The following is a 56,463-nucleotide window of genomic DNA, read 5'->3' on the forward strand; positions in this document are numbered from 1 at the left end:
TCGCTGCCCGGTGGCGGGGTGATCTGGCCGGCCCGGACCTTGCGGTTGTAGTCGTCGATGTGCCGTACCCCGTTGGCGGCGAGGTCGTCGTAGCGCATGTCCATCTCGCGGACGACCCAGTCCAGCGCGTCCGCGGCCTTCTTCGGGTTCGTCACGATCGGCGTGACCAGGTGCGGGATCCCCTCGTAGCTGCTCATCTCGACCCGCTTCGGGTCGATCAGCAGCAGCCGTACCTCGTCCGGGGTGGCCCGGGACAGGATGGACACCAGTAGCGAATTCAGACAGCTCGACTTCCCGGCACCGGTGGCGCCGGCGATCAGGATGTGCGGCATCTTGGCCAGGTTGGCCACCACGAAGCCACCCTCGATGTCCTTGCCGAGCGCGACCAGCATCGGATGGTGGTCGGCGCTCGCCACCCGGGACCGGAGCACGTCGCCGAGCGCCACGTCCTCCCGGTCGCTGTTCGGGATCTCCACCCCGACCGCGCTCTTGCCCGGGATCGGGCTGAGGATCCGGACGTCCGGAGACTTGACCGCGTACGCGATGTTGCGGGACAGCTGGGTGATCCGTTCCACCTTGACGCCATGGCCCAGCTCGACCTCGTACCGGGTGACGGTCGGACCCCGGGTGAAGCCGGTCACCGCCGCGTCCACGTCGAACTGTTCGAAGACGCCGGTCAGCGCGGCGATCACCTCGTCGTTGGCCCGGCTGCGCGCCTTCGGGGCGCTGCCTGGTCGCAACAGGTTCGCCGGCGGCAGCGTGTAGTCGCCGGCCAGTCCGGTGAGGGCGAGCTGCTCGGCCCGGGTCGGCGGCGGGGAGTGCTCGGGCGGCTCGGGTGACTTCCGCGCGGCGCCGACCTTCGACCGGGCCCGGCGCGGCAGCACCACCGTGTCGTGGTTGGCCAGCTCGTCGGCGCCGGCGGGGTCGTCGGTGTCGTCGAGGGCAACCGGCTGCGGGCGCGGTGTCGGACGACGCCGGGCCGGGCGGCGGGCGGCGGAGTCCTCCTCCTCGTCGGACTCGGCCTGCTCCGTCCCGGGCTGGCCGAGCACGACCCCGGCGAGCAGCCCGAGCCGCTCCGGGATCTTGTTGATCGGGGTCGCGGTCACCACGAGCAGCCCGAAGAGCAGGAGCAGGACCAGCACCGGTACCGCCACCCAGGCACTGATCGCCTGCTCCAGGGGTCCGCCGATGCCGGCGCCGATCAGCCCGCCGGCATAGTCCCGCTCGGTGTTCGTGTCCGGGTGCTGGCCGATGTGCAGCAGGGCGGCGAAGCCGACGATCATCGCCGTCCAGCCGACCAGCCCCCGGCCCCGGTGCTCCGACTCCGCCGGGCTGCGCATCAGCCGGACCGCCCCGATCAGCAGCAGGATCGGCAGCACGATCGAGATCGCGCCGAAGAAGAGCCGGATGGTGTCGGCGAGTCGCCCACCGAGCGGCCCGGCCGAGGAGAACCAGACCGCGACCGCGCTGAGGATGGCGAGCCCGAGCAGGAAGAGCCCGGCGCCGTCACGGCGGTGTTCCGGGTCGAGGTCCTTCGCGGTCGCCGCCTGCCGGCCGACCGCCCGCATCGCCCAGCCGACGCTGTGGGCCAGCCCCATCCAGGACGCGCGCAGACCACGACCGAGCAGGGCGGCGGGGCCGGGTCGGGGTGGACGCCGGGCCGTCGCCCGGGTCCGACTGGTCTGTTTCCCCCGGTTGGCACTGGTACGGGTGGCCGCGCCGGTACGGGAGGTGGACCCGCTCCGGCGCCGGTTCGCCTGAGAGGAGGTACGGCCCGCCATGAGTTCACACGTTAGTGCGGGCCGTCGGGATTTCCTCGCATCTGCGGGTCGTGTCCGCTGATCCACGATGGAACGTCCGGCGGTTGGCCGGAGGACACACACTCCGCCTACCATCACGGACGGACCACGAGCCGGCCAGGAGGTATCCGGATGCCCGGAGCGGAGTTTCAGGACGCGGCGGAACCGTCCGACATCGACCGTCGCCCGCAACGGTTGCGGCCGCTCAGCGACGAGTTGATCGCCAGCGTACTGGACGGTCGGGATCATCCGTACGAGACGGATCCGGACGGCGATCTCGTCGGCCGCTGGGACGACAGCGTCATCTACTTCATCCGCTGCGGCGCCGCCGGCGAACTGTTGCAGATCCGCACCATCGCGGCGACCAGGTTCCCCATCGACGACGTGCCCCGGCTGTACGCGTTCTGCAACGCCTGGAACCGGGACCGTTTCTGGCCCAAGGCGTTCGTGCACGTCAACGACGACGGCAGCGTCCGGGTCTGCGGCGAGGTCGTCACCGACCTGGAGCACGGGGTCACCCCGGCACAACTCGACCAGTTGCTGGGCTGCGGCATCCTGACCGGGGTGCAGATGTCGAAGGCCGTCGCGGAACTGGCCCGCTGACTAGACTCGCCGAATCGCCAGGCCACGTCCCACGGTCGCGGGCGGGCACGCCGCCGGAATCCCAGTGAGGAGAGTCGTCATGACCCTGTCCCGCCGGGGCACCCTGTGACCCGCGACGAACTGCTCGCCGCGCTGGCCGCGGCCCGGGACCTGCCGGACGGCGAGGAGAAGGTCGCGGAACTGGACCGGATCATCGCGCACGCCGACGCCGCGGCCGACGTACGGCTCGGGATCGCCGGCCGGCTGGCGCTGATCGAGGCGCACAACTACCACGCCGAACGGTGGCGGATGCTGGAGCCGTTCGAGTGGTGCCTCGCCGCCCACGACCGGGACCCGGGCCTGTTCGCGCCGGCCGACGCCGAACTGCTGCGCTGGTACCACAAGTGGGCGGTGTCCGCGCTGCGGGACAGTTCCCGGATGGAACTGGCCCGGGCCGAGGCGACCCTCGACGACCTGGACCGGCGGCTGCGGGCCGACGGGCACAGCCGGCACGCCGTCTACAGCCTGCGCTGCCGGATCGCGGACCACGTCGGCGACCAGACCGCCGCCCGGCACTGGTTCACGCAGTGGCGGGCCGCCCCGCGCGACGAGTTCAGCGACTGCGCCGGCTGCGACCCGGCGAACCAGGCACGGCTGCTGGCCGGGTGGGGCCGGTGGGCCGAGGCGGTCGAGGTGGTCGAGCCGGTCCTCTCCGGTGTCGTCGGCTGCCCCGAGCAGCCGGCCCGGGCGCTGGCCGCGATGCTGGTGCCGTACCTGCGGCTCGGCCGGTACGACGAGGCCGCCCGGGCGCACGTGCGGGCGTACCGGCGGCACCGGCGGGAACGGGACGCGTTTCCGTTCCTCGCCGACCACCTGCGGTTCTGTGCGCTGACCGGACACCACGAACGCGGGCTGGAGATCCTCGCCCGGCACCTCGGCTGGCTCGACCGCCCGTACGACGAGAGTTCCGCGATGGAGTTCGCCGCCGCCGGCGCCCTGGTCTGCCGGCTGGCCGGAGCGGCCGGCTTCGACCGCTACCCGGTCGACCGGCCGGCGCACGGCGAACGGCTCGCCGCCCGGCTGACCGTGGCCGCGCTCGAGGCCGACCTGGTGGCCACCGCCCAGGACCTCGCCGGCCGGTTCGACGCCCGGAACGGGACGAGTCACCAGTCCGGTCGGATGGCGGGTTGGCTGGCCGAGCGGCCGGTGACCGACCCGGTGCCGCTGCCACCGGACGGCCCCGCCGACGACTGGGCGACCGCCGGCCCGATCCCGCCGGAGGGCTGGACGGCACAGGTCGTTCCGCTCAGCGTGACGGCGGTGGTCGACGTGCTGGAGCAGCGCAACGACCACTACGCGGTCGCCCCGGACGGTACGGTCGGCGGCCGGTGGGGCGACGCGGTGATCCGGTTCCACCGGGTGGGTGAGCGGGGCGAGATCCTGCACGCCGAGGTGCTGGCCCTGCGCCGGCTGCCGGCCGACCGGCTCGCCGAGGCGTACGAGTTCTGCAACGCCTGGAACCACGACCGGCTGCTGCCGAAGGCGTACGTGCGGGAGAGTGACGACGGTGAACTGATCCTCGCCGGTGACGTCACCACCGACCTGGAGCACGGCGTCTCGGCCGGTCAGCTCCGGGTCCTGGTCACCGCGGCGCTGGCCACCGGGGCCGAGTTCGCGGCCGCGGTCGACGCGCTGCCCTGACCGGGCGGCGCCGCTCGCCGGGTACGGCGCAGCCGGTACAGCAGCCCGGCCCAGGAGATCAGGACAACCACCGCGACCAGCGCCTGGGCGAGCGCGGCGTACCGCTCGGGATAGATCACGCCCTCGACGTACCGGTCGATGAAGCCGCGGCCGACACCGGACTCGCCGGCCTGGCGCCGCGACCAGTGTTCGACGTAGGTGAGCGGGCAGGTGATCCGGGCGGCGACCACCGTCACCCCCCAGACGGCGGCCGCCAGGTGCAGCCAGACCGTCCGGGGCCACCGCCAGGCGAGGAAACCACCGCCCACCAGGTAGGCCAGGAAGCCGAAGTGCAGTGCCAGCACCACCGAGGTCAACAACCGGAAAACCATCGCCCCTCCGTTCCGGGGCAAAGGCTAGCCAGCGGACCGGCCGGTTGACCGGGTACGGGTACTCAGAGCGGCCTGGCTAGGTCGAGAGAGTGGCCGCCGGGGTGACGAGGCCGGTCTCGTAGGCGAGGACGACGAGCTGCGCCCGGTCGCGGGCCTGGAGCTTGGTCATCGCCCGGCTGATGTGGGTCTTGGCGGTGGCGACACTGATGACCATGTGGGCGGCGATCTCGTCGTTGGACATGCCCCGTGCGGCGAGCGCGACGACCTCCCGCTCGCGGTTGGTGAGGACCTCCAGCACGGTGGCGCGGCTGTGGTGCGGCGGTCGCGAGACGTACTCGCTGATGAGCTTGCGGGTGATGGCCGGCGACAGCAGGGCGTCGCCGCGGGCGGCAACACGGATGCCGTGCAGCAGATCGGCCGGCTCGGTGTCCTTGACGAGGAAGCCGGCGGCGCCGGTCCGCAGCGCGGCGTAGATGTGCTCGTCGAGGCCGTAGCTGGTGAGGATGACGACGCGCACGCCGGCCAGGGCCGGATCGGCGGCGATCCGACGCGTGGCCTGGATGCCGTCGAGAACGGGCATCTGGATGTCGATGAGCGCGACGTCGGGCAGGTGCTCCGCGGCGAGCGCGACCGCCTCCGTGCCGTCGCCGCCCTCCGCGACCACCATGAGGTCATCTTCGGCGTTGATGAGGGCGCGGAAGCCGGCCCGGATCAGGGCCTGGTCGTCGACGAGCAGTACGCGGATCACGAAGACCTCTCCAGCTGAGATGGCGGCCCGTCAAGAGCCGGGGACGGCCGCTCCAGCGGTAGGGTCGCCTGGACGGTGAACCCGCCGCCGTCGCGGTGGCCGGCGTGCAGTGACCCACCGAGGGCGGTGACCCGCTCCCGCATTCCGACCAGACCCGCACCCGGCACGGCGGCCGCCCGGCCGGTGGCGAGCCCGTCGTCATCGATGTGAACGGCCAACGCGTCGTCGCCGTAGCGGAGCCGGACCGAGGCGGTTGCCGGGCCGGCGTGGCGGGTCACATTGGTGAGGGCCTCCTGCACGATGCGGTACGCGGCGCGGTCGACCGGGGCCGGCAGGCTGCGAAGCCGGCCGGTGACGGTCACCGTGACCGGGATGCCCGCCCTGCGGGCGCCCTCGACGAGGCGGTCGAGGCGGTCGAGCCCACCTCCGGCCGGAGCGTCGTCGGTACGCATCACCTTGAGCGTCGCGCGGAGCTCCTGCAGCGCCTCGCGGCTGGCCTCCTGGATGGTGACCAGCGCCTCGGGGACCGGCTCGGCGCGCTTCTGGGCGAGGTGGACGGCGACGCTCGCCTGCAGGTTGATGAGCGAAATACTGTGGGTGAGGGAGTCGTGCAGGTCGCGGGCGATCCGTAGCCGCTCCTCCGTGGCGCGGCGGCGAGCGGTCTCCTCGCGCGTACGTTCGGCGTCGAGCGCACGCTGCTCGACGTGGGTGAGGTGGACGACGCGCTGGCGGGACAGCTCGCCTGCGACACAGGCGGCGACCATCCAGCCGATCAGTAGCAGCCAGCGCTGGACGACGTCGGGCGCCAGCCCCCCGGCGTCGACGCTCGCGAGTTCGTTGGCGGAACCGCCGACGAGGATGACGACGACGGCGGACCCGGCCGGCAACCGGTGCCCACCCTTCACGGCGGTGTAGAGAGCCACCATGACGGTCAGAGCGGGTGCGACGCCGGGATAGCCGCGCAGCTGGTAGACAAGCACGCAGACGGTCGCGAGGCCGAGCACGACGAGGGGCAGCCGGCGCCGGGCGGCGGTCGCCATCGCCGGGACCACCAGCAGGAACGAGCTGACCAGGTCGAGCCGGATGCGCCCGGGCGGCGAGGTTACGGCGCTGGCGACGACCAGAACGGTCAAGCCGAACGCCATAGCCAGGGAACGCCCCGCACGGCCCCGCCCGCCGTCGTCGCCCATGCGCGCAATGATAGGCGACCCGGTCGCCTCGGACGTCAGCCCACGAGCGGAGCCGCCACTACCACCGTGGATGTAGCCTACGCCGGACTGCACCGTCGGAGGTATCGGCAGTTGACAACCCCGGCCTGACGACCGCGACCACCGCCGGGCGGCATCCTCATGCCGTGTCCATGGTCCGCACCGTCCGCGCGCTCGCGCTGCTGTCGACCGGTCTGCTCGCCGGCGCGCTCGGCCACGGCGCCGTGAACGTCGTGGCGACGTTCAACGCCGTACCCCTCGATGTCCGCCTGACCTTCCACGCCGCGCTGATGCGGATGAACGGCCCGGTCGTCCAGACGGTGACGGCGTGCGCGGTGGTCGGTTCGGTGGCCTTCGCCGTCCTGGTCCGCGGGCGCGCCCACCTGCTCGCCGCCGACCGCGTCGGCGCGGCCGCGTCCCGCACCGCCCTCAACGAAAGGTCTGTCCCGTGGAGCGGATAACACGCTGGATGCTCGCGCACCGGCTGCCGGTGGTCCTCGTCTGGGTGGCGCTCGCGCTGCTGGGAGGGGCGCTGTCGGGCAGCACGATCGACAGGCTCAGCTACGAGGCCCGGTTACCGGACCGTCCGGGCCAGCAGGCGAACGACGCCATCGCGCAACGATTCGGCGACACCGGTGGTCGTAACGCCCCACTGCTACTCGTGGTGACGGTGCCCGATGGCACGACCGTCGACAGGCCCGAGGTACGCCGGCAGTGGGACGCGCTACTGGAAAGCGTGACCCCGCCGGGCGGGCGGAGCGTCTCCTACGGCGGCCCCGGCAGTGAGTCGTTGGTGTCGGCGGACCGGCGCACCACCGTGGCGCTGGTCTACCCGCCAGCGACTCCCTCGAACGCTCCGTACGAGCGGTGGCTGCCTGACATCGAGACGGCGGTCGCGCAGGCCAGGATCGCGGACGCCCCGGTCGAGTTGACCGGTCAGCCGGTGCTGTCCGGACGCAACAGCGGCGCCCAGCGCAGCCCGATCTACGAGACGCTCATCGGCGCCGTAGGGGCGCTGTGCGTACTGATCCTGGTCTTCGGCAGTGGTCTCGCCATCGTGCCGGTGCTGATGGCCGCGGTGGCGATCCCGACGACGTTCCTGCTGGTGCGCGGGGTCACCGAGCTCACCGACGTCTCGTTCATCGTGCAGTTCCTGGTGACGCTCATCGGCCTCGGCGTGGCGATCGACTATGCGCTGCTCGTCGTCACCCGCTGGCGGGAAGAGCGCGCCAAACCCGGCACCGACGGCCCCGAGCCCGAGGCGCGCCGGGAGGCGGTCATCAGGTCCCTGGCCAGCGCGGGCCGCGCGGTCGCGCTCAGCGGCGCCACGGTGGCTATCTCGCTTGCCGCACTTGTCGTTCTGCCGGTGCCGTTCCTGCGCAGCGTCGGCTACGCCGGGTTGCTTATCCCGCTGGTCAGCGTCGCCGTCGCCCTCACCCTGCTGCCCGTCCTGCTCTACTCGTGGGGCGACAAGCTGGACCGGCCGCGTCGTCAGCACCGCTCGGACAGCCGCATGTGGACCAGGATCGCCCGGGTCACCACCCGGCGCCCGGCACTCAGCGCGCTGGTCAGCGGACTGGTGCTGCTCGCCCTGGCCGCGCCCGTGCTGGCGCTGCAACTCGGGCAGCCGGCAACCTCGACGCTGGCCCAGGGGGGACAGCCCGCCCAGACCTTCCAACGGCTCGTCGACGCGGGCTTCGGCGAAGGCATCGCCCGCCCCGTCGAGGTCGTCGTCGCCGCCGACGCCACCGACGCCATGCAGGCCCGGCTCCGTCGCCTGGACGGCGTCGCGGGCAGCCTCGCCCCGCCGGGCTGGACGCGCGACGGTCACCAGGTCATCGACGTGTGGACCACGGAGGACCCGTCCAGCGGTGGCGGCCGGGCTGCGGTCTCGGACGTGCTGGACACCGCGCGGCAGGCTCCGGGTGTGCTGGCCGGTGGGAGTCCGGCAACCGATGCCGACTTCATCGAGGCCGTCTACGGCTCGGTCGAATTCATCCTGCTCTTCGTAGCCCTGCTCACGTTCATCGTGCTGGCCCGGACCCTGCGTTCGGTCGTCCTGCCGTTGAAAGCCTTGGCGCTCAACGCGCTGTCCACGTGCGCGGCGTACGGCGTCGTGGTGCTCATCTGGCAGCAGGGCCACGGCAGCGGGTTGCTGTTCGACTCGCCCGCCATCGGGGCGGTGACCATCTGGATCCCGATGGCGGTCTTCGCCTTCCTCTTCGGGCTGTCCATGGACTACGAGGTGTTCATCCTGCACCGCATCCGGGAAACGCACCTTGACCTGACCGCCGAGGGTGAACGGGACACCGTGGTGCCGTCCGTCGTTACGGGCATCAGCCGAACCGGACGGCTCGTCACCTCCGCCGCGCTCATCCTCTTCCTCGCCTTCACGGCGCTGGCCAGCATTCCGATCACCGACGTGAAGGTGTTCGCCACCGCGTTGGCGGCGGGCATCATCATTGACGCCACCCTGGTCCGCGGCATCCTCACCCCGGCGTTGGTCACGCTCCTCGGCCGTTCGAACTGGTGGTTCCCCCGCCCGTTGAGCCGGCTGCTCGCCGTGTCCCAGCACCGTCCTGGCGTAGGGGCAGCGGCCGTGACGGCCGATGGACAGAAGTCCGACCAGGCGATCGCCACGCCTGTGGTAACCGGCGCTGATCACTACCGCTGAACACGGCCTGAAGGTTCGGATGGTCCAGCCGGCTCTGTGGCGCGGATCGAGCAATGTGGGGTGGAGATGACAGAACAGACACCGGCGCCGCGACGGCGGCGCCGCATTCGGAAGGCAATTCTTGTCACGGCGGGCGTGCTCATTGGTATTCCAGCGCTGCTTGCGACCGGCTTGACCGTGTGGGACGGCGGAGCCAACCTCGATCCGCAGCGGGAGCTGCTGCCGGGTGTCGCGATCAACCTGCGGACCGCCGAAACGGAACGAGGCCCGATTGAGTACGACCTGCACGGCACCGACGGTCCGGTCGTGCTGTCCGTGCATGCCGGGTTGGGTGGCGCCGATCAGGGCCGACTGTTCGCGAGCTGGCTGCAGGACGACGGGTATCGGATCCTCAGCCCGTCGCGTCCCGGGTACCTCGGCACTCCGTTGAGCAGCGGGCGGACCCTTGACGAGCAGGCCGATCTGCTGGCAGCCCTGCTTGACGAGCTTCACATCGACCGGGTCGGCGTCCTCGCCGTCTCGGCAGGCAGCCCGGTCGCGTACACCTTCGCCGCGCGCCATCCGGAGCGGGTGTGGGGACTGGTCTCGATCGGCGGCGTGAGCCTGCCCAACCCTGATGCCTCGGCCACCTCGCCGCTGCGGGCCGCCTTCGTGAACGCGATCGTCCAGAAGCTCGCGAAGCTGACCGCATCGGTCTCGCTTGAGTCGATCGTGTCCAGCACCCTGAACGAGACCAGCACGTTCACGGATGAACAGAAGGCGGAACGCGCTCGCTACATCATGGACACGAAGGATGTCCGGCTCTTCTTCGAGGCGATGTTCGAAACGACCTTCCCGTACGAGAAGAGAATGCCGGGCACCGCCAACGACTCGCTGCAGACGCGAGAGATGGGCATCGCGTTCGACCGCATCACCGCGCCGACGCTTATCCTCCACGGCACACAGGACGGCGACGTGCCGTTCGAGCACGGCGCGAACGCCGCCGCGCGGATCCCCGGCGCTCGGCACCACTGGATGCCGGACGAAGAGCATCTCGGGTTCTGGCTAAGCCCCCGGGCCGAGGACGCCCAGCGCGCCGCGAGGGCGTTCCTCCACGAGCACGCCCCGCAGAGATAGCGGCTTTCTCTGCCGCAGCGAGGGCCTTCCCGGCCGCGTCTACGAGGTCTACGTCAAGATGTCGACGGCGTGTGGCCACACGTGCACAAGGCGGCTCCCACGACCCTTGACCACCCAGCCATCGCCCTAGCTGAACGGCGTTGGTGCTAGACCTCCACCACCGTCGGTACGATCATCGGCCGCCGCCGGTACGCGTCGTTGACCCAGCGCCCGACCGTGCGGCGGACGATCTGCTGCAACTGGTGCGGGTCGGTGATGCCGTCGGTGGCGGCCCGGCTGAGCGCCTCGGTGATCAGCGGGATCACCGGGTTGAACGCGTCCGGGTCGTCAGAGAAGCCCTTGGCGGAGACGGTGGGACCGCCGACGACCTTGCCGGTCACCGAGTCGACCACCACGGTCGCCGAGATGAACCCGCCGTCGCCGAGGATCCGGCGCTCGGTGAGCAGCGACTCGCCGACGTCGCCGACGGCCAGGCCGTCGACGTAGACGTACCGGCTCTTGACGTGTCCGACCACCCGGGCGTGCCCCTCGACCAGGTCGACGACGTCGCCGTCCTCACAGAGCACCACCCGGTCGGGCGCCACCCCGGACTCGATGCCGAGTCGGGCGTGCGCCCGCAGGTGGCGCCACTCGCCGTGCACCGGCATCAGATTGCTCGGCCGGGTGACGTTGAGCAGGTAGAGCAGTTCGCCGGCCGGGGCGTGCCCGGAGACGTGCACCTTGGCGACGTCCTTGTGGATCACGGTCGCGCCGGCCCGGGAGAGCTGGTTGATCACCCGGTAGACCGAGGTCTCGTTGCCGGGGACGAGTGAGCTGGCCAGCACCACGGTGTCGCCCGGGGCGATCGTGATGTGCCGGTGGTCACCGGTCGCCATCCGGCCCAGTGCGCTCATCGGCTCGCCCTGCGAGCCGGTGGACATCAGCACGATCTGGTCCGGCGGCAACGCGGTCGCCTCGTCGAGCCCGACCACCAGGCCGGGCTGGATCCGGAGCAGGCCGAGATCACGGGCGATGCCCATGTTGCGGACCATCGACCGGCCGATGAAGGTCACCTTCCGGCCGTGCTCGGCCGCCGAGTCGAGGACCTGCTGCACCCGGTGCACGTGTGAGGCGAACGAGGCGACGATGATCCGGCCGCGCGCCTTGGCGAAGATCGAGTCGAGGACCGGCCCGATCTCGCGTTCCGGGGTGACAAAACCGGGGATCTCCGCGTTGGTCGAGTCGGAGAGCAGCAGGTCGACACCCTCGGCGCCGAGCCGGGCGAAGCCGGCCAGGTCGGTGATCCGGCCGTCCAGCGGCAGCTGGTCCATCTTGAAGTCGCCGGTGTGCAGGATCAGGCCGGCCGGGGTACGGATCGCCACCGCCAGCGCGTCCGGGATCGAGTGGTTGACCGCGAAGAACTCACACTCGAAGGGCCCCAGCCGCTCCCGACCGCCCTCCCGGACGGTCAGCGTGTACGGCTCGATCCGCCGTTCGGCGAGCTTCGCCTCGACCAGCGCCAGGGTGAACTGCGACCCGACGAGCGGAATGTCCGGCTTGTGGGCGAGCAGGTACGGCACCGCGCCGATGTGGTCCTCGTGCCCGTGGGTGAGCACGATCGCCTGGACGTCGGCGAGCCGGTCGAGGATCGGCGCGAAGTCCGGCAGGATCAGGTCGACGCCGGGTTGCTCGACGTCGGGGAAGAGCACCCCGCAGTCGACGACCAGCAGCTTGCCGCCGTACTCGAAAACCGTCATGTTGCGCCCGATGGCGCCCAACCCGCCCAGCGGGATGATCCGCAGGCCGCCCTCGGGCAGGTCGCCCGGCGGCTCCAGCTCGACACCCGGCTGGCTCATGCCCTCACTCCCACCCAGTTGTCCCCGTCCATGCTCGCCTGCCACCCGATTCCGGTTCGCTCACTCATGCCGCCACCTCGCTGCGCTCGGCACCGGCATGAGCCGTCAACCCGAGCCAACCGATTCGCTCGCTCCGCTCGCTCATGCCGGCAGCTCCAGGCCGGCGGCGGCGCAGTCCTCGCGGAGCTGGGCGATCTCGGCCTCGGTGGCGTCCACCAGCGGCGGCCGTACCGGCCCGGCCGGCAGACCCTGCGCGGTGAGCGCCGCCTTGACCAGGATGGTGCCCTGGGTACGGAAGATGCCGGTGAACAGCGGCAGCAGCCGGCGGTGCAGGGCCAGCGCCTCGGCGGTCTCGCCCCGGTCGTACGCCTCGATCATCCGCTTGGTGAGCGCGCCGGTCAGGTGGGTGGAGGTGCCGACCAGCCCCACCCCGCCGATGCCGAGCGCGGCCAGGGTCAGCGCGTCCTCGCCGGAGTAGACGGCCAGGTCGGTCCGGCTGGTCACCCACGAGGTGGCGACCAGGTCGCCCTTGGCGTCCTTGACCGCCACGATCCGCTCGTGCTCGGCGAGCCGGACCAGCGTCTCGGTGGCGATCGCCACTCCGGAGCGGTGCGGGATGTCGTAGAGCATCACCGGCAGCCCGGTGGCGTCGGCGACCGCGGTGAAGTGCCGGACCAGCCCGGCCTGCGGCGGCTTGTTGTAGTACGGGGTGACCACCAGCAGCCCGTGCGCGCCGGCCTTCTCGGCGGCCCCGGCAAGCTCGATGGTGTGCCGGGTGTCGTTGGTGCCGACACCGGCGACCACCCGCGCCCGGTCACCGACCGCCTCGACCACGGTCCGGATCAGCCGTTCCTTCTCCGCGTCGGTCGTGGTGGGCGATTCGCCGGTGGTGCCGTTCACCACGAGCGCGTCGTTGCCCTGCTCGTCGACGAGGTGGGCGGCGAGTGCGGCCGCTCCGTCGAGGTCGAGCGAGCCGTCCGGGGTGAACGGGCTCACCATGGCGGTCAGCAGCCGCCCGAACGGACGGGGTGCCGCCCCGTCACCGGCGGCAGGGTGGTGGTGGGTCATGCGAACAACCTATCGGAATCGCGCCGCCGGGCCAGCAGGGAAGAGGTCAGGACAGCTGGGCGTACGGGCTGTCGGCGATCTCGGTGCCGTCCAGCAGGGTGCTGATGGTGAAGTCTGCGAAGACGTTCGGGGCGACCCGCTGCAGCTGGCGCAGGCACTCCACGGCGAGTTCGCGGATCTCCACGTCGGCACCCTCGGTGGCCCGCATCGCCACGAAGTGCCGCCAGGCCCGGTAGTTGCCGGTCACCACGATCCGGGTCTCGGTCGCGTTCGGCAGCACCGCGCGGGCGGCCTGCCGGGCCTGCTTGCGCCGCAACGTCGGGTTCTCGACGTCCGCGAACCGTCGCTCCAGCCCCTCCAGCAACTCGTTGTACGCCCGCAGGCTCGCCTCGGTCGCCTCGACGAACCGCTTGTGCAGTTCGGGGTCGTCGGCGATCACCGACGGCTCGACCATCGCGGCCTCCCGCTCCGGGACGTACCGCTGGGAGAGCTGTGAGTACGAGAAGTGCCGGTGCCGGACCAGTTCGTGGGTGAACGAGCGGGACACCCCGGTGAAGTAGACCGTGACGGTGCCGTGCTCGAGCACCGACAGGTGCCCGCTCTCCAGGATGTGGGTCAGATAACCCGCGTTGGTCGCGGTGGCCGGGTTGGGCTTGCGCCAGGACTGGTAGCAGGCCCGGCCGGCGAACTCGGCGAGCGCCTGGCCCCCCTCGGCGTCGGTCGACCAGGGTACGTCCTCCGGCGCCTCGAAGTGCGTCCACGCAATGACCTTGACCTGCGGCCCCACCATCTCCGGCATTCCTGCGACTGTAGTAGGCCGGCCCGGGCGGCCGGGACACCCTCCCCCCTCGGCGCGCCCGGTCGACGTCTCAATCTATGAGCGTCTATGTTGCCGACCCGTGGACTTTGTGTTTCGGTCATACCAGAGGTACCGGTTTGACCGGATCCAGGGGAGGTACACCATGAGTCCATATAGGAGGCTTCGGCACGGGCTACCCGGCGTCGTCCTGCTGCTCGCGATCGGCGTACCGGGCCCGGCCGGGACCGCGTCCGCCGCCCCGGCCGGCCCGGGCTCGACCGGCCCGACGACCCGGGCGGGTCTGACCGGGGACGGTCCGACCGCCGGCACCGGACCCCGGACCGTCACCCTGATCACCGGCGACCGGGTGACCGTCGTCGCCGGCGACAAGGCCAGCGTCGAACCCGGCCCCGGACGGGCGGAGATCCAGTTCCTGACCCGCCGGGTCGCCGAACGGCGGTACGTGATCCCGGTCGACGCCCTGTCCCTGCTGCGCGGCGGACAACTCGACGAACGGCTCTTCGACGTCACCACCCTGCTCGAGTTCGGCTACGACCGACGCACCGACCTGCCGCTGCTGGTCACGTACGCCGGAGCCGACGCCCGCAGTGCCGGGCAGCGCCAGGTGACGGCGGCCGGCGCCCGGGTGGTCCGCGACCTCCCGCCGGTGGACGGCCTCGCGATCACGGTCGACCGGACCGGACTCGCCGGCTTCTGGACCGGCCTGGCCGGCGGGCAACCGACCCGCCCCGCGCTGGCCGCCGAGGTCCGGACCGTCTGGCTCGACGGGCTGCGCCGACCGGCGCTCGCGGAGAGCGTCCCGCAGATCGGCGCGCCGACCGCCTGGGCCGCCGGCTACGACGGCACCGGGGTCACCGTCGCGGTACTCGACACCGGCATCGACGAGACCCATCCCGACCTGGTCGGACGGGTCGCCGGGCAGCGGAACCTCACCGAGGGGACCGAGGACGACCGGGACCTGGTCGGACACGGCACCCACGTCGCCTCCACCGTCGCCGGGACCGGCGCCGCCCGGTTCACCGGGGTCGCCCCCGGCGCGCGGCTGCTCGACGGCAAGGTCTGCGCCGGTGGTGGCTGCCCCGAGTCCTGGATCATCGCCGGCATGCAGTGGGCCGCCGAGCAGGGCGCCCAGGTGGTGAACATGAGTCTCAGCGGGCCGGACAGCGTGGGCGAGGACCCGGTCGAGCAGGCCGTCCGACGGCTCACCGACGAACACGACACCCTTTTCGTGGTCGCCGCCGGCAACACCCCCGGCGCGGGCACGGTCGGCTCCCCCGCCACCGCCGACGCCGCACTCGCGGTCGGCGCCGTCTCCAAGTCCGACCGGCTGGCCGGCTTCTCCAGCCAGGGCCCCCGGATCGGCGACAACGCCATCAAACCCGACCTGACCGCGCCCGGTCTGGACATCGTCGCCGCCCGCAGCGCCGACTCCGGACCGGACGTGCCGGACGGCACCGGGATCAGCATGTCCGGCACCTCGATGGCGGCCCCGCACGTCGCCGGCGCCGCCGCGATCCTCGCCCAGCGCCGGCCGGACCTGCCGGCGGCCCAGCTGAAGGCCACGCTGATGGCCGCCGCCCGGCCCGCCACCGACCTCGACGTCTTCGCCCAGGGCGCCGGCCGGCTCGACGTGGCCCGGGCCATCGGCCAGCGGATCACCGCCGACCCGCCGAGTCTCGGGTTCGGCCGGCAGGTGTGGCCGCACGACGACAACACCCCGGTCAGCCGTACCGTCAGTTACCACAACCTCGGCGACACCCCGGTCACCCTGCGGCTCGCGGTCGACGCCACCGACCCGGCCGGCACCCCGGTGCCGGCCGGGATGTTCCAGGTCCGGCCGACCAGCGTCACCGTGCCGGCGGGCGGCACCGCCGAGGCGACGGTCACCGCCGACACGGCCGGCACCGGCGGGCCGCTCGGCCGGCTCACCGGCCAGCTCGTCGCCGCCCCGGACACCGACGAGGACAACGGCAGCATCGTGCTGACCCCGGTCGCGGTGGAACGGGAGGTGGAGAGCTACGACGTGACGGTGTCGCACCTCGGCCAGGACGGCGCACCGACCGACGGATACCTGAGCATGCTCGCCGGCCTGGACGGCACACACGCCGTCAGCGTGCCCGGCGCCGCGACCGGCAGCACCACCCTGCGGGTGCCGAAGGGCCGGTACGCGGTATTCGGCGCGATCACCAGCCCGGTCGACGGAACCTACCTGACCAGCATGGTGGCCCAGCCCGAACTGGACGTCGCCGCCGACCGGACGGTCACCCTCGACGCCCGGCTCGGCGCGCCGCTGTCCGTCACGGTCCCCCGCGACGACGCGAAACAGGTCTTCGCCGAACTCGCCGCCTCGGTGCTGGCCGCCGGACGCACCGTCGAGGTCGGCACCCTCGGCGGCACCTTCGACCGGATGCGGGTCGGCCGGATCGGACCCGACGTCGCGGTCGACGGCTTCGTCTCCCGGATCACCGCCACCCTCGGTCCCGCCGACCCGGCCGACACCTCGTACGCGTACCAGCTCTGCTGGCTCACCGAGCAACGGATGCCGACCGGGTTCACCCGGCAGGTGACCGAGACCGACCTGGCCACCGTCCGGGCCGACCACGGGCACGAGTCGTCCGGCAGCACCGGACGGAAGCTCGCCTGGGCAGTGCTGCCGGAGTCGACGATGGGCGGCTTCGCGCACGCGATGACCTTCCCGCTGCCGTCCACCCGGATCGAGTACTACACCACCGGAGGACGTGGCCAGTGGTTCCGGTCGGTCGACGAGATGACCGGGACCGGTGACCAGCAGGCGTACCTGACCAGCCTGGTGGCGCCGCCGCTGGCGTACCGGGCCGGGGAGTCGTACCAGGAACAGTGGAGTCGGGGCGTCTTCGGGCCGACGGTGGCCGCGCCGCCGTACGAGCACCAGTGGGTGACCCGGGGCGGCGACACCCTGCAGATCCAGACCCCGCTCTACGGCGACGGCTTCGGCCGGGCCGGCTTCTCGTCGATCGCCACCGGCCGGATAACCCTGGAGTCCGGGGGCCGCCCGCTGGCCGAACTCGACGGGCTGAACGGCACCGTCGAGGTACCGCCGGAGGAGGCGGACTACCGGCTGACCATGACCGCGGAGCGCGGCGGCCCGGCGACGCTCTCCACCCGGGTCGAGGTGACCTGGACGTTCCGGTCCGGCCACGTGCCCGGGGAGAGCCCGGTCCGGCTGCCGGTCTCCACGGTGCGGTTCGCGCCCCGGGTCGACAACGACAACACCGCGCCGGCCGGGCAGACCGGGACCGTGCCGGTCACCGTCACCGCCCAGCCGGACTCGCCGGCCGGGGCCAACCAGAGCCTGACCGTCGAGGTGTCGTACGACGACGGGAAGACCTGGGCGCCGGTGGAGGTCACCGCCGGTCAGGTGGTCCTGCGGCACCCGGAGGACGCCGGCTACGTGTCGTTGCGGGCGAACGCCACCGACACCGCCGGCAACACGGTCAGTCAGACGGTGATCCGGGCGTACCGGATCGGCTAGACGGCCCGTTTCGGCGGCGTACCCGGATCTCGGGTGCGCCGCCGGACCCGCCGCCCTCCGGGTTCTCCGCCCGCACCCTGCACGGCCCTCAACGGCGCGGTGCGGCCCACTGTCCTCGGGACGCCGGTGCAACCACGGTTGGTGGGCGGAGCGAGTGACCCGCCCGGTGATCCTCCGGTGGCTACCATGGCGTTGATGACAGCCGCCATTCGTGTCCAACTGCGCCGATCGCTCACCGTGATCCGCGTGGTGGCGGTACTGGTCGGGCTCGTCGGGCTGATCTTCATGCACCAACTCGTCGGTACCCCGATCATGGATGGTCACCACCCGTCGCCTGCGGCGGGTGCGGAGATGAACGATGCCGGGCTCCAGGTGGCGGGTCTGGACCCGGCGAGTGCGGTGCTCGCCGGCCCGGACACACACTGTCCGCCCGGGGATTCCCACTGCCCGGGCCTGCCACACGGGCACCCGGGGCAGGTATGCCGGGCCACCATGCCGGGTCATGGGCCGGTTGCGCCGGCGCCGGCTCTTCTCCCGGTTCCTGGCGCGCTGCCGCTGCCGGTCGCTGTGTTGTCTCCACAGACGGCGGCGAACGAGGCGGCCGACGGCAGCGGCTGTGGTCCTCCGTCGCTGTTTGAACTGTCTGTCTGGCGCGTCTAGGCCGACTCCCGGCCCGGTTACCGATCCCACCTGCTCAGCAGGCGGGGCGTCGGGCATCTCGTCGTGAACTCGAACGGCTATCAGGGAGTCGATAACCCATGCGTATCAACCGAACCATCATTCGATCCGTCGTGCTGACGGCTGCCGCGATCGGCGCCGTCACCGTCACCGCCGCCTGCGGTGGTGACGGGCACGGCAGCGGTCACACCGCCGAGCAGCCGGCCACCGCGACCAGCGCACCGGTCTCCACGGCCGGACACAACCAGGCGGACATCGCCTTCGCCCAGGGCATGGTCCCGCACCACCAGCAGGCCGTACAGATGGCCGAGATGGCGGAAAGCCGAGCCAGCGATCCGCAGGTCAAGTCCCTGGCCAGCAAGATCAGGACGGCTCAGCAGCCGGAGATCGACCAGATGACGGCCTGGCTGCGGGAGTGGGGAGCGGCGACGGCGTCCGCGTCCGCGGGCGGGCACGGCATGCACGGCGGCATGCCCGGGATGATGACCGATCAAGACATGGCCGCCATGGAACGGGCCAACGGTGACGAGTTCGACCGGATGTTCCTGGAGATGATGATCCGTCACCACCAGGGCGCGGTGCAGATGGCCAGCACCGAAGCGCAGCAGGGCCAGAACCCGGCGGCGAGGAGCCTCGCGGAGAAGATCAAGGCAGACCAGACGGCGGAGATCAGCCAGATGCAGAGCCTGCTCAACAACCGGTAGGACGGCACGGTCCGGCGTGCCGGTTCGCGGCGCGCCGGACCGCTACACCCGACACGCTGCCGGCGCTCGCCGTCGATGCCGACACGACGAGGGGTGTCCCGGCACCAGGTCGTGCCCGGGACACCCCTCGTCCCCGGGTTAGAGGACCCGCCTGACCGGGCTGGCCAGGGTCGGCTGGACGCTGGACCAGGTCGCCCAGTCAGACGTGTCGCCCAGTCAGACGTAGAGCGAGTCGAACGGGGCCCAGGGCAGGTTGCGGACCACCGAGAAGACCATCCAGACGGCGAGGAAGATGCCGATCATCTTGGGTGTGATCTGCAGCTGCGGCAGCCGCCAGCCGAACGCCAGCCGACCGGCCCAGGCGACGTAGAGGTAGAGCAGGAACGGCACCGCGAAAACGAACAGCAGGTGGTGGCGGGCGGCGGCCGGCAGGTCGGCGTGCAACAGGTACCAGGCGGCCCGGGTGCCGCCGCAGCCGGGACAGTCCAGGCCGGTGGTGAGCTTGAGAATGCAGGAGGGGATGGCATCGGGGGCGCTGCGCGCCGGGTCGGCCCAGAGGGTGTAGCCGACCGCTCCGGCGATGCAGCCGAGCGCGGCCAGCGGCGCGGCCCAACGCGGCAACCGGGCCTGCAGCCGGTTGACAAAACGGGTGATCCGGTCCGGCTCCGGCATCGGATACGGCGGCAGCGGATACGGGTACGCCCCCACCGGGTGACCGTGGCCGTCGTACGTCCCCGGCTGCCCGGGGTGACCCGCCGGCGACTGATCGGCGTGGCCCACCGGCGACACCGTGTCGGCCACCACCGGACCGGCCTCGCCGGAGCGGCTCTCGTCGCTGCCCGTCATCACATCCCACCCGTCCGTCGAGGCGCCGCTGGTCGCCGTACCCGAGGTGTCGCCGGTCGGCCCAGTATGCCGGGGCGCGGTCCGCCGGCTGGTCTCACCGTACCCCGACCACGCCGGCGAGGGCGGCGGCGAGCGGCCCGGCGAGATCGCCACCGGTCGGCGCCGCCACCGCCGCCAGACCGAGCCAGCCGGCAAGTCGGTACAGCTCGGCGGCGAGCGCGGTGGCTGTCTCCGCCCGATCGACGCCCGGCTCGACCCAGGCGGCCGGCACCAGGAGTACGCCGTTGCGGCGGTCCGCCTTCAGGTCGACCCGGGCGACGAACCGGTCCCCGAGCAGGAACGGCAGCACGTAGTAGCCGTACACCCGCTGCGGCGCCGGCACGTAGATCTCGATCCGGTAGCCGAAGCCGAACAGCCGCTCCGTCCGGGCCCGTTCCCAGATCAGCGGGTCGAAGGGGCTGACCAGGGTGGCGGCCCGGATCCACCGGGGCAGCCGCGCCCCGGCGTGCAGATAGGCCGGCAGGCGCCACCCCTGCACGGCGACCGGCCGCAGCTCGCCCGTCTCCACCAGCTCGGCGATCGCCCTCCGGGCGGCGGCGACCGGCAGCCGGAAGTAGTCCCGTAGCTCCGGCTCGGCCGCCACGCCGAGCGACCGGGCCGCGACGCCGACCAGTCGCCGGTACGCCTCCGGCCCGTCCGGGGTCGGCGTGGCCAACACCTCCGCCGGCAGCACCCGCTCCGGTACGTCGTACACCCGGGCGAACGAGCTGTTCCGGGCGGCGGCGGTCAGCTCGCCAGCCCAGAAGAGGTACTCGCAGGCCTGTTTCACCGACGACCAGTTCCAGCCCCAGTTACCGGTCCGCCGGGGCGCGTCGTGCTCGATCTCGGCGGCGGTCATCGGGCCGTTGGCGTGTACCTCGGCCAGCACCCGGGCGACCAGTTCCGGCTGCTCGACGGCGATCCGGCGCATCCCGCCCCAGGCGTCGCTGTGCGCGGCGGCCATCCGCCAGCGCAGGGCCGGCTGCAGCTCGACCGGGATCAGCGACGCCTCGTGGCCCCAGTACTCGAAGAGGTCCCGGGGCCGCCGGTAGGCCGCCCGGTCTAGCAGCTCGGTCGGGTACGACCCGAGCCGGCTGTACAACGGCAGGTAGTGGGCCCGCTGCAGGACGTTGACCGAGTCCATCTGGAGCAGTCCGACCCGGTCGAGCACCCGACGCAGGTGACGGCGGGTCGGCACGGCGGTCGGCACGGGATCGGCGAAACCCTGGGCGGCGAGCGCGATGCGCCGGGCCTGGGCCAGGGACAACGAGTCGGGAACAGCCATCGGCGACGACCCTAACCCATCTCACCGACAGCCCCGGGCGCCAGGAAGGGCGCCTTGCTATCAGCCCTCGGCGGTCAACTCGAGCGGCCGGGGCGACGGCCGGCGCCGGGGCGGCTCGGGTTCCGTCGCCGGCCCCGGTTCCGTCGCCGGCTCGGTGCCGACGCCCCGGGCCGGTCCCCGCAGCGGCAGCGCCAGCAGCAGCGCGAGACTGATCCAGACATAGAAGTTGCTGCCCAGGAAACCGAGTACGCCGTCGAACCGGCGTTCCCAGATCCAGACCAGTCGACTGATCAGCACCAGGTACGCGAAGATCGCGAAGCCGAGCAGGGTGCGACGCCGCCGGCTCCCGGCCGGTGCCCGGTACGCGTTGTCGACCAGCAGGATGAGCGCCGGGATCAGCCAGACCAGGTGGTGCACCCAGGTCACCGGGCTGATCAGGCTCTGCACCACGCCGGTCAGGGCCAGCCCGGTCGCCTCGTCACCGGCGGACGCGGCGGGACGTACCCGCCAGATCCAGACCGCGACGGTCGCCGCCACCAGCAGCAGCCAGGCCAGGGTGCTCGGGTGGGCCGGGTCGAGCCGGGCGACCACCCCCTGCCACGACTGGTTGGAGATGAACGACAGACTGCCGACCCGGTCGGTGTCCCAGAGTGCGGTGGTCCAGAACTCCCGCGACGCGTCGGGGGCCACCGCGGCGGCGACCAGGGTGACGGCGGTCGCCGTACCGCTGGCCACCAGCGCGGCCCGCCAGCGTCCGGTGATCAGCAGATAGACGATGAAGATGCCCGGGGTCAGTTTGATCGCGGTGGCCAGTCCGATGCCCACCCCGGCGAAGCGCCGGTAGCGGGCCGGCAGCCGCCGGCCGAACGGGGTCACCGGCGCAACCAGCCAGAGCAGGTCGACGCCGACCAGGAAGAGCAGCAGCATGTTGACCTGGCCGAAGTTGACCGTCTCGCGCATCGGCTCGAAGGCCGCCGCCAGGCAGAGCGCGACGGCGAGGGTGAACCAGCGGGTCCAGCCGGTACGGCGGGCGATCGGGTCGACCAGCCACCAGATCAGCAGTGTGCTCGCCAGGACGGTGAGGGTCACGTGGATCACGATCGCCGTGTGCCAGCCCAGGTACGCCATCGGGTACATCAGCAGGGCGGCGAAGGGCGGGTAGGTGAAGCCGTACTTGCTGTCCGGCATCAGCCAGTCGTAGATCTGCCCGTCGGCCCGGACCCAGTGGTGTACGGCACCCCAGTACACGGCGAGGTCGAAGAAACCGTGCCGGACGGCGGCCACCGAGAGGAACCCGGTGACCAGTACGGCCAGCGCGACCACGAAGGGCACCTGGAACCTGGCCCGGGAGAAGGCACCCTGCGCCACTACCGTCCCTCTCCCCTTGCGTAGGCTCACCACTCATGGCTCTCGGGTACGTCCGCCCGGCGCGTCCGGAGGACGTCGCCGAGATCGCCCGCATCCAGCTCGCGACCTGGCGGGTCGCGTACCGGCGGATGCTTCCCAAGCATGTGCTCGACAACCTGGACGAGGCCTGGTTGGCGCGCAACTGGAGCGCGGCGGTCGAGGCTCCGCCCTCGGAACGGCACCGCGTCCTGGTCGCCGTCGAGCAGGCCGAACAATCGTATCTGGTGGGATTTGCCGCTTCCGGGCCCCCCGACGAGCAGGCGCTGGCACCGAACGAACCGGCGGAGGCGCTCGGTCCGAACGTGGTCGCGGTGACCGACCTGCTGGTCGAGCCCCGGTGGGGACGGCGGGGCCACGGCAGCCGGCTGCTCGCCGCCGCTGTCGACCTGTGGCGCTCCGACGGCTTCGACACGGCGGTGGCCTGGACCTTCGACGGGGACGCGGCGACCCGGAAGTTCCTCGGCGGGGCCGGTTGGGAGCCGGACGGCGCCGCCCGGGCGCTGGACGTCGACGACATGCTGGTTCCCCAGCTCCGTCTGCACGTCTCGCTGGAGGCGTGAGGAGGGGGCCATTCCGGTACGGGAATGACCCCTCCTGACGTCAGAGCGCGGCGGGGCGATCAGTCGAGCAGGGCGTCGATGCCGACGGTCAGGCCGGGGCGTCGCGGCGCCTCCCGGACCGCCAGCAGCACGCCGGGCATGAACGAGGCCCGGTCGAACGAGTCGTGCCGGATGGTCAGCGTCTCCCCGGTCGTACCGAAGAGCACCTCCTGGTGCGCGACCAGACCGGCGGCCCGTACGGAGTGCACCCGTACCCCGTCGACCTCGGCGCCGCGCGCGCCCGGCATCTCGTCCTTCGTGGCGTCCGGCGCAGGTCCGAGGCCGGCCTCGGCGCGCGCCTGGGCGATCAGCCGCGCGGTATGGGTGGCGGTGCCGCTCGGCGCGTCGAGCTTCCTCGGGTGGTGCTGTTCGATGACCTCGACCGACTCGAAGAACCGGGCCGCCCGCGCCGCGAACTGCATCATCAGTACGGCACCGATGCCGAAGTTGGGGGCGATCACCACACCGACGCCGGGCTGCCGGGACAGCCGGGTACGCACCTCGTCCAGCCGCTGTGCGCTGAAACCGCTGGTCCCGACGACCACGTGGATGCCCCGGTCGACGCACCAGTTCAGGTTCTCCATCACCGCGTCCGGGGTGGTGAAGTCGACGACCACCTCGGCTCCCGCGTCGGAGACGGTGGAGAGCGGGTCGTCCTGGTCGACAGTGGCCACCAGTTCGAGGTCGGCGGCGGCCTCCACCGCCTTGCACACCTCGGTGCCCATCCGGCCCCGGGCGCCCAGCACCCCGACCCGGAGCGGGTCGTCGGGCCGGTCCGGCGGCACGGCCGCGGCCTGCGACCCGCCCACCGCGGCGGCGCCGGACGACTCGGTCGACGTGTTGTGCACCGGTTCACGCTCGTCGCTCACGCGCCACAACCTATCCCAACGCGCAGAGTCGCCCGCACGCGGCATTCGTCCCGGTCAGCCACCCGGCCGGCGCGCCGGTCAGGCGGCCGGCGGGAGAGCCGACGCCAGCCAGCCGAGCTAGCCGGCGAAGTCGTCGGCGTCGAACGGGCCGACCACGGCGAGCGACATCGGTCGGGCCAGCAGGTCGGCGGCGAGCGCGTTGACCTCGTCGGCGCCGACCGCGTCGATCCGGGACAGCAGGGCGTCGACCGGGAGCAGGTCGCCGTAGAGGAGTTCACCCTTGGCCAGCCGGCTCATCCGGGAACCGGTGTCCTCCAGGTTGAGCACGTACGACCCCTTCGCCATCCCCTTGCCCCGGGCGAGTTCCGCCTCGGTGATGCCGTGCGCGGCGACCTGGGCCAGTTCGGCGCGGATCAGGTCCAGCACCTCGTCGACCTTGCCCGGGGCGCAGCCGGCGTAGACCGCGAACAGGCCGGTGTCGGCGTACTGGCTGGAGTAGGAGTAGACCGAGTAGGCCAGACCGCGCCGTTCACGGATCTCCTGGAAGAGCCGGCTCGACATGCCGCCGCCGAGCACGTTGTTGAGGACGCCCAGCGCGAAGCGCCGGTCGTCGAGCCGGCCGATGCCCGGGCAGCCGAGCACCACGTGCGCCTGCTCGGTCTCCTTGTGCTCGACGAGGCTGCCCGGTTTGCGGGGGCGTACCGTCGGCTCGGCCGGGCGCAGCGGTGCCGGCGGCGCGGCGTCGGTGTCGAGCGGGGTGCCCTGCAGCGCCTGCCGGACCTGCCTGACCACGGTGGCGTGGTCGAGGTTGCCGGCGGCGGAGATGACGATCGACGACGGGGTGTAGCGCCGCCGGTAGAAGCTCTGGATCTGCCGACGGGACATCGGCGTGATGGTCTCCTCGGTGCCGGAGATCAACCGGCCCAGCGGATGGTCGCCGTAGATCGCCCGGGAGAGCAGGTCGTGCACCTCGTCACCGGGCTCGTCGTCGTGCATGGCGATCTCTTCGAGGATGACGCCCCGCTCGGTCTCCACGTCGGCGGGGTCCAGCACCGAGTCGGCGACCAGGTCGCACATCACGTCGACGGCCAGCGGCAGGTCCTGGTCGAGCACCCGCGCGTAGTAGCAGGTGTACTCCTTGGTGGTGAAGGCGTTCGTCTCGCCGCCCACCGCCTCGATCGCCGCCGAGATGTCCAGCGCACCCCGCTTGTGGGTGCCCTTGAAGAGCAGGTGTTCCAGGAAGTGCGACACCCCGGACTGGGGGCGGGTCTCGTCCCGGGAGCCGACGGCGACCCAGATGCCGAACGAGACGCTGCGCATCGTGGGGATCGCCTCGGTCAGCACCCGCAGCCCGCTGGGCAGCACGGTACGTCGTACGGTGCCGCCGAGCGGGTCACTGTTGACCACCCGGGTGACCGCCCGGGCCGCCCCGCCACCAACGGCTACGGGGTTCGTTCGTTTCGCCCGGCTCACGGGACCACGGCTCCTCGGTGACGGGATCGGCGGGTCCGTACGCGTACCGCGCCGCGCCGAGCTGTCCGGCGCGGCGCGGTACGTACGGCAACCCTGTCGGGGAAATCCCCCGTGGATCAGCTGTGCCGGTTCCGACGACGACGCGGCTCGCCGCCGCCCTCGCCGCCACCCTCGCCGGCCTCCCGCTCGCCCCGGCTCGGGCCACGGTCGCCCCGGTCCCGGTCGCCCCGGTCGCGCGGGCCACGGTCGCCCCGGTCCCGACCGGCCGGCCGCTCACCGGCAGCGGCGTCCGGCGCCGCCGGGGCCTCCTCGCCCTCCGGCCGCACCTTGTCCAGGTAGATCTTGCCCCGGGCGTCGATGTCGGCGATCTGCACCTCGACCTTGTCGCCGACGTTGAGGAAGTCCTCGACCCGCTCGACCCGCTTGCCGTCGCCGACCTTGGAGATGTGCAGCAGGCCGTCGCGGCCGGGCAGCAGCGAGATGAAGGCACCGAACGCGGCGGTCTTGACCACCGTGCCGAGGAACTTGTCGCCGACCTTCGGCAGGGTCGGGTTGGCGATCGCGTTGATCCGCTCGACGGCGGCCTCGGCCGACGGGCCGTTGGTGGCGCCGACGTAGATCGTGCCGTCGTCCTCGATCGAGATCTCGGCGCCGGTCTCGTCCTGGATGGCGTTGATGGTCTGGCCCTTCGGCCCGATCACCATGCCGATCTTGTCGACCGGGATCTTCACCGTGGTCACCCGCGGCGCGTAGTCCGACATCGTCGCCGGGCCCTCGATCGCCTCCTGCATCACGCCGAGGATGACCTGCCGGGCCTCGTACGCCTGCTGCAGCGCCGCCGCCAGCACGTCCGACGGGATGCCGTCGAGCTTGGTGTCGAGCTGGAGCGCGGTCACGAAGTCCTTGGTGCCGGCGACCTTGAAGTCCATGTCACCGAAGGCGTCCTCGGCACCGAGGATGTCAGTAAGCGTCACGTACTCGGTCTTGCCGTCGACCTCGTCCGAGATCAGGCCCATCGCGATGCCGGCCACCGGCGCCTTCAGCGGCACACCGGCGCTCAGCAGCGCGAGGGTGGAGGCGCAGACCGACCCCATCGAGGTGGAGCCGTTCGAGCCGAGCGCCTCGGAGACCTGACGGATCGCGTACGGGAACTCCTCGCGGCTCGGCAGCACCGGGATCAGGGCCCGCTCGGCGAGCGCGCCGTGCCCGATCTCCCGCCGCTTCGGCGCACCGACCCGGCCGGTCTCACCCGTCGAGTACGGCGGGAAGTTGTAGTTGTGCATGTAGCGCTTGGACTTCTCCGGGGAGAGGGTGTCCAGCGCCTGCTCCATGCGGAGCATGTTGAGCGTGGTGACGCCGAGGATCTGGGTCTCGCCGCGCTCGAAGAGGGCCGAGCCGTGCACCCGGGGCAGAACCGCGATCTCGGCGCTCAACGGCCGGATGTCACGGACGCCGCGGCCGTCGATCCGGACCTGCTCGCGCAGCACCCGGGCCCGGACCTCGGCCTTGTTCAGCGAGCGGAACGCCGCGCTGATCTCCTTCTCCCGGCCCTCGAAGCTCGGCGCGAGCTGCTCGACGACCCGCTCCTTGACCCGGTCCAGGGCCTCCTCGCGGTCGGCCTTACCGGCGATCTTGAGCGCCTCGGCGACCTCGCCCCGACCCGCCTCGACAACCGCCTGGTAGACGTCGTCCTGGTAGTCCAGGAAGACCGGGAACTCGGTGACCGGCTTGGCGGCCACCTCGGCCAGCTCGCTCTGCGCCCGGCACAGCTCCCGGATGGCCGGCTTCGCGGCCTCCAGACCGCTCGCCACGACCTCCTCGGTCGGCGCCGGCGAGCCGCCGGCGACCAGCGCCACGGTGTGCTCGGTGGCCTCCGCCTCGACCATCATGATCGCGACGTCGCCGTCCGGCAGGGCCCGGCCGGCGACCACCATGTCGAAGGTGGCCCGGGCCAGCTCCTCGTGGGTCGGGAAGGCGACCCACTGGCCGTCCACGTGCGCCATCCGGGTCGCCCCGATCGGGCCGGAGAACGGCAGTCCGGAGAGCTTGGTGGACATCGACGCGGCGTTGATCGCGACCACGTCGTACGGGTGCTGCGGGTCGAGCGCCAGCACGGTCTCGACCACCTGGACCTCGTTGCGCAGGCCCTTGACGAACGACGGGCGCAGCGGCCGGTCGATCAGCCGGCAGGTGAGGATCGCGTCCTCGCTGGGCCGGCCCTCGCGACGGAAGAACGAGCCGGGGATCCGGCCCGCGGCGTACATCCGCTCCTCGACGTCGACGGTGAGCGGGAAGAAGTCGAACTGCTCCTTCGGCTGCTTGCTCGCGGTCGTGGTGGAGAGGACCACGGTCTCGCCGAGCTGGGCGAGGACGGAGCCGGCGGCCTGCCGGGCGAGACGCCCGGTCGAGAAGGTGATCTCACGGGTGCCGAAGGACCCGTTGTCGATCACCGCGGTGCGGTGCTGGTTGCCCAGCGTGGTGGTGGCGTTGGAGGTTTCGGTCATGGTGCGGTAGCACTCCTTCGATCGGGGGCCCACGACTGCCCTTGCGTCGTACGTTCCGACGCGAGACCGCGGCCGGAGAGCTGCTCTGACGGCCGGTCTTCGATCGAAGCGCCCGGGGTGCCGTGGTGTCGGCCGGCCCGGGGGCCACTACCGAGGACCGGTGCGTCGACCGGCTCCCGCAGGGTGGTCGCGCTGGCCCCTGGTTGGGGGTGGTGAAACGAGGCGGGTGGAGCGGCTGCCCCGGTGTCGACGCTCAGCGCGCCGGCGGACGGCCGCTCCGCCCGCTCATCTCACCTCCGCAGGCCGAGCCGCTCGATGAGCGACCGGTAGCGGTTGATGTCCTTCTTCTGCAGGTAGTTGAGCAGCCGGCGGCGGCGGCCGACCAGCAGCAGCAGACCACGACGGCTGTGGTGGTCGTGCTTGTGCACCTTCAGGTGCTCGGTGAGGTCGGCGATCCGCTTGGTCAGGACGGCCACCTGCACCTCGGGCGAACCGGTGTCGCCCTCGACGGTCGCGTACTCCTGCCGGATCTTGCTCTTGGATTCCTGGTCGAGCGCCATGTCTCCCTGTTTCCTGGATTGTCACGTCCGCCCGCGCCACCGGTCCTGAGTCCCGGCCGGTCGCGGACGGCCCCGCACCCGCGGCGTCGTGCAGGCAGGCGGGGCCACGCCGGTAACCCGACGTCCCGGTCAGATTACCAGCCTGCCACCCCTCGGCCGAGTCAAGGGCGCGGCACGGCGGTTCGCCGAGCCGTCCGGGCCGACGTAACCGCAGCTCAGCGCGGTCACGGAAGCAAGATCGACAAGGGCTCAGCCGAGCAGCGCACGCCGGGTCTGGGCCACGTCCTCGGCAATCTGCGCGACGAGCGGTTCGACGCCGTCGAACCGCCGGGTCTCCCGCAGGTACGCCACGAAGTCCAGGCTGAGCCGCTCCCCGTAGAGATCCTCCGAGAAGTCCAGGACGTACGCCTCGATCCGCCGCTCCTTGCCGGAGAACGTGGGATTCGTCCCGATCGAGACCGCGGCCGGCAGCCGTTCGCCCCGCTCCCCGGTCCGGCCGCCCCGGCGGATCAGCCAGGCCGCGTAGATGCCGTCGGCCGGCACCGCCGCGTACCGGTGGCAGAGCAGGTTGGCGGTCGGGAAGCCGATCTCCCGGCCGCGCTGGTCGCCCCGGACCACCACCCCCTCCAGCCGGTGCGGACGCCCGAGCGCCGCCGCCGCCGCGCGCACGTCCCCGGCCGCGACGCAGGCCCGGATGTACGTCGAGGAGAAGACGGTGTCGTCGGAGGCGACCAGCGGCGCACCCTCGACCGCGAAGCCGAAGGTACGGCCGAGCCGCTCCAGCAGCGCCACGTCACCGGCGGCCCGGTGCCCGAACCGGAAGTTCTCCCCCACCACCACCAGCGCCGCGTGCAACTGCTCGACGAGGACGTCGTGCACGAACGCCTCCGGCGACAGCCGGGAGAAGTCCGGGGTGAACGGCACCACGCAGAGCACGTCCACGCCGAGCGCCTCGATCAGTTCCGCCTTACGGGCCGGCTCGGTCAGCACCGCCGGATGCGAGCCGGGGCGGACCACCTCGGCCGGGTGCGGGTCGAAGGTGACCACCACCGACTGCACCCCGAGGTCCCGGGCCCGCTTCACGGCGTGCCCGATCATCGCCTGGTGTCCGGTGTGCAGACCGTCGAAGACGCCGATGGTGACCACCGAACGGCCCCAGCCGACCGGCACCCCGTGGTACCCCCGCCACCGCTGCATTCCGACTACTTCCTCTCCTGTCCGCCCTACCGACCCTGCCATCACGTCGCCCAGGTCAGGCCGGGGCGAGCACGATCTCCGCCCGGGCCCGCCCACCGCGCTCGCTGACGATCGCGATCAGCCCACCCTCCGGCCCGAAGACCGCGTACGGCCCGACGATGCCGGCCGGGTCCAGCGGACCACCGTGCGAGAGGACCTTCGCCTCGTCGGCGCTCGCCTGCCGCTGCGGGAAGAACCGCCGGGCCGCCCCGTCGAGCGGCAGGTTCACCACCTCCGGGGCCCGTTCCTCCAGTGTCGGCAGGGTCGACGCCTCGGCCAGAGTGAACCCGCCCACAGCGGTACGCCGCAGCGCGGTGAGGTGCCCGCCGACCCCGAGCGTCGCGCCGAGGTCCCGGGCCAGCGCCCGGATGTACGTCCCGGAGGAGCAGTCCACCGCCACGTCCACGTCGAGAACGGCCGACCCGTCGACGGTCTCCCGGCGGAAGTCCAGCACGTCGAACCGGGAGACGGTGACCCGGCGCGCGGCCAACTCGACCGCCTCGCCGTCCCGTACCCGTTTGTAGGCCCGCTGGCCGTCGATCTTGATCGCGCTGACCGCGCTCGGCACCTGGTCGATCTCACCGGTCAGCGGCAGCACGGCGGCGCGTACCGCCTCCTCGGTGACCCCGGCGGCGTCGGCGGTGCCGACCACCTCGCCCTCCGCGTCGTCGGTCACCGTCGACCGGCCGAGCCGGATCGTCGCGGTGTAGCCCTTGCCGGCCCCGATCACGTACGTCAGCAGCCGGGTGGCCCGGCCGACCCCGATGATCAGCACTCCGGTGGCCATCGGGTCGAGGGTGCCACCGTGGCCGACCCGGCGGGTCCGGGCCAGTCGGCGGATCCGGGCGACCACGTCGTGCGACGTCATGCCGCCGGGCTTGTCGACCACGATCAGACCGTCGGCGCCTGCGGGAGGGTTCACGGGCAACCAGCCTGCCAGATACCGCCACGATCGGCTGCGGCGCCCACGCCGGTGCGTCCCCGGCCACGGGGTGACGGTGACCGGCCCAGGTGTCCTGACCTGCTGCGTCGGAACCGGCGCGGCCGGGTAAGGTGCGGCGTCATGCTGCGCCGTTGGCAATTTGCCGGTCTCATGCTCGTCTGCGGTGCGCTGCTGTCGGCGGTGCCCTTCACCGACCACTCCCCGGTGGTCGGCGTCGCCGTGCTGGTGGTCTTCTGCGCGCTGGCCGTACGGGTGTCGCCGCTGGTCTTCCCCCGCCCGACGAGCGCCGCCGAGGCACAGGCACGCAGTGCGGACGACGGCCGGCCGATCGTCTACTGGCGGCCGGGCTGTCGCTACTGCCTGCGGCTCCGTTCCCGGCTCGGGCGCCAGGCCCGACAGGCGTACTGGGTGGACATCTGGCGCGACCCGGCCGGCGCCGCCGCCGTACGGGCCGTGACCGGGGGTGACGAGACGGTGCCGACGGTCGCCTTCCGGGGCGAGTCGTTCGTCAATCCCGATCCCGGCTGGCTGCGGCAGCAACTGCTGCTGACGACGTCGGACGGCTGAGTACCGACGCGTACAGCGGGACGGAACTGTCCGCCGCCGGCGCGGCGGCGCCGGTCGTGGTCCAGCTCATCGGGGGAAGGTCTGGCCAACCGGCGGTCAGCGGTGAGCCACCCTACGGAGGAGCCGCCGCAAGATCATCCGTGCCAGACTTCGGCGTCGCGGGCCGGAGGTCGACCGCGACCCACCGGTCAGGTACGAGGAGACGCGGCACCATGGCGCAGAGCGGTACGACAAAAAACGGGGCCGCCAAACTCGCGATCCTCCTCGTCGGCCTCGCGGTGGCGCTGCTGCTCCTGCCCGTCGCCGGGGTCGGGTGGGGTCTCTGGGTCATCGGCACCGCCATCGCCCGCCGTGGCACCGACCGCGCGCCGGGTTCCGGCCGGGTCGCCCTCGGCGCGCTCTCCGTCGTGGCCTCGATCTGCCTGGGCGCCGCCCTGTATCCGGCGGTCTTCGCGGATCGACCACCGACCACGACGGTGCCGGCCTTCGCTCTCGCCACCACACCGCCGGCCGTCCTGCGGACAGCCCAGCCGGCACCGGTGGTGGTCGTACCCGACGTCGTGGGGCAGACCCTGCCCAGCGCCGACAACGCCATCCGTGCCGCCGAGCTGCGGTCGGAGTCAGCGGACGCGTCGCCGCTGGCCAGGAACATCTTCGCCCGGGGCAACTGGACCGTCATCGCGACGAACCCGCCCGCCGGCACCAGTGTCCCGGCGAAGCGGAGCCTCTCCCTGCTCGTGCTGAAGAACGGCGAGGCCGCCTGGTTCGCCGCCCACCCCACGATGCCCAAACTGCGGAAGGGCATGCCGGCGGATGAGCTGACCGACGACGACGGCCCCCTGGCCGGCCTGCGGGAACTCGTCCTGCTCCGCTACGCCAAGGGCAAGGCACCGGAGGACGCGCTGACCCCCGACGAGCACCCGGGCCTCCGCGACGGCTTCGAGCCGGCGGACGAGCTTGCGGCGAGGGCCGGTCTGAAGGACGCGTACTGGTTCGACTCCAAGGTCGTGGGCAGCATTCCGGCGGCGGGGCAGGAGGTACGCCCCGGGCGGTTTGTCGTCGTGACGGTGGAGCGGGGGAAGCAGCCGGATCCCCCGACCGGCTCCGACGGCGGTTCGGTGCCGATTCCGCGGCTGCCCGACAACGATGACGATGACGACGTCAACATTCCCGGCTGGCTCTGCCCCACCCGCTTCTGCTGACCGGCCGACGGTCCGATGCGGTCGGCCACCGGCGTAAGGACGGGCTGCCGTGCCGCAGCACCACGCCGGGGAGGCACTCCTCGTTATGCTGAGCGTCACGGACAGGTCGACCGCAGGGGGTGAGGCGATGAGTGCCGAGCCGGTGTACGAGCGGTTCCGTCCGCCGCCCGGTGGTTTCACCGCCGATGATCTCGACCGGATCCCCGATCTTCCCCCGCACACCGAGCTCATCGACGGGAGCCTCGTCTTCGTGAGCCCGCAGAAGCTCTTCCACATGAAGGTGCTCCGGTTGTTGGAGCAGACGCTGGCCCTCGCCGCGCCGACGGACCGGTTCCGGGTCCGGCGGGAGATGTCGGTGGTGCTCGGGCCGCAGCAGCGCCCCGAGCCGGACCTGATCGTGGTCGACGCCAACGCCGACGTCGACAACGACCAGACTTGGTATCCGGCGGACGCGGTGGTGCTCGCGGTGGAGGTGGTCTCGCCCGACTCCGTCCTGCGCGACCGGGAACGCAAGCCGCAGATCTACGCCCAGGCCGGCATCCCGCACTTCTGGCGGATCGAGGACAGCTCCGGGCAACCCACCGTCTATGTCCACGCCCTGAGGGCGGCGTCCCGCGCCTACCGACCGACCGGCATCTTCCACGGCCGCCTGAAGCTTTCCGAGCCCTTCGAGCTGGACGTCGACCTCACCGAGATCGACCGGCTATGACCCCGGGCGGCCGGGTCGGACGTCAGCCGCCCGGGGTCAGGCCGAGGGCGCCGATCGCGGCGGGCAGGGTGGCGGCGGTGACGAGCGGGCGTACGCCGTCGGGTTCACGGAGCACGATCTCGCAGGTGGTGGTGTCGGCTTCCCGCAGGCTGGTGTGCCATGACCGGCCGTCGCGCCAGATCGCCTGGGCGCCGGCGGTCGGTTCGCCGCTGCGCACGCCGACGCAGTCGGCGAGGATCCGGCGTTCGAGCTGGTCGAGGTCGACCATGGTGGGGCCGGCCGGCGGCAGGTCGGGGCAGTTCAACCGGTATGCCGGCACGGTGCGTCCGGATTCCTCCAGCCCGTAGATGGCGTCAAGCTCGCTGATGCTGGTGATCGCGGTCGTCAGGTTGTCGGCGTGGCCGCGCGGGTCGGTCGGGACTCCCCCGCCGGGCAGCTCGTAGCCCAGGTGCCAGCTGAGGGTGCCGCCATGTTGGCGGCGGGCCTCGACCACCAGGTCGAGGCAGAGCAGGTCGGCGAGGCGGCAGCGTCGGGCCAGCTCGCCCGCCGGGTCGTCGGGTGATCGGCTCGCGGTCCGGCCGAGGTAGAGCAGCCAGGCGTCGTTCGAGTGTGCGGCGATCGCCTCCGCTTCGAGCAGTTTCCGGTCGGTCGGGCAGAGGTCCGGCCGCCAGCGTGGCGGCAGCAGGATCAGCGGCCCGTCCGGCGGGCCGGGCTGGCGTACGTCGGTCCAGGAGCCGGCGCCGACGTCGGCGGCCGGCTCGCGCAGCAGCGGGGCGAGCGGCAGATACCAGCTCGTGGTGTCGTGTGGCCAGCGCGCCGGTTCCACCACCCCGGGTACGACGTTGACCGAGGCGAGGGTGCCGGTGTCGAGGTTGGCCATGGTGAGGACAAGCTGGGCGCGGCGGCGGCCGGTCTGCCGGCAGACGTGGCACGGCCGCCCGACGGTGCCGACCCCGTCACATTCGAGGCAGTTGTGGTAGGGCTCCCCCGGTGTCCGGTCCTCCTCGCTGACCAGCAGTTTGTCTCCGTAGTAGGTGCAGCGGCACGGGACGAGGCAGAAACTCATGCCGTCGCACTCGCGGCAGAGCAGCACCGGCGGCCCGGCCGGCACGGTCCCGGTCACCGCGCCGACTCCACCTGGTCTGCCGGATCGGTCCCGTCCGCCTCCGGTTCGTCGGGGGTCGGGACCGCCGCGCACGGGGTCTCGTGTTCGGCGCGCAGCGCGCACCGCCGGCCGCCGCCGAGCAGCCGGTCACAGAAGAGCCGGGACTGCACCCCCTGGTTGTCCTCGGCCGAGACGGTCGCCTCGGCGACGTCGACCTGCGGCAACCGGGCGAGGCTGCGGGCCGCCGTCCGGGCGAGCATCCGGGCGACCGTCGGGTCCGGCGCGGCGAAGGGCACGTGTACGACGTACCGCTCGGACATCAGCGCCCCGCCAGTTCACGGGCGGTCGGCGCCTGCCGGGACTGCCACTGCCGCAACGCGTTCTTGATCCGGGCGTTCTGCTCCCGGCCTCGGCTATAGCCTTATGGCCACAAGGACACAGGGCTATATCTGTCAGCGAGGCTGCGTCCATGTCGATCGATCGGCGCTCCCACACGCCCATATACCGCCAACTCGCGAACCTCATCCGCGAGGGCATCCACTCCGGGCAGTACGAAGCGGGAGCGCCGCTACCGAGCGAGGTCACCCTCTCGAAGGAGTACGGCGTAGGCAGGGACGCAGTCCGCCAGGCACTCGCCGTGCTCCGCGGGGAAGGACTCGTAAGCACCGAACGGGGAGAACGATCGCGGGTGCGGCTACCACCTGAGCGTGTCTCGATCGAGCTTCCACCGGGCGGCAGGGCAGTCGCGCGCATGCCAGCCGACCCGGAGCGCGTCGAACGCAACCTGGACGAAGGCGTACCCGTTTTCGAGGTCTTCCGCCCCGACGGCACCACCGAGATCCACCCGGTTGACAAAACGGAGCTGACCCGACCGGCTTGAGCTGGAGCATTACCAGTAATACAGCGCGGTCTTCGATCCAGCGGCTGACCGCAAGGGCGGCGATGGTCAGATCCACGCCTCGATCGAGGGAGCGCCGATGGCTATACCGCTGCACCAACAGGTCGCCAACGACATCGCTGAGCAGATCCGGAGCGGGGTGCTCAAGCCAGGTGACCGGCTGCCCACTACTCGCCAGCTCATGGAGCGCTACGAGGTGAGTGAGACTGTAATCTGGTTCGTCATGATCCAACTCAAAACCGAACGGCTTGGCTACGGTCAGCAGGGCCGAGGCGTCTACGTGGGCCAGGAACCCAGATCGAGCTGGCGCCGCGTGTCGCAACCCCGGTCGCACCGCTCGGCCGGCTCTCAAGATCTCAAGCCGTGAACAGAAACCGTCGCAGTCACGACGGTTTCTGTTCAAGATCCGAGATCTTGAAACGGTGACACTCCCCCCTGCTCGGCCTGCTTCAGCCCGGTCTTCGATGATCAAACGGGACGGCGAGCCTTGTCCGTCTCGGATAGTGTCCAGGCAGCCACGCATTGGCGATGTGCCCCAGCGGGTCATCACAGGTCAGATCCTCACTCAGCGACCGAGTCGTACTCCTCCCGCGCCTCCGCCAGCCGTTCCCTTGTCGGCACGCCAGCGGCGGCGGTACCTCCGGCGTCGGTCTCTCCAACCGCTGCCTGAACGAGTCGAGCTCCCCGGATCTTCGACGCTCAGAATGTGCTGAACGGCGGCAGGGGTCAGTGGTGGCCGTTGCGGATGAGTTGACGGGCGCGGGAACGGGCGGCGTCGGCCGGGGTCGAGCCGGCGGCCCGGGCGGTACGCAGGATGCCGGTGAGGGTGTCGGCGATGCCCCGGACCCGGGCGGTGGCCTGGGCGGAGGTCTCGTGGTGCAGTTCGACGGCGGTGGCGTGGATGATGCCGCCGGCGCTCACCACGACGTCCGGTGCCCAGAGGATGCCCCGCTGGTGCAGCAGTTCGGCGGTGGCCGGCGTGTCGAGTTGGTTGTTGGCCGGTCCGGCGATCGCGGCACAGCGCAGGGTCGGCACCGTGTCCGGGGTGAACAGGCCGCCGAGCGCGGCCGGGACGAGCACGTCCACCTCGGCGGTCAGGCACTCTTCCGGGTTCGCCCAGGTGGCACCGGCGGCCTCGGCGACCGTACGACGGCTGCCGTCGACGTCGCTCGCGGTAAGCGTCGCGCCGGCCTCGGCGAGCATCCGCAGCAGGTGGCCGCCGACCCGGCCGAGACCGAGTACGCCGAAACTGCGTGCGGAAAGGTCGGCCGAACCGAACCGCTCGGCACACAGGGCGTGCAGTGCGGCGACGACGCCGACGGCGGTGTGCGCCGACGAGTCACCGCTGCCACCGGCGCCGACCGGTCGGCAGAACACGTACGGCGTCCGCTCGGCGATCGTGACCATGTCGTCCGGGCCGGTGCCGACGTCGGGGCCGGTCGCGTAGCTGCCGTCCAGGCCGGCGATCACGTCGCCCACGTCGTGCAGCACGGCCCGACGTGCGTCCGGATCGAGCGCCCGCCCCGGAGGCAGCGCGACGACGGTCTTGCCACCGCCGTTCGGCAGCCCGGCCAGCGCGCACTTCTCCGACATCGCGGCCGAGAGTCGTAGCGCGTCCGCCAGGCCGTCCCGCCAGTCCGGGTAGTGCGCCAGCCGGCATCCGCCGATGGCCTGGCCGAGTGCGGTGGAGTGCACCGCGACGACGATCGGCAGACCCGACCGTACGCCCCGCCTGACGACGACGTGTTCGGGCACGGTCTCGGTGCTGACATCGGTCATGACCATGGTCGTTCCTCCCCCTCTGTTCGCCGAACCGGGCTGACAGTAGGCACCCAACCGGCCCCGAGCAGCCCACCGCGAACATCGTTCGGAGAAACTGGCAACATCTCGGCCGTGGACGAACTTGATTCGGCGATAGTGCGGCATCTGCAGACGGATGCGCGGCAGACCAACCGCGAACTGGCCCGCGCGGTCGGCATCGCGCCGTCGACCTGCCTGGAGCGCGTACGCGCACTACGGGAGCGGGGCGTTATCGCCGGATACCACGCCGAGGTCGACCTGACCGCCCTCAACCGTGGGGTCCAGGCCCTGCTGCACGTCCAGGTCCGGCCGCTGAGCCGCACCGTCATCGACAACTTCAAGACGTACGCGATGGGGCTGCCCGAGGTGCTGTCGGTTTTTGTCGTGGCGGGCGGCGACGACTTCCTCGTCCACGTCGCCGTGCCCAGCGTGGACAGCCTGCACGCCTTCCTGATGGACAAGTTCAGTGGGCGCCGCGAGATCGTCGGGTTCCGCAGCTCGGTGATCTACCAACATGCCCGGAAACAGGTCATCGAACCACTCGACCTGTGAACGGGCGCGATCCGAGCAGCCCGGATCCCCCGTACCCCGGCGGAAGGAACACGATCGACGACGCCGGCAAGGTGGCACGGCCCGACACGGACACGGTGCCGGCCGCCGCGCAGTCGCCTTGACGAAGGCGCTGCGCGGCGGCCGGGCCAGCTACAGGGCGACCTGCCGACGCATGCCCCTCCGGCTGATCATCAGCGTGACCGCGAGCATGGCGACCATCGCCGCGAGGAGGACACCCTGGTCGCCGAGCCACCAGGCGGCGTCCCGCTGACGGCGCACCAACTCGTAGGCAAGAGTGGTGAGGATCGGCACCAGCAGAAGCACACTGGCCACGATCGACACCCGTACGTCAAGTGCCGCGCCCACGACGACTGCCACGAGCCAGGCGGCCACGATGACCGTCTGCCCGAACCCGCCGGCCCAGCCGTTGAGCGGGTTGGGGGTCATGACCGCGACCACCACGGCCGCGCCGACCAGCCAGGTCCAGGGCCGGGCGACCCGGGGCTGCCCCGTGGCGAGCAGCGGCAGCATCGCCAGTACGGCCAACACAGCTGCCCAGGTCGAAGCGTCCAGGGCCCGGTGGACGACCACTTGGAGCACGGTCCCGCTCACCTCGGTCCCCGTCCACTGCTCCACGTACAACCGGTTGTGCACCACGGCCTGCGAGAGGTCGATGACGAGCGCGCCGATGGTCGCGGCGAACGCGAGACGGTAGCGGGCCCACGCCGCGGCGGCCAGTGCGAGCAGCCACATCACCGGCGTGACCAGGCTTCCGGCGACAATCGCGGTGGCGGCGGTGCCGGGCAGCAGCAGCCACAGGCGCCACATGACGGGCGTGGCGGTGAGGGCGATGCCGCAGACGAGCAGGGACAGTACGGTCAACCGCAGCGTCGAGTGCCGCAAGGCGGCCCGGGAGCGGAGCCGGTCCACGCCGGCGCGGGCCCGCAGCCCGCCCACCAGGAGCGCCAGGGACTCCCGGAGGTTCGGGTGCCGCCGGTCCGTCTCACCTGCGGCCAGCAGCGTTTCCAGCATCTCGTCGGCCCGGTACTGCCGGTAGGCCCGGGGGTACGCGCGCAGCAGCCACCGGTAGCGGCGCTCCAGGCCGGTCACGCCAGCACCGTCCGCGCCGTCGCCGCCTTCGGCGCCACGGACCGGGTCTGGACGACCCGGGCTGCGGTCGCCATCCGCGCCGCCTCCGCCTGCAGCGCGGCCAGGCCGTGTCCGGTCAACTCGTACGTACGGCGGGCGCGGCCGTTGACCACCGTCTCCTCGGCCACCCGCACCATCTCCTCGCCGGTGAGCCGGTCCAAGGCGGCGTACAGGGTGCCGGTGGTCAGCCGTACCCGCCCGTCGGACAGCTCCTGCGCCCGCTTGACGATCGCGTAGCCGTGCAACGCCCCGTCCTGCAGGGCGGCCAGGATGAAGTACGTGGGTTCGCGCATCGCCGGTACCGGTTTAGTCATGTCATCTACATAAGCAGATGATCGACCTATGCGTCAATCGGTTCGCTTCCCGGCCAGCCGTCAGCGTCCGGCGGCCCCGGTAGGGCCGCCGGGCGCACCAGTCAGTGGGCGTTGCCCGCCGTGATCAGGCGCGCCTCACCCGCCGGCAGGGCCGGACAGACCGGAGCCCCCTTGTACGTCGCACCGTCCGGAGTGATCAGCCATGCCGGCAGGTTGTCGGTGCTGCCGATCAGATAGGTGCCGAGGTCGTTGTAGGCAAACCGGACGTGGTACGACGCGCACTCGTCCGCAGCCTCGTTGAGCTCCTCGCGGTAGTGGACCATGGACGGCGAGGAGCGGAGGAACCCGTTGGCGCCGAACACGTTCTGCTCGAACGTGTTGAAGTTGCTGCCGTCGCGCACCTTGATCGGCTCGCTGCTCACCCCGGTCACCTGGTTGCTCACGAACCGGTTGCGGTTGCTCTTGTGGGTCACGTAGATGGCGTGGATGTAGCTGTTCTCGGAGTTCCGCAGGTCCACGAAGTGGTTGTTCTCGATGCGGTTGTCGGACGACTCGGTGAGCACGATCCCGCCGTAGCCGCACCGCAGGAAGTCGGGGTTGTCGCACGAACCGCCGGTGTAGGCGTTGCCGATCTTCGTGAAGAGCATCCCGAAGACGGTGTTGCCGTCCAGTCCCCGGGCCGAGGGCAGGCCCGGCGCCGACGTGCGCTGGTAGCCCCCGCCGCACGACCCCGCCGAGCCGTCCAGCGAGATGGCCGAGGCGGCGTAGTACTCCACCTGCAGGTAGTAGAACCGCAACCCGGACGTCCCGCCCTCCGTGAGAGGCTGGCCGGGATTACCGGGACAGGCATAGAACCACGGCCCGTCGATGTACCGGCCCGACCCGCTGGCCCGCCGGTTCTGGAAGACCGGCCGCGCCGCGATCCCGCCGATGCCCTCGCCGTACTCGTAGTCGTCCGGCATGAACGAGATCGTGTGGCCCGGACGGTAGGTCTGCCAGACGATGCCCTGGGCCACGTACGTGCCGGCGTGGATGCGTACCTCGACATCCATGTCGAGCGGGCCGGCGGCGACGAGCTGCTGCACCCGTACCAGACTCTGGACCGCGGTGGCCGGCGTCGCGCCGTCCCGGGCGTCGTCGCCGGCCGCGTTCAGATAAATGGTCTGGACGCCCTCGGCAGAGCTGGCCTGGACGTCCTCGGCCGAGCTGGCCTGGACGTTCTCCGCAGCGGCGGGCGACGTGCCCACCACCACCGCGGACAGCCCGAGAACCATCACCGCAAACAGATGTCTGAGACTTCTCACCGACGCTCCCTCCCCGTACGCGGACCCGTCGACCGTCCGGGCGGACCGACGGAGATCGATCTCCGCCCGGTCATGATGTCATGCGCGCCCTGGGGGTATGCGCCCACGACACCTGACGACCACCAAAGTCTGTGATCGTTTTCGTGATCGACAGCGCAGACGCACCCACCTACGATCCTCCGGTGTCGATCAGCCACCAGGAATTCGAGCTTGTCCGCCAGAAGTCCGCGTACCGGGCGGCGATCTGGATTGCCCGCGCTCTGTTGCTGTTGGCGGCGCCCCTGCTGATACTGCAACTCACCGGTGCTCTCGACGCGGTGCCGGCAGCGGTCGTCGCAGCCCTCTGGGCCGTGTGCTGTGCTCTGGTCATCGCGGAATGGGTTCTCTTCCACCGGGCGGGTGTCCCACTTCTCGCTGACGGTCTCCCGGGTGGCGAAGGCGTGCCGCTGAGAAGAACCCTCTACCTGGATACTCTCGGCCTCAACCGGACCCCGAGGCCGCGCCCCTGACCCGTAGCGTGCGGACCTGACGCGAGCGCAGCACTGATCCGATCGGTCGGAGATGCCGCACGGACCGTCCGACGCGGCAGCGGCCGCCTCCCTGTCGAGATCTGTGGACCGTTGTGGCGACGGCACTGACATCTGTGGACAAACTGTGGTGGTGGCGGGGCTGCGGTTCGGCGGCCGAGACAACACAATGCGTACATGACCAATCACGACAAGTCCGTACCTGATCACCTGCTGATCAAAATCGAGCAGCGGGACGACCCCGTATCGATGATCTCCGAGGACGACGCCCGACGTCGCTCGCTCGCCTACCCCAAGACCATGTGGGGCGCCCCGATCTTCGGCCTGGCCGAGGAGTTGGCCGACGGCCGGTGGCGCATCATCCGACTCGACGGCGAAGAGCCGCAGTACGCCCGGGACAGTCTCGCCCACCACCTCCGCACCCGGCACAGCGAGACACCGGACACCCCCGAGAACGCCACCGAGCGGGCCGAGTGCGAGGCCGCCTACGAACTGCTCGACTGGGAACCCGTCAACGACGTCACCGTCCACGGCTGTCGATACCGGATCATCCGCGCCCAGCCGTTCATCCGGATGGGGCCGGACGGACCCGAGCCGCCCCGGCCCACCGACCCCGACCCGTATCCGCCCGGTCAGACGGAGAAGGCCCCGTCGCAGCTGGACGGATTCATCATCGACCCGACCGCCAGCACCGGACTCACCGACGGCATCGTCCGGATCGAGATGACCTCCGCGGCGCACCGGGCACGAACCGTGCCCGCGCAGGTACGCAAGGACTCCTACCGGGCCATGGACACCCACCCCAACGTGGTGCTGCTCCCCGTCGGCTTCACCATCGGCGGGTACGTCGACGGCAGTTGGCGACCCAAGTCGTTCGACACGTACCCGACCCCGCAAGCCGCCCGGGACGCCGGCTCCTTCTCCATCGGGCACATCCCGCTGGACGACAACACGCCGATGGAGGAGTTCATGACGGCGTACCAGCGCGCCAAGGCGGCGCACAAACCGCCGACAACCGACGAGTTCGAGATGCACGGCGTGCGGTGCCGGGTCACCCGGGTCGAAACCTTCGTCCGGGTCGGCCCCGACGGACCGGAAGGACCCCGCCCCTCCGACCACGACTCCCAGCCACCGCCGGCCCGACACGTCGCCGACCTGCGCGCCCAGGGCCTGATGCCCGACCCCGACTGACCCGACGACGGGCGGGTGCGGGTACGCCGTCAGCCGTACCCCACCCGGCCGCCATCAGTTACTGTCCGCCGGTGCAGGCCGACGTCCTAACCGCAGTGGATCGGTCCCCACCGCTCCTCGGACAGGTTGCGGTACACCACGTACACGAGGATGCAGTGACCGGCGGTCCCGGTGATCTGCGCCGGGCCGGCGTAGTACTGGAAGTTGCCGTAGTCACGGTCGAAGACCAGCGGCTCACACGGGTAGCCCGGGTTGCCGGTGGCACAGCGACCGACGAAGACCTCCATGTGCTCGGACCGGTCGCGGTTGAGGTTCTTCTGCGCCCAGACGCAGTTCGTCCCGCCGTTCGCGCTGGAGTAGGAGACGAAGACCGAGATCGCCCCGCCGTAGGCGTCCCGGTGCGGCGACAGCTCCGTACCGGAGCAGGTCGCCCGGGGGCTCAGCTTGACGTGCGCGGACGCCGGCGATCCGGTCGCCAGCAGGGACGCCGCCACCACCAGCACCGTCGCCAGGAACGCGCCGACCAGGGCCCGCTTCCGTGACCAGTACGTCGTCGGAGCCATGAGATTCCTTCCCATCGGGAGCAGTTTGCCCACAACGTACCTGTCCCGCACTCCGTACGCCGATTCGACCGATGTCGGCGCTCCTACGGTGCGGGGGCGACGGACGGCACTCAGCGGATGGCGCCGAGCACCAGCCAGCGTCCGGAGCGCATCCGCAGCAGCAGGCCGACCAGCCGGATCACGATGAACAGGGTCAGCCCGGCCCAGATCCCACCGAGCCCGAGGGCGAGCAGGTAACTGAGCCAGATCGCCGGTAGGAACCCGCCGAGGGCGGCGACGATGGTGAGATCCCGCATGTAACGGACGTCACCGGCGCCGATCAGCACCCCGTCGAGCGCGAACACCACCCCGGCGAGCGGCTGCATGAGGACAAACCAGGGCCAGGCCCGCAGTGCCTGGTCGTGCACCTGCGGGTCGGCGCTGAACCAGGACGGGATGATGGTGGCACCGGCACCGACCAGCACGGCGAAGCCGACCCCGCAGATTCCGCCGACCACCGCGACCCGGCGGGCCAGCAGCCGGGCGGTCCCCGCGTCACCGGCCCCGAGCGCCGCCCCGACCAGCGACTGGGCGGCGATGGCCAGCGCGTCGAGCAGTAGCGCGGTGAAGAACCACAGTTGCAGGGCGATCTGGTGGGCGCCGACCGCAGCCACCCCGAACCGGGCCGCCACGCTGGTCGCCGACAGGAAGCTGACCTGGAACGCGGCACCCCGGATCAACAGGTCCCGGCCGAGGGCAAGCTGCTGTCCGATCACCCGGAACCGTGGGGCCAGCGGCACCCGCTCGGCGACCAGGGCACCGGCGAAGAGCAGTCCGCAGAGCACCTGCGCGGTCGCGTTCGCGATCGCCGAGCCGACCAGACCCAGCCCGGCCGGATAGACCAGTACCGGGCAGAGGACCGCGGAGAGCAGGTTGGGTCCGAGCACGAACCAGAGCGGACGTCGGGTGTCCTGCACCCCGCGCATCCAGCCGTTGCCGGCGGCGGCAAGCAGCAGCCCGGGGGCGCCGATCGCCGCGATCCGCAGCCAGAGTGTCGCGCCGTCGACCACCTCGGCGGATTCGCCTCCGGCGAGGGTACGCGCCAACGGGCCGGCCGCGAACTGCAGGACGATCGCCATCAGCAGTCCGGTGCCGAGGGCGAGCCAGGACGACTGCACGCCCTCGGCGATCGCGGCGGCCCGGTCGCCGTACCCGAAGCGGCGGGCCGCCCGCCCGGTGGTGCCGTACGCCGTCACGGTGCCGATCCAGGCGACCAAGGTCATCACCGGCCCGCCGACCGCGAGTGCGGCCAGCGGCACCGCGCCGAGGTGCCCGAGTACGGCGGTGTCGACCAGCACGTAGAGCGGTTCGGCGGCGAGCACCACCAGGGCGGGCAGGGCCAGCCCGGCGATCCGCCGCGCGGACGCCTCGACCGGTTTGCCGGACGACGCCTCGACGGGCTTACCGGAGACGGCTTCCGACTTGACTGTCTCACTCATCGCCGGCGATCGTGCCACGCGCTACGTAAGGACCGCAACCTCTCTCCTCACTTACATCTGTAGGCAGGGGGAACACGCGAACCGGGGCGGCGCCGTCGACCTGCTGTCGGTGGCACCGCCCCGGTCAGGGCGCAAGGAGCGCGATCGATCCGCCGGTCAGACTCCTGGTCAGACTCCGGCGACCGAGGTGATCCAACTACGGTTGGCCGCGACCGATCCGTAGTTCTGGTACGACGAACCGTTGCCCGTCGAGCAGACGCCGACCTGCTGGCCGTTGTAGAACTGCGGTCCACCGGAGTCGCCCCGCCAGGCGACACCGTTGCCGGGGCCGCTGCGGATCGCCGGGCCGCCGTACGCGTCCGTGGCGCTCAGGCTGGTCACCGTGACCGTGGCGGACTTCAGCTGGCTCGAGGCGGGGCAGTTGGTGCAGGTACGGCCCCAGCCGTAGATGGTGTTCGTCGAGCCGACCGGCGGGTTGCTGCTGGCCAGCGTCACGTACGTGGTGCTCACCGCGCTGTTGAGGTAGAGCAGCGCCAGGTCGTTGCGGGTCTGCCGGGACTGGACGTTGCGGGTGACGCCGCCGGAGGCGTAGTAGACGCTGCCGACCCGGACGGTCATCGTGCCGCCGACGCAGTGCGCCGCGGTCAGCACCCACCGGGAGGCGATGATCGAGCCGGAGCAGGCGAACGAGCCGTTCTGGAAGACGGCCGCCGCCCAGGGAGCGGACGAGACGGTGCCGCCGCCGATGATCGGCGCCGGGGCGGCCGCCGCCACCGAGGGTACGGCGAGGGCGCCGGTGAGTGCGGTGGCGATCGCCGCCAGCGCGAGACGGATGCGCAAAGGGGGGCTCCTTCCGAGGGGGTTACCCGGGGATTCCCGGGCCGGTCGGGCCGGTGCGCGACGGTGCTGGTCGCCCGTCGTCCGCACCACTGTTGCGGACCATCCACAGTGAACCTTGTTCCACCTGAACCGCGTGGCGTTTGCGCCCCGACCTCCCCCTGCGGCCACGACGGACCGCAGGGGGAGGTGGAAAAGGTTCAATGGATGCCAAACGAACGGCCGAGGCGCGGCCGTCCGTTTGACGAATCAGGCTAGGTCCTCCGTCTGCGGCACACAAGCCTTACCGAGTGACCACCCTCGATCAGAAACATCGATCAAGGAAGATGCGTAACCGAAACCGGTCAGTCGGTGCCGGCCTCCATCGCCGCGTGGTCGAGCAGCGCGTCCGCCTCGGAGACCTCACCCCGGGAGGCGATCGCCTCGGCACCGCCCTCGGACATCGTGCCGATCAGCCCGGTCGAGGCCGGCTGGGTGTCACCGAGCAGCGCCGGGTGCGGGGTGCCGCCGACCATGCCGAGCCGGGCGTACTGCTCGAGCTTGGCCCGGGAGTCGGCGATGTCGAGGTTGCGCATGGTCAGCTGACCGATCCGGTCGACCGGGCCGAACGCCGAGTCCTCGGTCCGCTCCATCGACAGCTTGTCCGGGTGGTAGCTGAACGCCGGCCCGGTGGTGTCGATGATCGAGTAGTCCTCGCCGCGCCGCAGCCGCAGGGTCACCTCACCGGTGACCGCCGAGCCGACCCAGCGCTGCAACGACTCGCGCAGCATCAGCGCCTGCGGGTCCAGCCAGCGGCCCTCGTACATCAGCCGGCCCAGCTTCCGCCCCTCGACGTGGTAGCTGGCCAGGGTGTCCTCGTTGTGGATCGCGTTGACCAGCCGCTCGTACGCGGCGTGCAGCAGCGCCATCCCCGGCGCCTCGTAGACGCCACGGCTCTTGGCCTCGATGATCCGGTTCTCGATCTGGTCGGACATGCCCAGCCCGTGCCGGCCGCCGATGGCGTTCGCCTCCAGCACCAGGTCGACGGCGGAGGCGAACTCCTTGCCGTTGATCATCACCGGTCGTCCCTGCTCGAACCGGACCGAGACGTCCTCGGTGTCGATCTCGACCGTCGGGTCCCAGAACCGTACGCCCATGATCGGCTCGACGATCTCGATGCCGGTGTCGAGGTGTTCCAGGGACTTCGCCTCGTGCGTCGCACCCCAGATGTTCGCGTCGGTCGAGTACGCCTTCTCCACGCTGTCCCGGTAGGGCAGGCCGTGGGCGAGCAGCCACTCCGACATCTCCTTGCGGCCGCCGAGTTCGGTGACGAAGTCGGCGTCCAGCCACGGCTTGTAGATCCGCAGCGAAGGGTTGGCGAGCAGCCCGTACCGGTAGAACCGCTCGATGTCGTTGCCCTTGAAGGTGGAGCCGTCGCCCCAGATCTGCACCCCGTCGTCGAGCATCGCGCGGACCAGCAGGGTGCCGGTGACGGCCCGGCCGAGCGGGGTGGTGTTGAAGTAGGTGCGGCCGCCGGACCGGATGTGGAAGGCACCGCAGGCCAGCGCCGCCAGTCCCTCCTCCACCAACGCCGCCCGGCAGTCGACCAGTCGGGCGACCTCGGCGCCGTACGCCATCGCGCGGCCGGGCACCGAGGCGATGTCCGGCTCGTCGTACTGGCCGATCTCAGCCGTGTACGTGCACGGCACGGCACCCTTGTCGCGCATCCACGCGACCGCTACCGAGGTGTCGAGGCCGCCAGAGAAGGCGATGCCGACACGTTCACCGACAGGCAGGGAGGTAAGGACCTTGGACACGGTCATAGTATATGCATACGACTGCATGATCATTCAAGACGGGTGGCCGACTCGCCGCCCTCCCTACCGGGCGAGGTTCTGGGTTACCGTCGGAACTCTCGCCCGGGCAGTCCCCAAAGGGAGGGTTTGTGACACTGGAGCAGGGGTCGGTCTTCGCTGGTTACTCCATCGAGCGGCTCATCGGGTCGGGTGCCACCACCGAGGTGTACGCCGCGCGGCATCCACGACTGCCACGCAGTGACGCACTCAAGATCCTGCCCCTGACCGGCGATGACGGATCCGGCTACCCGCAACGGTTCACGGACGCGGTCGACGCCGCCGCCCGACTGCGGCACCCGAACATCGTGGCGGTCCACGATCGCGGCGAGTTCGACGGACGACTCTGGTACGCGATGGACCTCGTCGACGGTCCGGCGCTGTCCGACCTGCTCCACAGTACGCCCGCCGGACTCCCCCCGGCACAGGTCGGCACCATCACCGCGGCGCTGGCCAACGCCCTGGACTACATCCACAGCTCCGGCCTGCTCCACCGCGACGTCACCCCCACCAACATCCTGGTCAACTCGCGGGGCCAGGTGGCGCTGACCGATGTCGGCATCTCCCGGCTGGGCTCCGCCGGGACGGACCCGGCTGGCGCCGGCGTGACCCTGGACGCTGTCCGCCACACCTCGCCCGAGCAGCTCCAGGACGGCCACCTCGACGGGCGGTCCGACCAGTACTCCCTGGCCTGTACGGTGTTCCGGCTGCTCACCGGCCACGACCCGTACGAGGGTGGCAACCCGGTGGCGGTCATCGCCGCACATCTCGGAGCGCCGGTGCCGTCCGTCCGACGGTTCCATCCGCACCTCGCCCCGGCGGTCGACGCGGTTGTCGGACGCGCGATGGCCAAGGATCCGGCCTACCGCTACCCGTCCTGCGGCGAGTTCGCCAACGCCCTCTCCGCGAGCCTCGCGATCGGCGGCGTTCCCGCCCCCGCACCAACCGCACCGCCACAACCAACCGGACCCACGCCGCCACAACCAGCGGGACCCACGCCGGTAACGGCCCACCCCGTCGCCGCCGCCCACCAGCCGGGACACCCGAACCAGGCGGGACACCCGAGCCAGCCGGGCGAACCGGGCCACCCCGGTCAACCTGCGTACCCGGGCCCGCTGACGCACCCCGGCCATCCGGGCTCCCGGGCGCGTCTCCGGCAGGTGGTCGCCGCCGCGCTGCTGGCGGCGTTCGTCGTCCTGGCGGTGACGGCGGTCTTCGTCATCAGGCTGACAACCGGCCAGAAGGACCTGACGGCCTGGGACGACAAGCTGTACCCGGAGGAGATCCCGTCGATCTTCCGGGTGTCGTTGCGCGACGAACTCCTCCGGTTGACGTCCCAGCCGCCGGCACCGGTGTGGACCGCCCGGGTTCAGGGCAGTCAGCCCACCGTCCTCGGTGGTGACTCCACCATCGTCCTGCTCCGCTCCGGGACATCCCTGGTCGGCCTCGACATGCGTACCGGCGACGAACGCTGGTCCCGCGTCGACCTGACCGGCCCTGTCACGTCATGCGCCGTACGGGAGAACCGGATCGGCTGTGTCGCGGGTGCCGGCAACGGCGCCGACTCCACGGTCGTCTTCCTGGACACCGACACCGGCGAGACCGTGCAGACCGTGAAGGCACCCAATCGGGAACTCACCTCGATGGTGGTCGCCGACGACCGTTTTGTCGCCCTGGGGACCCGGGCGGAGGAGGGCGGATTCGCCGCCGGATACACCACCGAGGGCGACCCGGTCTGGACCCGCGAGGGCCACGACGACATGTACGTCGCACCCACCGAGGGGCTGCTTGTCGACACCAGGTTCGACGCCGACGAGGTCGTCTTCGTCGACACCGCGGACGGCCGTGAGGTGCTCCGGTCCGCCCGGGTCAGCAAGGAACGCGATCTGACCTGGAACGTCTTCCGCGGTGGCATCGCCATCCAGAACCAGGACTGGACCGGCACCGACATCTACGACCTGGACGGCACCAGGAAGTCCTCCGTTGCCGGCTGGGAGCCGGCGGCCTACCAGAACCGGTACGCGCCGACCTCACCACTGCCGCTGCTCGTCCGACTCGGCGGCCCGGCTCCGCACCACCCGGCCCGGGACACGGTCGCCGCGGCGAACCCGAACACCGGCCACCTGCTGTGGCGGATCTCGGGGCCGGAGCTCTCCACCCGGATGGCGACGGTGGGCGAGTACCTCGTCATGAACGTCGCCGCCCCGGGAACCTCCGGCGACTCGGAACGGACCGATCAGAGCTTCGTCCGGGTGTACAACTGCGTCACCGGCGAACCCCTCTCCCCGCCGATCGACATGGCGGGGCGGAACGCGGTGGAGCCGTACTGGATCGAGTCGGACGGCTCCCGGCTCGTCTACAGCCAGATCACCGACAACGCACAGTCGCCGTACATCACGATCGGGTACGACATCTCGTCGGGACAGCGGGACTGGGAGCTACCGATGACAACCCGCCCCGAGTACGTCGGCGGTGGGATCGTCGCCGGCACCGGCCGCGCGGCGGTCAGCCTGTTCCGCTGAGGCCGGGCGGCCGTCCACGACGGCCGGGCTGCGACGGCGCACAACGGACGGCCGGCTCCCCGGTCACTGCGGGTCCGGGGTGCCGTGCTCCCAGACGCAGGGTGAGCCACCCGTGAGGTAGATGTCGACCGCACCGGAGTCGCGGTTCCACACCGCGACGGTGACCCGGAACCCGTCCTCGGGGTGCTCGACGCTGAGTCGCGGGTCACTGCGGTCGCTCAGGTCGTTGACGATCGTGTAGTTGTGCCGTCGCCAGTGGTCGGCCAGCATCGGCAGCGCCTGGTCCGCCGGCCAGTCCGCCGGGAAGACCACCTCGTACCGCTTCTCGTAGAAGACGCGACCGGCCGGACCGCCGTCGGTCGGGTCGTCACACGGCAGCGTGCCCGCGACGCCGAAGAGCTCCAGCCGCGCCCCGGGCGGAAGCTGCCCGTACGTCTCCTGGAGAAGCTCCTCCACCCGTTGCGCCGCCTGCTCGGCGGTGATGGTCGGTTGCATGCCCGGTTCCTCCTGACACCCCGCGACGGCGGGGCCGGCGACGACGACCGTCGCCACCAGCGCCACCCTCCGCCAGCCCCGTACGTCCGTCAACTGACCTTGCCCGTCTGACCCGTGACGATCAGGGCGATGTTCTCCCGGGCCAGGTTGGCCTCGTCCCAGTACGCCGAGTGGGTCTTTCCCTCGTTGTCCGGGTCGCCCGGATCACTGGTGAAGACCCGCCCGCCGAAGTCCTCCCGGGTCGGGTCGTTGCCGTGCGCGATGTCCCAGTCCGGCACCCGCCTGATGACGTCGTGTTCGGCCCGGGTGGCCCACACCTCGGAGGTCGGCACGCCCCTGAGGTCGCTCGCCGAGTTGGTGTCGACGCCGGGCGAGCCGACGAAGACCAGGGCGTCGGCGTTGATGCCGTTCCCCTGCTGGGCGGTGTGCCCGATCACCGTCGAACCGTAGCTGTGCCCGAGCACCACGTTGCGGGACGGCTCACCGTCGTGGGTGACCCGCAGCCCGTCCTGGAACCGGTCCAGGTGTGGGGCGCCGCCCTCGGCGGAGCCGTCGAACGGCGCGTTCCAGGCGATCGAGTCCGGCGCGTCGTAGCCGAGCCACATGATCGATGCGGTCTCCGCCGACGGGTCGGCCACCCGCGCGTCGGCGGCCATGTGGTCGTTCCGGTTGAGCTCGCCCCCGACTTTCGACAGCTCCACCCCGGTCCCCGGCACGTACGTCAGCACGTTGTCGGCGGCGTCCGGATTGCCCACCGACACGATCGCCCGTCCGTCGTCGGCCGTGGAGAGTCCGATCAGGTACGCCCGTGGCCGGTCCGGGTCCTCCAGCCGGTCGGTGATCCTGTCCAGGCCGCGCAGGTTGCGGTCGATCCGCTCCCGCTCCTCCCGGATCCGGTCGAGTTCCGTCAGCGCCGCACCGACCTTGTTCGACTCGCCCGGATACAGCTCCGCGCCCCGCCCCTGCTCGACCATCGACCGGATGTACGCCTCGCGGTTGTCGAGTTCGTCGCGTCGGGCGGTGAGCGCGTCCTGCTCCCGGTCCAGCACGATCCGGTTGGCCACGTCGCGGCTGGCCACCGGTACGCCGTCCAGCGCCCCGACCAGCTCGGGGTACTCGGCGGTCACGTACCGCCGCTGCGCCGGGGTCAACGAGTCCCACCAGCGCTTCACCTCGGCCGGGTCGGTCCCCTTGCCGGGCACCGTCGACCGGTCGACCTTCGACATCGGAGTGCCGGAGGCGGTCGCGGTGTTCTCCGCGATGGCCCGCGCGGCCCGCCCGTCCAGCTCCGCGGCCTGCCGCAGCAGCGCGTCCCGTTGCCAGACGAGTTGCGACATCGCGCGGGCGGTCCACTCGTTGGCGTGCGCCGGGTCCATCGTCATCGACCCGTCGGGGTTGATCGTGACGTGTGCCGCCCGCCCCTGTGTCACCAGGTCCTGTGCCCGGGTGCGCAGTTCCGAGACGTCGTTGGCGTGCTGCGCCAGCGTCTGCGCGATCGTCGACACCGGCGGGAACACGGTCTCCAGCTCCTTGCGCAGCCCGTCGCAGTGCTGCTGGGCAGCGCTCGCCGCCGGGCCGGACTCCCAGACGTCCGGGATCCGCCGTGCCGAGCTGGCGTAGTCGTCCGACCGGTCGTCGGCGCGGCGACCGAGCTGGTCCCAGCCCTGCGCCGCCCGGCGCCACACCTCCGGATCGGCGTTCAGCAGCATCTCGAAGGTGATTCCGCCGCTCATCGGGCGCGTACCCGACCCTGCCGCTGTCCCGCTCGGTCGTCCGAGGCCGTGTAGTTGTTCGCCGCGTCGATCAGCGACTGGCCGGACGCCTCGATCCGGCCGCCGAGACCGTTGAGGTACGACTCCCAGCCGTCCGCGGCCCGTTGGGTCGCCTCCGCGGTCGCCCAGCCGGCTCCGCCGGCCCCGGGCACCAGCCGGCCCTCCACCGACCTGACGTCGGATCTCAACTCGGTGCCGTGACCGACGATCTCACCGCCGAGTGAGCGCAGGCCGGGCACGTTCACCCTTACCGGTTGACTCATGTCGCCTCCCCGCAAGGCCCGCGACCGGGGTCATCCGGTCACGTTGGTCTCCCGGGGACGGAATATACCAACGTCGAACCCTTGGCGATCACCATCCGTACGGACGGTGCCGACACCACCGGACGACGTCGGGTTCGGTGCACCCCGGCCGGCGCGCAAGCCGGCGCGGGCGGCCGTCGTCCCGCCGCGGTGCGGTGCGGTGCGGACGGACGGACGGGTCGACGAGTCTGGATCGTGGATCCCGTCGTCGCAGGGCGACGACGCCCTGAGGCCCGTCCGTCAGCCCACCTCGACACCGGTCACTGACGGGTGTCCATGGAGATCTGGAGGGCGCGCCGGGCCTGCTCGCGGGCCTCGTCGGTGTTGTCGGGCTTGGGCTTGCTGGGCTTTGCCGCCATGGGATGGCTCCTTCCAGGGCACGTGGCGCGGCGTCTGCCGCACCCGCTGCGGCGGGGTCTGCTGTGGCGCCTCGGCAGCGGGTCCGGGATCGCCGGACGGTCGCCAGGCCAGGGCAGCGTGAGCCCGGGTCGGTTGACCCTGGAGGGCGGACGGTGTGCGTGGTCGTCGGGTGACCAGCTCGGGTGGAGCGCGCAACCCGACCCTAGGTATCGTTCAGTTCCACTACCCAAGTTATCGTTCAGGTCCACATCCTGTACACCATTCCCGCGATCCGGGACGCCAGTTGACCGTAACCGCAGTTCAGCGGACTCCCCTACAACGGCACCGGGCGGAGATCGGGTACGGCGCCCGTCGTACGCCGGGCTCCCGCCGGCCGCGGCGCCCCACCCGGCACCCACCGCCGGCCCGGGTCGGCCAGAATGTCCGGCAGCCACCACCGGGCCGAACCGCCCGGCCGGTCGAGGGAGGGAGGGAGGGAGGGACGACGTGTCGGAGGCGTGGGAGCGACTCGGACGGTTCGTCGGCGCGGTACGGGACAGTGCCCGGACCACCCGGGACCGGGCCCGCGAGCTGCGCGACGAGTTCCGGACGAGTGACGAGCCCGACACCCACCTGCACCTGCTGCGGATGGGGCTCCGTCCTCCCGAGGGGCGGCCGGACCGACGCCGCCCCCGGCTGCTGTGGAGCGTGGCACGCAGCCGGGCGGCCCGGATCGACTCCGAGCACGGCAGCACCCGGCTGGTGCGGTTCCCGTCCACCATCGTCTTCGACGACGGGTCGTGGATCCGGATCGTCAACCCGGCGCCCCGTGGCGACCAGGCCCGGTTCCTGGCCGCGGTCCGCGAGCTCCCCGGCCGTCGGCCGACGCTCTGACCCGGGTGCCACCCCGCCGGGGACGGACCGGGTTCGGCGCGCCCTTCGTCAGGCAGGCCCGGCGCCCCGGCAACCGTCATCACAACCGGGCGTCACGTCAGCGGGCGAAGAAATGCCAGCCCATCCACCACCAGAAGCCGATCACGGCGATCCGGCCGACCGGCACCGGGCCGACCTCGTACCGCATCACGTAGGCACAGACGTCGCCGAGGGTGGGAATCCGGGACCCTTCGCGCCGGGCCGTCCACTCCACCACGACAAGCAGCACCAGGGCGCCGACGAAGCCGGCGATCGCGAGTTGCCTCATCGGCGCACCAGCCCCCAGAACGCCGAGAGCCACGCGAAGTACGCCGCGGACCGGGCGAGCGAGTCCTCCAGCAGCGGGTCGGCGAGCTTGGAGAAGGTCGGGAAGTCGTCCCGAGAGCCGAGCATGAAGGTCGCCGCCTCGAAGACCCCGAAGATCAGGATCGGCAGCAGCCACCAGCGGGCGCCCGGTCCCAGCCGTGCCGGCACCGCCCGGCGGGGGATCCGGGGAGACAGACCCACCCAGGCCAGCGCCCCACCCAGCCCGATCGAGTAGAGGTTGGCCGCGGCCGAGAAGGAGGCGAACTGGCCTCCGATCAGCGAGAGGAAGACGAGGATCGGAACCGAGAAGACCGGTCGGTCCCAGGCCCGGGGCACATCGGCGGAGAGCTCCGGTTGCTGTTCCATGAGCCGATTGTCCCCGGGCCGGCGCCGAGCGGGAAGCGCGACGCCAGCCCCGCCACTACTGATCTTGCAGGTCAGTCCCGGTCCGCCCCGGATCGCCCGTACCCCGGGCCAACTCGGCCCGGATCGTGTCGACCACGTCCGGCACCGACCCGTACGCGGTGAACCCGGCCGCCAGCCGGTGACCGCCACCGCCGAGCGCGACCGCGACCCGGCTCACGTCCGTGGCGCCCTTGCTGCGCATCGAGACCGCCCACTCGGCCTCGGCGACCTGCTTCAGGACGAAGCTCACGTCGGCCTCGGCGGTGCAGCGCACCGAGTCGATCAGGGGTTCGAGCGTGTACGGGCGCTGCCCGTGCCGGGCCAGGTCCTCCAGCGTGGCGTACGTCCAGACCAGTCCCAGGCCGCCGACCGCCAGCGGTTCGAGCTGGGCACGCGCCAGCACGTCACCGTAGAGCCGGACGGCCCCGTACGGTCGGGTGTCGAAGATCCGCTGGGAGATCTCCCCGGGTCGCAGGCCGGTGGCGAGCAGCCGGGCGGCCATCTCGTGCACGGCCGGGGTGGTCATGTCGAAGCGGAACGAGCCGGTGTCGGTGGCGAGCGCGATGTAGAGGCACTCGGCGATCTCCCGGTCCAGCGGCGCGCCGAGCCGGTCGAGCAGCTGCTCCACCACCACCGAGGTGGCCGCGGCGAACGGGTCGACCAGGTTGGTCCGGCCGAACCGGGTGTTCGAGGCGTGGTGGTCGAGGACCAGCGACGTACCGGCCCGGTCGAGCCGGTCGACCAGGTCGCCGAGGCGGGAGACCGCCGCGATGTCGAAGCAGATCACCAGGTCCGGATCCGGGTACGCCTCGGTCGCCGGGACCAGCAGGTCCAGCCCGGGCATGCTCCGGAACGGTTCCGGCACCTCCGGTCGGCCCGGGAAGGTCGCCTGGAGTTGTCGTACGCCGAGTCGGCGCAGCCCGAGTCCGAAGCCGAGCATGCTGCCCAGCGCGTCCCCGTCCGGGTTGACGTGGCAGACCAGCAGGATCCGGCCGTCGCCGGCCAGCAGGCGGCCGACCGCGTCGACCGCCGCCGCCCACTCGGCCTCGGTCGGCTGCGGCGCCGTCGGGGTGGCTGCCACGTCAGCGAGCAGGGCGCCGCCGCTCACCGCCGGTCACCGGCACCGTCGGCGGGCGGCGGGGCGGCGGCGGTGCCCCGCTCGCCGTCCACGGTCTCGTCGCCCTCGTCCGTCTCGTCGTCCTCGTCGACCCGGTACGGCTGCGGCTCGCCCGCGTACTCCGCCTGGGCCGCCAGCCGCTGCACCTCCGCGTCCGCGTTGCGGGCCGCCGCCAGCAGGTCGTCGATGTGCTTGACCTGGTCCTGCACGTTGTCGAGGACAAACGCCAGGGTCGGCGAGTGGCGCAGCCCGAGGGCCTTGCCCACGGTGCTGCGCAGCAAACCCTTGGCGCTCTCCAGCGCGGCGGCGGTGGACGCCTGCTCGGCGGCGTCGCCGAGCACGGTGTAGTAGACCGTCGCCTCCCGCAGGTCGGGCGTGATCCGCGCGTCGGTGATGGTGATCATGCCGAGTCGGGGATCCTTGATCTGGGTACGCACCACCGAAGCCACCAGCTCCCGCACGCGCTCCGCGTGCCGGCGCACCTTGGCCGGGTCCGTCATCTCCGCACCTCCACGGCGTCCTGCTCCCGGGCCGGACCGGCGGCGCGCCAGGCGCCGCGGCCGGACCGGCCGACCTGGTGAACACTACCCGCGTGGCCGGGGGCCGCGTCGCCGCCGTCGGCATCCGCGACCCCCGCCGGCTTCGGCCCCGGGTACGACGGGTCAGTCATCTTCGCCGTGCAACCGCCGGCGCACGGAGAGCAACTCGACCTCCGGTCGTCCGGCGACCAGACGCTCGCAGGCGTCGAGCACCTCGCCGACGTGGTGTGCCTCGGAGGCGACCAGGGCGACCGCGATCCGGGCCCGGCCGTGCAGGTCGGCATCACCCACCTCGGCCGCCGAGACCTCGAACCGGCGCAGGGCGGCGACAATGGGACGAACATAGGACCTCTTCGCCTTCAACGAGCGTGAGTCGCCGGGCAGGAGGACGTCAAAAACGGCGGTTCCGGTGTACACGGCGGGAACAGTACGGCATCGACCGCCCCGTGATCTCCACCTTTTCGGTGGCCCCGGGTACGCCGCGACCGGGCGTGGAAACACCGGTGGCCGGGGCCCGTACGGGTCCCGGCCACCGGTGTCGACATCGATCAGGCGCGCGGCTTCTCGCGCATCTCGAACGTCTCGATGATGTCACCGACCTGGACGTTGTTGAAGTTGCTCAACGTCAGACCGCACTCGAAGCCCTCGCGGACCTCGGTGGCGTCGTCCTTGAACCGCTTGAGCGAGCTGATCGTGACGTTGTCGGCCACGACCGCCCCGTCGCGCAGCAGCCGCGCCTTGGCGTTGCGGCGGATGACACCCGACCGGACGATACAACCGGCGATATTGCCGATCTTGGACGAGCGGAACACGTCGCGGATCTCCGCGGTGCCCAGCTCGACCTCCTCGAACTCCGGCTTGAGCAGACCCTTGAGGGCCGCGTCGATCTCCTCCAGGGCCTGGTAGATGACCGTGTAGTACCGGATCTCCACACCCTCGCGGTCGGCGATCTCCCGGACCTTGTTGGAGGCCCGGACGTTGAACCCGATGATGGTCACCGCCTCGGACGAGGCACTGGCCAGCATCACGTCGCTCTCGGTGATCGCACCGACACCCCGGTGGATGATCCGCAGCTGGACCTCCTCCGGAATGTCGAGCTTGAACAGCGCGTCCTCCAGGGCCTCCACCG

The 56,463-nt window shown here is 71.5% G+C and carries 54 protein-coding genes (2 of these 54 only partly in view); 19 read left to right on the forward strand and 35 right to left on the reverse strand.

The annotated features are described in order from the left end of the window. Positions 1 to 1,781, reverse strand: the 5' portion of a protein-coding gene (locus tag ABGB05_RS05955) for a DNA translocase FtsK 4TM domain-containing protein (protein WP_347652144.1). Its footprint begins 697 nt before the window's first position; only the first 1,781 of its 2,478 coding nucleotides appear in the window; the start codon lies at positions 1,779 to 1,781; its stop codon lies off the left edge, out of view. Positions 1,782 to 1,931: 150 nt separating this feature from the next. Between ABGB05_RS05955 and ABGB05_RS05960 the strand changes: the two genes are divergently transcribed. Further along, entirely contained in the window at positions 1,932 to 2,402 is a 471-nt protein-coding gene (locus ABGB05_RS05960; protein WP_347652145.1) for a YbjN domain-containing protein, read from the forward strand. 105 nt (positions 2,403 to 2,507) lie between these two features. Next, complete coding sequence (locus ABGB05_RS05965; RefSeq protein WP_347652146.1) at positions 2,508 to 4,082, forward strand: YbjN domain-containing protein; 1,575 nt, start codon at positions 2,508 to 2,510, stop codon at positions 4,080 to 4,082. Here ABGB05_RS05965 and ABGB05_RS05970 read toward each other — a convergent pair. The 3 genes from ABGB05_RS05970 to ABGB05_RS05980 all read right to left on the reverse strand — a co-directional run bounded on the left by ABGB05_RS05970 (position 4,007) and on the right by ABGB05_RS05980 (position 6,334). Then, positions 4,007 to 4,453, reverse strand: coding sequence for a DUF2784 domain-containing protein (locus ABGB05_RS05970; protein WP_347652147.1), 447 nt, complete (start codon positions 4,451 to 4,453; stop codon positions 4,007 to 4,009). The two genes, ABGB05_RS05965 and ABGB05_RS05970, sit on opposite strands and share 76 nt — an antisense overlap. A gap of 76 nt (positions 4,454 to 4,529) precedes the next feature. Continuing rightward, complete coding sequence (locus ABGB05_RS05975; protein WP_347652148.1) at positions 4,530 to 5,201, reverse strand: response regulator transcription factor; 672 nt, start codon at positions 5,199 to 5,201, stop codon at positions 4,530 to 4,532. Continuing rightward, positions 5,198 to 6,334, reverse strand: a complete 1,137-nt coding sequence (locus tag ABGB05_RS05980; protein ID WP_347652149.1) for a sensor histidine kinase — start codon at positions 6,332 to 6,334, stop codon at positions 5,198 to 5,200. Before ABGB05_RS05980 ends, ABGB05_RS05975 begins: the two co-directional genes overlap by 4 nt. 221 nt (positions 6,335 to 6,555) lie before the next feature. On the opposite strand from ABGB05_RS05980, the gene ABGB05_RS05985 reads away from it, so the two are divergent. From ABGB05_RS05985 to ABGB05_RS05995, 3 genes are all read left to right on the forward strand, one after another. Continuing rightward, positions 6,556 to 6,870, forward strand: a complete 315-nt coding sequence (locus tag ABGB05_RS05985) for a hypothetical protein (RefSeq protein WP_347652150.1) — start codon at positions 6,556 to 6,558, stop codon at positions 6,868 to 6,870. Further along, the gene (locus tag ABGB05_RS05990; protein WP_347652151.1) at positions 6,858 to 9,083 is read left to right on the forward strand and encodes an MMPL family transporter; all 2,226 of its coding nucleotides are present in this window, start codon (positions 6,858 to 6,860) and stop codon (positions 9,081 to 9,083) included. The genes ABGB05_RS05985 and ABGB05_RS05990 overlap by 13 nt, the downstream gene beginning before the upstream one ends. 66 nt (positions 9,084 to 9,149) lie before the next feature. Beyond that, the gene (locus tag ABGB05_RS05995) at positions 9,150 to 10,199 is read left to right on the forward strand and encodes an alpha/beta hydrolase (RefSeq protein WP_347652152.1); all 1,050 of its coding nucleotides are present in this window, start codon (positions 9,150 to 9,152) and stop codon (positions 10,197 to 10,199) included. Positions 10,200 to 10,345: 146 nt separating this feature from the next. On the opposite strand, the gene ABGB05_RS06000 is transcribed toward ABGB05_RS05995, so the two are convergent. The 3 genes from ABGB05_RS06000 to thyX all read right to left on the reverse strand — a co-directional run bounded on the left by ABGB05_RS06000 (position 10,346) and on the right by thyX (position 13,892). Continuing rightward, positions 10,346 to 12,034 (reverse strand): ribonuclease J, encoded by a 1,689-nt coding sequence (locus ABGB05_RS06000; RefSeq protein WP_347652153.1) that lies wholly within the window; start codon positions 12,032 to 12,034, stop codon positions 10,346 to 10,348. 141 nt (positions 12,035 to 12,175) lie between these two features. Then, the gene (gene dapA, locus ABGB05_RS06005; protein WP_347652154.1) at positions 12,176 to 13,102 is read right to left on the reverse strand and encodes a 4-hydroxy-tetrahydrodipicolinate synthase; all 927 of its coding nucleotides are present in this window, start codon (positions 13,100 to 13,102) and stop codon (positions 12,176 to 12,178) included. Between the two features lie 46 nt (positions 13,103 to 13,148). After that, on the reverse strand, positions 13,149 to 13,892 hold the full coding sequence (gene thyX, locus ABGB05_RS06010) for an FAD-dependent thymidylate synthase (RefSeq protein WP_347652247.1): 744 nt from the start codon (positions 13,890 to 13,892) through the stop codon (positions 13,149 to 13,151). A gap of 172 nt (positions 13,893 to 14,064) precedes the next feature. Between thyX and ABGB05_RS06015 the strand changes: the two genes are divergently transcribed. The 3 genes from ABGB05_RS06015 to ABGB05_RS06025 all read left to right on the forward strand — a co-directional run bounded on the left by ABGB05_RS06015 (position 14,065) and on the right by ABGB05_RS06025 (position 18,815). Further along, positions 14,065 to 17,433 carry a S8 family serine peptidase gene (locus tag ABGB05_RS06015; RefSeq protein WP_347652155.1) on the forward strand — a complete coding sequence of 1,123 codons (3,369 nt, stop codon included), beginning with the start codon at positions 14,065 to 14,067 and terminating at the stop codon, positions 17,431 to 17,433. Positions 17,434 to 17,619: 186 nt separating this feature from the next. Then, positions 17,620 to 18,093 (forward strand): DUF6153 family protein, encoded by a 474-nt coding sequence (locus tag ABGB05_RS06020; RefSeq protein WP_347652248.1) that lies wholly within the window; start codon positions 17,620 to 17,622, stop codon positions 18,091 to 18,093. Positions 18,094 to 18,191: 98 nt separating this feature from the next. Beyond that, positions 18,192 to 18,815, forward strand: coding sequence for a DUF305 domain-containing protein (locus ABGB05_RS06025; RefSeq protein WP_347652156.1), 624 nt, complete (start codon positions 18,192 to 18,194; stop codon positions 18,813 to 18,815). Positions 18,816 to 19,031: 216 nt separating this feature from the next. On the opposite strand, the gene ABGB05_RS06030 is transcribed toward ABGB05_RS06025, so the two are convergent. The 3 genes from ABGB05_RS06030 to ABGB05_RS06040 all read right to left on the reverse strand — a co-directional run bounded on the left by ABGB05_RS06030 (position 19,032) and on the right by ABGB05_RS06040 (position 22,353). Further along, on the reverse strand, positions 19,032 to 19,661 hold the full coding sequence (locus ABGB05_RS06030; protein ID WP_347652157.1) for a DUF2752 domain-containing protein: 630 nt from the start codon (positions 19,659 to 19,661) through the stop codon (positions 19,032 to 19,034). A 94-nt stretch (positions 19,662 to 19,755) separates the two neighbouring features. Then, entirely contained in the window at positions 19,756 to 20,985 is a 1,230-nt protein-coding gene (locus ABGB05_RS06035) for a crosslink repair DNA glycosylase YcaQ family protein (RefSeq protein WP_347652158.1), read from the reverse strand. Positions 20,986 to 21,045: 60 nt separating this feature from the next. Next, a complete protein-coding gene (locus ABGB05_RS06040) occupies positions 21,046 to 22,353 on the reverse strand; it encodes a glycosyltransferase 87 family protein (RefSeq protein WP_347652159.1) in 1,308 nt (435 codons plus the stop codon). Positions 22,354 to 22,388: 35 nt separating this feature from the next. Here ABGB05_RS06040 and ABGB05_RS06045 point away from each other — a divergent pair, with 35 nt between their 5' ends. After that, positions 22,389 to 22,952, forward strand: coding sequence for a GNAT family N-acetyltransferase (locus ABGB05_RS06045; RefSeq protein ID WP_347652160.1), 564 nt, complete (start codon positions 22,389 to 22,391; stop codon positions 22,950 to 22,952). A gap of 59 nt (positions 22,953 to 23,011) precedes the next feature. Here ABGB05_RS06045 and dapB read toward each other — a convergent pair whose 3' ends face one another. The 6 genes from dapB to truB all read right to left on the reverse strand — a co-directional run bounded on the left by dapB (position 23,012) and on the right by truB (position 30,555). Then, positions 23,012 to 23,776: a 4-hydroxy-tetrahydrodipicolinate reductase gene (gene dapB, locus ABGB05_RS06050; RefSeq protein WP_347652249.1), complete on the reverse strand. Its 765-nt coding sequence runs from the start codon at positions 23,774 to 23,776 to the stop codon at positions 23,012 to 23,014. 201 nt (positions 23,777 to 23,977) lie between these two features. Next, positions 23,978 to 25,333 (reverse strand): pitrilysin family protein, encoded by a 1,356-nt coding sequence (locus tag ABGB05_RS06055; protein ID WP_347652161.1) that lies wholly within the window; start codon positions 25,331 to 25,333, stop codon positions 23,978 to 23,980. Between the two features lie 116 nt (positions 25,334 to 25,449). Further along, entirely contained in the window at positions 25,450 to 27,837 is a 2,388-nt protein-coding gene (locus ABGB05_RS06060) for a polyribonucleotide nucleotidyltransferase (protein ID WP_347652162.1), read from the reverse strand. A 290-nt stretch (positions 27,838 to 28,127) separates the two neighbouring features. Continuing rightward, on the reverse strand, positions 28,128 to 28,397 hold the full coding sequence (gene rpsO, locus ABGB05_RS06065) for a 30S ribosomal protein S15 (protein ID WP_347652163.1): 270 nt from the start codon (positions 28,395 to 28,397) through the stop codon (positions 28,128 to 28,130). 249 nt (positions 28,398 to 28,646) lie between these two features. After that, positions 28,647 to 29,594: a bifunctional riboflavin kinase/FAD synthetase gene (locus ABGB05_RS06070; RefSeq protein WP_347652164.1), complete on the reverse strand. Its 948-nt coding sequence runs from the start codon at positions 29,592 to 29,594 to the stop codon at positions 28,647 to 28,649. A 55-nt stretch (positions 29,595 to 29,649) separates the two neighbouring features. Further along, on the reverse strand, positions 29,650 to 30,555 hold the full coding sequence (truB, locus tag ABGB05_RS06075; RefSeq protein WP_347652165.1) for a tRNA pseudouridine(55) synthase TruB: 906 nt from the start codon (positions 30,553 to 30,555) through the stop codon (positions 29,650 to 29,652). Between the two features lie 141 nt (positions 30,556 to 30,696). Here truB and ABGB05_RS06080 point away from each other — a divergent pair, with 141 nt between their 5' ends. The 3 genes from ABGB05_RS06080 to ABGB05_RS06090 all read left to right on the forward strand — a co-directional run bounded on the left by ABGB05_RS06080 (position 30,697) and on the right by ABGB05_RS06090 (position 33,054). Beyond that, on the forward strand, positions 30,697 to 31,143 hold the full coding sequence (locus ABGB05_RS06080) for a glutaredoxin domain-containing protein (protein WP_347652166.1): 447 nt from the start codon (positions 30,697 to 30,699) through the stop codon (positions 31,141 to 31,143). A gap of 212 nt (positions 31,144 to 31,355) precedes the next feature. Next, on the forward strand, positions 31,356 to 32,345 hold the full coding sequence (locus ABGB05_RS06085) for a PASTA domain-containing protein (protein ID WP_347652167.1): 990 nt from the start codon (positions 31,356 to 31,358) through the stop codon (positions 32,343 to 32,345). A gap of 127 nt (positions 32,346 to 32,472) precedes the next feature. Next, positions 32,473 to 33,054 (forward strand): Uma2 family endonuclease, encoded by a 582-nt coding sequence (locus tag ABGB05_RS06090; protein ID WP_347652168.1) that lies wholly within the window; start codon positions 32,473 to 32,475, stop codon positions 33,052 to 33,054. Positions 33,055 to 33,076: 22 nt separating this feature from the next. Here the strand turns inward: ABGB05_RS06090 and ABGB05_RS06095 are convergent, their stop codons facing one another. Next, a complete protein-coding gene (locus ABGB05_RS06095) occupies positions 33,077 to 34,177 on the reverse strand; it encodes a hypothetical protein (protein ID WP_347652169.1) in 1,101 nt (366 codons plus the stop codon). Then, positions 34,174 to 34,479 (reverse strand): hypothetical protein, encoded by a 306-nt coding sequence (locus ABGB05_RS06100; protein WP_347652170.1) that lies wholly within the window; start codon positions 34,477 to 34,479, stop codon positions 34,174 to 34,176. Before ABGB05_RS06100 ends, ABGB05_RS06095 begins: the two co-directional genes overlap by 4 nt. A 149-nt stretch (positions 34,480 to 34,628) precedes the next feature. Here ABGB05_RS06100 and ABGB05_RS06105 point away from each other — a divergent pair, with 149 nt between their 5' ends. After that, the gene (locus ABGB05_RS06105) at positions 34,629 to 35,039 is read left to right on the forward strand and encodes a winged helix-turn-helix domain-containing protein (protein ID WP_347652171.1); all 411 of its coding nucleotides are present in this window, start codon (positions 34,629 to 34,631) and stop codon (positions 35,037 to 35,039) included. 97 nt (positions 35,040 to 35,136) lie between these two features. After that, positions 35,137 to 35,424 (forward strand): winged helix-turn-helix domain-containing protein, encoded by a 288-nt coding sequence (locus ABGB05_RS06110; RefSeq protein ID WP_347652172.1) that lies wholly within the window; start codon positions 35,137 to 35,139, stop codon positions 35,422 to 35,424. Positions 35,425 to 35,783: 359 nt separating this feature from the next. On the opposite strand, the gene ABGB05_RS06115 is transcribed toward ABGB05_RS06110, so the two are convergent. Next, on the reverse strand, positions 35,784 to 36,842 hold the full coding sequence (locus tag ABGB05_RS06115) for a Glu/Leu/Phe/Val dehydrogenase dimerization domain-containing protein (protein ID WP_347652173.1): 1,059 nt from the start codon (positions 36,840 to 36,842) through the stop codon (positions 35,784 to 35,786). 108 nt (positions 36,843 to 36,950) lie between these two features. Between ABGB05_RS06115 and ABGB05_RS06120 the strand changes: the two genes are divergently transcribed. Then, positions 36,951 to 37,409: an Lrp/AsnC family transcriptional regulator gene (locus tag ABGB05_RS06120; RefSeq protein ID WP_347652174.1), complete on the forward strand. Its 459-nt coding sequence runs from the start codon at positions 36,951 to 36,953 to the stop codon at positions 37,407 to 37,409. A gap of 150 nt (positions 37,410 to 37,559) precedes the next feature. On the opposite strand, the gene ABGB05_RS06125 is transcribed toward ABGB05_RS06120, so the two are convergent. From ABGB05_RS06125 to ABGB05_RS06135, 3 genes are all read right to left on the reverse strand, one after another. Continuing rightward, on the reverse strand, positions 37,560 to 38,519 hold the full coding sequence (locus tag ABGB05_RS06125; RefSeq protein ID WP_347652175.1) for a hypothetical protein: 960 nt from the start codon (positions 38,517 to 38,519) through the stop codon (positions 37,560 to 37,562). Next, a complete protein-coding gene (locus ABGB05_RS06130; protein ID WP_347652176.1) occupies positions 38,516 to 38,872 on the reverse strand; it encodes a PadR family transcriptional regulator in 357 nt (118 codons plus the stop codon). The genes ABGB05_RS06125 and ABGB05_RS06130 overlap by 4 nt, the downstream gene beginning before the upstream one ends. Before the next feature lie 101 nt (positions 38,873 to 38,973). Further along, on the reverse strand, positions 38,974 to 40,176 hold the full coding sequence (locus tag ABGB05_RS06135; RefSeq protein ID WP_347652177.1) for a right-handed parallel beta-helix repeat-containing protein: 1,203 nt from the start codon (positions 40,174 to 40,176) through the stop codon (positions 38,974 to 38,976). Between the two features lie 143 nt (positions 40,177 to 40,319). Here ABGB05_RS06135 and ABGB05_RS06140 point away from each other — a divergent pair, with 143 nt between their 5' ends. Continuing rightward, entirely contained in the window at positions 40,320 to 40,685 is a 366-nt protein-coding gene (locus ABGB05_RS06140) for a hypothetical protein (RefSeq protein ID WP_347652178.1), read from the forward strand. Positions 40,686 to 40,880: 195 nt separating this feature from the next. Further along, positions 40,881 to 41,894 (forward strand): DUF5954 family protein, encoded by a 1,014-nt coding sequence (locus ABGB05_RS06145; RefSeq protein WP_347652179.1) that lies wholly within the window; start codon positions 40,881 to 40,883, stop codon positions 41,892 to 41,894. Between the two features lie 86 nt (positions 41,895 to 41,980). Here ABGB05_RS06145 and ABGB05_RS06150 read toward each other — a convergent pair whose 3' ends face one another. The 4 genes from ABGB05_RS06150 to argG form a co-directional block, all read right to left on the reverse strand. Continuing rightward, a complete protein-coding gene (locus ABGB05_RS06150; RefSeq protein ID WP_347652180.1) occupies positions 41,981 to 42,472 on the reverse strand; it encodes a hypothetical protein in 492 nt (163 codons plus the stop codon). Between the two features lie 95 nt (positions 42,473 to 42,567). Beyond that, positions 42,568 to 43,935, reverse strand: coding sequence for an MATE family efflux transporter (locus ABGB05_RS06155; protein ID WP_347652181.1), 1,368 nt, complete (start codon positions 43,933 to 43,935; stop codon positions 42,568 to 42,570). Positions 43,936 to 44,103: 168 nt separating this feature from the next. Further along, positions 44,104 to 44,775: a trypsin-like serine protease gene (locus ABGB05_RS06160; RefSeq protein ID WP_347652182.1), complete on the reverse strand. Its 672-nt coding sequence runs from the start codon at positions 44,773 to 44,775 to the stop codon at positions 44,104 to 44,106. Positions 44,776 to 45,116: 341 nt separating this feature from the next. Continuing rightward, positions 45,117 to 46,568, reverse strand: a complete 1,452-nt coding sequence (argG, locus tag ABGB05_RS06165; protein WP_347652183.1) for an argininosuccinate synthase — start codon at positions 46,566 to 46,568, stop codon at positions 45,117 to 45,119. A gap of 128 nt (positions 46,569 to 46,696) precedes the next feature. On the opposite strand from argG, the gene ABGB05_RS06170 reads away from it, so the two are divergent. Continuing rightward, positions 46,697 to 49,126: a protein kinase gene (locus ABGB05_RS06170; protein WP_347652184.1), complete on the forward strand. Its 2,430-nt coding sequence runs from the start codon at positions 46,697 to 46,699 to the stop codon at positions 49,124 to 49,126. 63 nt (positions 49,127 to 49,189) lie between these two features. On the opposite strand, the gene ABGB05_RS06175 is transcribed toward ABGB05_RS06170, so the two are convergent. From ABGB05_RS06175 to ABGB05_RS06185, 3 genes are all read right to left on the reverse strand, one after another. Further along, positions 49,190 to 49,621 (reverse strand): hypothetical protein, encoded by a 432-nt coding sequence (locus tag ABGB05_RS06175; protein ID WP_347652185.1) that lies wholly within the window; start codon positions 49,619 to 49,621, stop codon positions 49,190 to 49,192. A gap of 89 nt (positions 49,622 to 49,710) precedes the next feature. Beyond that, positions 49,711 to 51,354, reverse strand: coding sequence for an alpha/beta hydrolase (locus ABGB05_RS06180; protein ID WP_347652186.1), 1,644 nt, complete (start codon positions 51,352 to 51,354; stop codon positions 49,711 to 49,713). After that, positions 51,351 to 51,656 carry a hypothetical protein gene (locus ABGB05_RS06185; protein WP_347652187.1) on the reverse strand — a complete coding sequence of 102 codons (306 nt, stop codon included), beginning with the start codon at positions 51,654 to 51,656 and terminating at the stop codon, positions 51,351 to 51,353. The genes ABGB05_RS06180 and ABGB05_RS06185 overlap by 4 nt, the downstream gene beginning before the upstream one ends. A gap of 885 nt (positions 51,657 to 52,541) precedes the next feature. On the opposite strand from ABGB05_RS06185, the gene ABGB05_RS06190 reads away from it, so the two are divergent. After that, a complete protein-coding gene (locus ABGB05_RS06190) occupies positions 52,542 to 52,928 on the forward strand; it encodes a hypothetical protein (RefSeq protein WP_347652188.1) in 387 nt (128 codons plus the stop codon). Between the two features lie 97 nt (positions 52,929 to 53,025). Here ABGB05_RS06190 and ABGB05_RS06195 read toward each other — a convergent pair whose 3' ends face one another. The 6 genes from ABGB05_RS06195 to infB form a co-directional block, all read right to left on the reverse strand. Then, complete coding sequence (locus ABGB05_RS06195; RefSeq protein ID WP_347652189.1) at positions 53,026 to 53,235, reverse strand: DUF6186 family protein; 210 nt, start codon at positions 53,233 to 53,235, stop codon at positions 53,026 to 53,028. After that, positions 53,232 to 53,639: a hypothetical protein gene (locus tag ABGB05_RS06200; protein WP_347652190.1), complete on the reverse strand. Its 408-nt coding sequence runs from the start codon at positions 53,637 to 53,639 to the stop codon at positions 53,232 to 53,234. Before ABGB05_RS06200 ends, ABGB05_RS06195 begins: the two co-directional genes overlap by 4 nt. 55 nt (positions 53,640 to 53,694) lie before the next feature. Further along, entirely contained in the window at positions 53,695 to 54,759 is a 1,065-nt protein-coding gene (locus ABGB05_RS06205; RefSeq protein WP_347652250.1) for a bifunctional oligoribonuclease/PAP phosphatase NrnA, read from the reverse strand. A gap of 23 nt (positions 54,760 to 54,782) precedes the next feature. After that, the gene (gene rbfA / locus ABGB05_RS06210) at positions 54,783 to 55,295 is read right to left on the reverse strand and encodes a 30S ribosome-binding factor RbfA (protein ID WP_347652191.1); all 513 of its coding nucleotides are present in this window, start codon (positions 55,293 to 55,295) and stop codon (positions 54,783 to 54,785) included. 162 nt (positions 55,296 to 55,457) lie between these two features. Continuing rightward, positions 55,458 to 55,751, reverse strand: a complete 294-nt coding sequence (locus tag ABGB05_RS06215; RefSeq protein ID WP_347652192.1) for a DUF503 domain-containing protein — start codon at positions 55,749 to 55,751, stop codon at positions 55,458 to 55,460. Between the two features lie 131 nt (positions 55,752 to 55,882). Further along, positions 55,883 to 56,463, reverse strand: partial view of a translation initiation factor IF-2 gene (gene infB, locus ABGB05_RS06220; RefSeq protein WP_347652193.1) — the 3' portion only. 2,428 nt of this gene lie beyond the right edge of the window; the window shows 581 of its 3,009 coding nt (coding positions 2,429-3,009); its start codon lies off the right edge, out of view; its stop codon occupies positions 55,883 to 55,885.

The organism is Plantactinospora sp. B5E13, assembly GCF_039871775.1.
Taxonomy (GTDB): domain Bacteria; phylum Actinomycetota; class Actinomycetes; order Mycobacteriales; family Micromonosporaceae; genus Plantactinospora.

Excerpts from the sequence above, each read along its gene's own strand:
- ABGB05_RS05960 (WP_347652145.1), top strand. The coding sequence starts at position 1,932 with ATGCCCGGAGCGGAGTTTCAGGACGCGGCGGAACCGTCCGACATCGAC.
- ABGB05_RS05970 (WP_347652147.1), bottom strand. The coding sequence starts at position 4,453 with ATGGTTTTCCGGTTGTTGACCTCGGTGGTGCTGGCACTGCACTTCGGC.
- ABGB05_RS05995 (WP_347652152.1), top strand. The coding sequence starts at position 9,150 with ATGACAGAACAGACACCGGCGCCGCGACGGCGGCGCCGCATTCGGAAG.
- ABGB05_RS06000 (WP_347652153.1), bottom strand. The coding sequence starts at position 12,034 with ATGAGCCAGCCGGGTGTCGAGCTGGAGCCGCCGGGCGACCTGCCCGAG.
- dapA (WP_347652154.1), bottom strand. The coding sequence starts at position 13,102 with ATGACCCACCACCACCCTGCCGCCGGTGACGGGGCGGCACCCCGTCCG.
- thyX (WP_347652247.1), bottom strand. The coding sequence starts at position 13,892 with ATGGTGGGGCCGCAGGTCAAGGTCATTGCGTGGACGCACTTCGAGGCG.
- ABGB05_RS06015 (WP_347652155.1), top strand. The coding sequence starts at position 14,065 with ATGAGTCCATATAGGAGGCTTCGGCACGGGCTACCCGGCGTCGTCCTG.
- ABGB05_RS06020 (WP_347652248.1), top strand. The coding sequence starts at position 17,620 with ATGGCGTTGATGACAGCCGCCATTCGTGTCCAACTGCGCCGATCGCTC.
- ABGB05_RS06025 (WP_347652156.1), top strand. The coding sequence starts at position 18,192 with ATGCGTATCAACCGAACCATCATTCGATCCGTCGTGCTGACGGCTGCC.
- ABGB05_RS06030 (WP_347652157.1), bottom strand. The coding sequence starts at position 19,661 with ATGACGGGCAGCGACGAGAGCCGCTCCGGCGAGGCCGGTCCGGTGGTG.
- ABGB05_RS06035 (WP_347652158.1), bottom strand. The coding sequence starts at position 20,985 with ATGGCTGTTCCCGACTCGTTGTCCCTGGCCCAGGCCCGGCGCATCGCG.
- ABGB05_RS06045 (WP_347652160.1), top strand. The coding sequence starts at position 22,389 with ATGGCTCTCGGGTACGTCCGCCCGGCGCGTCCGGAGGACGTCGCCGAG.
- ABGB05_RS06060 (WP_347652162.1), bottom strand. The coding sequence starts at position 27,837 with ATGACCGAAACCTCCAACGCCACCACCACGCTGGGCAACCAGCACCGC.
- rpsO (WP_347652163.1), bottom strand. The coding sequence starts at position 28,397 with ATGGCGCTCGACCAGGAATCCAAGAGCAAGATCCGGCAGGAGTACGCG.
- ABGB05_RS06070 (WP_347652164.1), bottom strand. The coding sequence starts at position 29,594 with ATGCAGCGGTGGCGGGGGTACCACGGGGTGCCGGTCGGCTGGGGCCGT.
- ABGB05_RS06080 (WP_347652166.1), top strand. The coding sequence starts at position 30,697 with ATGCTGCGCCGTTGGCAATTTGCCGGTCTCATGCTCGTCTGCGGTGCG.
- ABGB05_RS06085 (WP_347652167.1), top strand. The coding sequence starts at position 31,356 with ATGGCGCAGAGCGGTACGACAAAAAACGGGGCCGCCAAACTCGCGATC.
- ABGB05_RS06090 (WP_347652168.1), top strand. The coding sequence starts at position 32,473 with ATGAGTGCCGAGCCGGTGTACGAGCGGTTCCGTCCGCCGCCCGGTGGT.
- ABGB05_RS06100 (WP_347652170.1), bottom strand. The coding sequence starts at position 34,479 with ATGTCCGAGCGGTACGTCGTACACGTGCCCTTCGCCGCGCCGGACCCG.
- ABGB05_RS06105 (WP_347652171.1), top strand. The coding sequence starts at position 34,629 with ATGTCGATCGATCGGCGCTCCCACACGCCCATATACCGCCAACTCGCG.
- ABGB05_RS06110 (WP_347652172.1), top strand. The coding sequence starts at position 35,137 with ATGGCTATACCGCTGCACCAACAGGTCGCCAACGACATCGCTGAGCAG.
- ABGB05_RS06115 (WP_347652173.1), bottom strand. The coding sequence starts at position 36,842 with ATGGTCATGACCGATGTCAGCACCGAGACCGTGCCCGAACACGTCGTC.
- ABGB05_RS06130 (WP_347652176.1), bottom strand. The coding sequence starts at position 38,872 with ATGACTAAACCGGTACCGGCGATGCGCGAACCCACGTACTTCATCCTG.
- ABGB05_RS06145 (WP_347652179.1), top strand. The coding sequence starts at position 40,881 with ATGACCAATCACGACAAGTCCGTACCTGATCACCTGCTGATCAAAATC.
- ABGB05_RS06150 (WP_347652180.1), bottom strand. The coding sequence starts at position 42,472 with ATGGGAAGGAATCTCATGGCTCCGACGACGTACTGGTCACGGAAGCGG.
- ABGB05_RS06155 (WP_347652181.1), bottom strand. The coding sequence starts at position 43,935 with ATGAGTGAGACAGTCAAGTCGGAAGCCGTCTCCGGTAAGCCCGTCGAG.
- ABGB05_RS06175 (WP_347652185.1), bottom strand. The coding sequence starts at position 49,621 with ATGCAACCGACCATCACCGCCGAGCAGGCGGCGCAACGGGTGGAGGAG.
- ABGB05_RS06180 (WP_347652186.1), bottom strand. The coding sequence starts at position 51,354 with ATGAGCGGCGGAATCACCTTCGAGATGCTGCTGAACGCCGATCCGGAG.
- ABGB05_RS06185 (WP_347652187.1), bottom strand. The coding sequence starts at position 51,656 with ATGAGTCAACCGGTAAGGGTGAACGTGCCCGGCCTGCGCTCACTCGGC.
- ABGB05_RS06195 (WP_347652189.1), bottom strand. The coding sequence starts at position 53,235 with ATGAGGCAACTCGCGATCGCCGGCTTCGTCGGCGCCCTGGTGCTGCTT.
- ABGB05_RS06200 (WP_347652190.1), bottom strand. The coding sequence starts at position 53,639 with ATGGAACAGCAACCGGAGCTCTCCGCCGATGTGCCCCGGGCCTGGGAC.
- rbfA (WP_347652191.1), bottom strand. The coding sequence starts at position 55,295 with ATGACGGACCCGGCCAAGGTGCGCCGGCACGCGGAGCGCGTGCGGGAG.